At 68.5% G+C, this 53,914-nt stretch carries 58 protein-coding genes and 1 riboswitch (2 of these 59 only partly in view); of the genes, 23 read left to right on the top strand and 35 right to left on the bottom strand.

From position 1 onward, the window contains the following. Positions 1 to 907 carry the beginning of an indolepyruvate ferredoxin oxidoreductase family protein gene (locus tag MAA8898_RS08640; protein ID WP_094020595.1) on the bottom strand. It extends 2,525 nt beyond the left edge of the window, so the window shows 907 of its 3,432 coding nt (coding positions 1-907); the start codon lies at positions 905 to 907; its stop codon lies off the left edge, out of view. A 126-nt stretch (positions 908 to 1,033) separates the two neighbouring features. On the opposite strand from MAA8898_RS08640, the gene MAA8898_RS08645 reads away from it, so the two are divergent. Further along, complete coding sequence (locus tag MAA8898_RS08645; RefSeq protein ID WP_094020596.1) at positions 1,034 to 1,501, top strand: Lrp/AsnC family transcriptional regulator; 468 nt, start codon at positions 1,034 to 1,036, stop codon at positions 1,499 to 1,501. Positions 1,502 to 1,592: 91 nt separating this feature from the next. Here the strand turns inward: MAA8898_RS08645 and MAA8898_RS08650 are convergent, their stop codons facing one another. Then, positions 1,593 to 1,799, bottom strand: coding sequence for a cold-shock protein (locus MAA8898_RS08650; RefSeq protein WP_094020597.1), 207 nt, complete (start codon positions 1,797 to 1,799; stop codon positions 1,593 to 1,595). Positions 1,800 to 2,161: 362 nt separating this feature from the next. On the opposite strand from MAA8898_RS08650, the gene MAA8898_RS08655 reads away from it, so the two are divergent. After that, positions 2,162 to 2,425 (top strand): hypothetical protein, encoded by a 264-nt coding sequence (locus MAA8898_RS08655; protein WP_245853311.1) that lies wholly within the window; start codon positions 2,162 to 2,164, stop codon positions 2,423 to 2,425. A gap of 69 nt (positions 2,426 to 2,494) precedes the next feature. Here MAA8898_RS08655 and MAA8898_RS08660 read toward each other — a convergent pair whose 3' ends face one another. Continuing rightward, positions 2,495 to 2,773: a TFIIB-type zinc ribbon-containing protein gene (locus MAA8898_RS08660; protein ID WP_094020598.1), complete on the bottom strand. Its 279-nt coding sequence runs from the start codon at positions 2,771 to 2,773 to the stop codon at positions 2,495 to 2,497. Between the two features lie 149 nt (positions 2,774 to 2,922). On the opposite strand from MAA8898_RS08660, the gene MAA8898_RS08665 reads away from it, so the two are divergent. Then, positions 2,923 to 3,441 carry a hypothetical protein gene (locus MAA8898_RS08665; protein WP_094020599.1) on the top strand — a complete coding sequence of 173 codons (519 nt, stop codon included), beginning with the start codon at positions 2,923 to 2,925 and terminating at the stop codon, positions 3,439 to 3,441. A 42-nt stretch (positions 3,442 to 3,483) separates the two neighbouring features. On the opposite strand, the gene trxC is transcribed toward MAA8898_RS08665, so the two are convergent. Both trxC and MAA8898_RS08675 read right to left on the bottom strand, forming a co-directional pair. After that, positions 3,484 to 3,909: a thioredoxin TrxC gene (gene trxC, locus MAA8898_RS08670; RefSeq protein ID WP_094020600.1), complete on the bottom strand. Its 426-nt coding sequence runs from the start codon at positions 3,907 to 3,909 to the stop codon at positions 3,484 to 3,486. 75 nt (positions 3,910 to 3,984) lie between these two features. Continuing rightward, positions 3,985 to 4,779, bottom strand: a complete 795-nt coding sequence (locus MAA8898_RS08675) for a helix-turn-helix domain-containing protein (RefSeq protein ID WP_176445105.1) — start codon at positions 4,777 to 4,779, stop codon at positions 3,985 to 3,987. Between the two features lie 262 nt (positions 4,780 to 5,041). On the opposite strand from MAA8898_RS08675, the gene MAA8898_RS26215 reads away from it, so the two are divergent. Next, positions 5,042 to 5,260, top strand: coding sequence for a hypothetical protein (locus MAA8898_RS26215; protein WP_176445106.1), 219 nt, complete (start codon positions 5,042 to 5,044; stop codon positions 5,258 to 5,260). A gap of 87 nt (positions 5,261 to 5,347) precedes the next feature. Next, entirely contained in the window at positions 5,348 to 5,839 is a 492-nt protein-coding gene (locus tag MAA8898_RS08680; RefSeq protein ID WP_094020602.1) for a HugZ family pyridoxamine 5'-phosphate oxidase, read from the top strand. Positions 5,840 to 5,842: 3 nt separating this feature from the next. Here MAA8898_RS08680 and MAA8898_RS08685 read toward each other — a convergent pair whose 3' ends face one another. Then, a complete protein-coding gene (locus tag MAA8898_RS08685) occupies positions 5,843 to 6,418 on the bottom strand; it encodes a hemerythrin domain-containing protein (protein ID WP_094020603.1) in 576 nt (191 codons plus the stop codon). Positions 6,419 to 6,430: 12 nt separating this feature from the next. Then, complete coding sequence (locus MAA8898_RS08690; protein WP_094020604.1) at positions 6,431 to 6,844, bottom strand: universal stress protein; 414 nt, start codon at positions 6,842 to 6,844, stop codon at positions 6,431 to 6,433. A gap of 260 nt (positions 6,845 to 7,104) precedes the next feature. On the opposite strand from MAA8898_RS08690, the gene MAA8898_RS08695 reads away from it, so the two are divergent. After that, a complete protein-coding gene (locus MAA8898_RS08695; RefSeq protein WP_094020605.1) occupies positions 7,105 to 7,794 on the top strand; it encodes a winged helix-turn-helix transcriptional regulator in 690 nt (229 codons plus the stop codon). 13 nt (positions 7,795 to 7,807) lie between these two features. On the opposite strand, the gene MAA8898_RS08700 is transcribed toward MAA8898_RS08695, so the two are convergent. After that, positions 7,808 to 8,125: an antibiotic biosynthesis monooxygenase family protein gene (locus tag MAA8898_RS08700; protein ID WP_094020606.1), complete on the bottom strand. Its 318-nt coding sequence runs from the start codon at positions 8,123 to 8,125 to the stop codon at positions 7,808 to 7,810. A gap of 179 nt (positions 8,126 to 8,304) precedes the next feature. Between MAA8898_RS08700 and MAA8898_RS08705 the strand changes: the two genes are divergently transcribed. Genes MAA8898_RS08705 through MAA8898_RS08715 form a run of 3 tightly spaced genes read left to right on the top strand, consistent with a single transcriptional unit; the run spans position 8,305 to position 10,614 of the window. Continuing rightward, positions 8,305 to 9,012, top strand: a complete 708-nt coding sequence (locus tag MAA8898_RS08705; RefSeq protein ID WP_094020607.1) for a DUF484 family protein — start codon at positions 8,305 to 8,307, stop codon at positions 9,010 to 9,012. A gap of 13 nt (positions 9,013 to 9,025) precedes the next feature. Next, positions 9,026 to 9,949, top strand: coding sequence for a tyrosine recombinase XerC (locus MAA8898_RS08710; RefSeq protein ID WP_094020608.1), 924 nt, complete (start codon positions 9,026 to 9,028; stop codon positions 9,947 to 9,949). Between the two features lie 56 nt (positions 9,950 to 10,005). Then, a complete protein-coding gene (locus MAA8898_RS08715; protein WP_094020609.1) occupies positions 10,006 to 10,614 on the top strand; it encodes a glutathione S-transferase in 609 nt (202 codons plus the stop codon). 75 nt (positions 10,615 to 10,689) lie between these two features. On the opposite strand, the gene MAA8898_RS08720 is transcribed toward MAA8898_RS08715, so the two are convergent. Next, complete coding sequence (locus tag MAA8898_RS08720) at positions 10,690 to 11,340, bottom strand: outer membrane protein (RefSeq protein ID WP_094020610.1); 651 nt, start codon at positions 11,338 to 11,340, stop codon at positions 10,690 to 10,692. A 224-nt stretch (positions 11,341 to 11,564) separates the two neighbouring features. Here MAA8898_RS08720 and petA point away from each other — a divergent pair, with 224 nt between their 5' ends. From petA to MAA8898_RS08735, 3 genes are read left to right on the top strand one after another with little or no spacing between them, the layout of a single operon-like run. Then, on the top strand, positions 11,565 to 12,161 hold the full coding sequence (petA, locus tag MAA8898_RS08725; protein WP_094020611.1) for a ubiquinol-cytochrome c reductase iron-sulfur subunit: 597 nt from the start codon (positions 11,565 to 11,567) through the stop codon (positions 12,159 to 12,161). A gap of 12 nt (positions 12,162 to 12,173) precedes the next feature. Next, the gene (gene petB, locus MAA8898_RS08730) at positions 12,174 to 13,520 is read left to right on the top strand and encodes a cytochrome b (protein ID WP_094020612.1); all 1,347 of its coding nucleotides are present in this window, start codon (positions 12,174 to 12,176) and stop codon (positions 13,518 to 13,520) included. Between the two features lie 20 nt (positions 13,521 to 13,540). Further along, a complete protein-coding gene (locus tag MAA8898_RS08735) occupies positions 13,541 to 14,317 on the top strand; it encodes a cytochrome c1 (RefSeq protein ID WP_094020613.1) in 777 nt (258 codons plus the stop codon). 51 nt (positions 14,318 to 14,368) lie between these two features. Here the strand turns inward: MAA8898_RS08735 and MAA8898_RS08740 are convergent, their stop codons facing one another. From MAA8898_RS08740 to thiB, 4 genes are read right to left on the bottom strand one after another with little or no spacing between them, the layout of a single operon-like run. Beyond that, positions 14,369 to 14,860 carry a GFA family protein gene (locus tag MAA8898_RS08740; RefSeq protein ID WP_094020614.1) on the bottom strand — a complete coding sequence of 164 codons (492 nt, stop codon included), beginning with the start codon at positions 14,858 to 14,860 and terminating at the stop codon, positions 14,369 to 14,371. A gap of 53 nt (positions 14,861 to 14,913) precedes the next feature. Further along, positions 14,914 to 15,618, bottom strand: coding sequence for a thiamine ABC transporter ATP-binding protein (locus MAA8898_RS08745; protein ID WP_176445107.1), 705 nt, complete (start codon positions 15,616 to 15,618; stop codon positions 14,914 to 14,916). Further along, a complete protein-coding gene (locus MAA8898_RS08750; RefSeq protein ID WP_094020615.1) occupies positions 15,605 to 17,122 on the bottom strand; it encodes an ABC transporter permease family protein in 1,518 nt (505 codons plus the stop codon). Before MAA8898_RS08750 ends, MAA8898_RS08745 begins: the two co-directional genes overlap by 14 nt. Continuing rightward, the gene (thiB, locus tag MAA8898_RS08755; protein ID WP_094020873.1) at positions 17,098 to 18,084 is read right to left on the bottom strand and encodes a thiamine ABC transporter substrate binding subunit; all 987 of its coding nucleotides are present in this window, start codon (positions 18,082 to 18,084) and stop codon (positions 17,098 to 17,100) included. The genes MAA8898_RS08750 and thiB overlap by 25 nt, the downstream gene beginning before the upstream one ends. Before the next feature lie 42 nt (positions 18,085 to 18,126). Further along, positions 18,127 to 18,238, bottom strand: a riboswitch (TPP riboswitch). 112 nt (positions 18,239 to 18,350) lie between these two features. Here thiB and aroC point away from each other — a divergent pair. Beyond that, the gene (gene aroC, locus MAA8898_RS08760; protein ID WP_094020616.1) at positions 18,351 to 19,457 is read left to right on the top strand and encodes a chorismate synthase; all 1,107 of its coding nucleotides are present in this window, start codon (positions 18,351 to 18,353) and stop codon (positions 19,455 to 19,457) included. A gap of 20 nt (positions 19,458 to 19,477) precedes the next feature. Here the strand turns inward: aroC and MAA8898_RS08765 are convergent, their stop codons facing one another. The 7 genes from MAA8898_RS08765 to MAA8898_RS08795 all read right to left on the bottom strand — a co-directional run bounded on the left by MAA8898_RS08765 (position 19,478) and on the right by MAA8898_RS08795 (position 26,970). Next, positions 19,478 to 21,535, bottom strand: coding sequence for a methyl-accepting chemotaxis protein (locus MAA8898_RS08765; protein WP_176445108.1), 2,058 nt, complete (start codon positions 21,533 to 21,535; stop codon positions 19,478 to 19,480). A 104-nt stretch (positions 21,536 to 21,639) separates the two neighbouring features. After that, positions 21,640 to 22,533 carry a DMT family transporter gene (locus MAA8898_RS08770; protein WP_094020618.1) on the bottom strand — a complete coding sequence of 298 codons (894 nt, stop codon included), beginning with the start codon at positions 22,531 to 22,533 and terminating at the stop codon, positions 21,640 to 21,642. Positions 22,534 to 22,587: 54 nt separating this feature from the next. Further along, complete coding sequence (locus MAA8898_RS08775) at positions 22,588 to 23,334, bottom strand: cupin domain-containing protein (protein WP_245853314.1); 747 nt, start codon at positions 23,332 to 23,334, stop codon at positions 22,588 to 22,590. Positions 23,335 to 23,466: 132 nt separating this feature from the next. Next, positions 23,467 to 24,582, bottom strand: coding sequence for a site-specific DNA-methyltransferase (locus MAA8898_RS08780; RefSeq protein ID WP_094020620.1), 1,116 nt, complete (start codon positions 24,580 to 24,582; stop codon positions 23,467 to 23,469). Positions 24,583 to 24,668: 86 nt separating this feature from the next. Continuing rightward, positions 24,669 to 25,298 carry a ribonuclease HII gene (gene rnhB / locus MAA8898_RS08785; protein ID WP_094020621.1) on the bottom strand — a complete coding sequence of 210 codons (630 nt, stop codon included), beginning with the start codon at positions 25,296 to 25,298 and terminating at the stop codon, positions 24,669 to 24,671. A 38-nt stretch (positions 25,299 to 25,336) separates the two neighbouring features. Then, positions 25,337 to 26,455: a DUF8173 domain-containing protein gene (locus MAA8898_RS08790; protein WP_094020622.1), complete on the bottom strand. Its 1,119-nt coding sequence runs from the start codon at positions 26,453 to 26,455 to the stop codon at positions 25,337 to 25,339. A 164-nt stretch (positions 26,456 to 26,619) separates the two neighbouring features. Further along, on the bottom strand, positions 26,620 to 26,970 hold the full coding sequence (locus MAA8898_RS08795; RefSeq protein WP_141194817.1) for a hypothetical protein: 351 nt from the start codon (positions 26,968 to 26,970) through the stop codon (positions 26,620 to 26,622). A 179-nt stretch (positions 26,971 to 27,149) separates the two neighbouring features. On the opposite strand from MAA8898_RS08795, the gene MAA8898_RS08800 reads away from it, so the two are divergent. Then, entirely contained in the window at positions 27,150 to 27,587 is a 438-nt protein-coding gene (locus tag MAA8898_RS08800; protein WP_176445109.1) for a gamma-glutamylcyclotransferase family protein, read from the top strand. Between the two features lie 23 nt (positions 27,588 to 27,610). Here MAA8898_RS08800 and clpS read toward each other — a convergent pair whose 3' ends face one another. The 3 genes from clpS to MAA8898_RS08815 all read right to left on the bottom strand — a co-directional run bounded on the left by clpS (position 27,611) and on the right by MAA8898_RS08815 (position 30,120). After that, complete coding sequence (clpS, locus tag MAA8898_RS08805) at positions 27,611 to 27,916, bottom strand: ATP-dependent Clp protease adapter ClpS (protein ID WP_094020625.1); 306 nt, start codon at positions 27,914 to 27,916, stop codon at positions 27,611 to 27,613. Positions 27,917 to 28,080: 164 nt separating this feature from the next. After that, positions 28,081 to 29,724: a chaperonin GroEL gene (groL, locus tag MAA8898_RS08810; protein ID WP_094020626.1), complete on the bottom strand. Its 1,644-nt coding sequence runs from the start codon at positions 29,722 to 29,724 to the stop codon at positions 28,081 to 28,083. A gap of 84 nt (positions 29,725 to 29,808) precedes the next feature. Next, complete coding sequence (locus MAA8898_RS08815) at positions 29,809 to 30,120, bottom strand: co-chaperone GroES (protein ID WP_094020627.1); 312 nt, start codon at positions 30,118 to 30,120, stop codon at positions 29,809 to 29,811. A 234-nt stretch (positions 30,121 to 30,354) separates the two neighbouring features. Between MAA8898_RS08815 and MAA8898_RS08820 the strand changes: the two genes are divergently transcribed. Further along, positions 30,355 to 31,887, top strand: coding sequence for a hypothetical protein (locus MAA8898_RS08820; protein WP_094020628.1), 1,533 nt, complete (start codon positions 30,355 to 30,357; stop codon positions 31,885 to 31,887). Between the two features lie 234 nt (positions 31,888 to 32,121). Then, the gene (locus MAA8898_RS08825; RefSeq protein WP_094020629.1) at positions 32,122 to 33,084 is read left to right on the top strand and encodes a DMT family transporter; all 963 of its coding nucleotides are present in this window, start codon (positions 32,122 to 32,124) and stop codon (positions 33,082 to 33,084) included. Here the strand turns inward: MAA8898_RS08825 and MAA8898_RS08830 are convergent. Next, entirely contained in the window at positions 33,054 to 33,734 is a 681-nt protein-coding gene (locus MAA8898_RS08830; RefSeq protein WP_094020875.1) for a DUF2161 domain-containing phosphodiesterase, read from the bottom strand. The two genes, MAA8898_RS08825 and MAA8898_RS08830, sit on opposite strands and share 31 nt — an antisense overlap. A gap of 81 nt (positions 33,735 to 33,815) precedes the next feature. Here MAA8898_RS08830 and MAA8898_RS08835 point away from each other — a divergent pair, with 81 nt between their 5' ends. Beyond that, positions 33,816 to 34,808 (top strand): TraB/GumN family protein, encoded by a 993-nt coding sequence (locus MAA8898_RS08835; protein WP_094020630.1) that lies wholly within the window; start codon positions 33,816 to 33,818, stop codon positions 34,806 to 34,808. A 27-nt stretch (positions 34,809 to 34,835) separates the two neighbouring features. On the opposite strand, the gene MAA8898_RS08840 is transcribed toward MAA8898_RS08835, so the two are convergent. The 6 genes from MAA8898_RS08840 to MAA8898_RS08865 all read right to left on the bottom strand — a co-directional run bounded on the left by MAA8898_RS08840 (position 34,836) and on the right by MAA8898_RS08865 (position 41,481). Continuing rightward, positions 34,836 to 36,857: a M3 family metallopeptidase gene (locus tag MAA8898_RS08840; protein WP_094020631.1), complete on the bottom strand. Its 2,022-nt coding sequence runs from the start codon at positions 36,855 to 36,857 to the stop codon at positions 34,836 to 34,838. Between the two features lie 91 nt (positions 36,858 to 36,948). Next, positions 36,949 to 37,998: a HesA/MoeB/ThiF family protein gene (locus MAA8898_RS08845; protein ID WP_094020632.1), complete on the bottom strand. Its 1,050-nt coding sequence runs from the start codon at positions 37,996 to 37,998 to the stop codon at positions 36,949 to 36,951. Then, on the bottom strand, positions 37,998 to 38,450 hold the full coding sequence (gene dut, locus MAA8898_RS08850; RefSeq protein ID WP_094020633.1) for a dUTP diphosphatase: 453 nt from the start codon (positions 38,448 to 38,450) through the stop codon (positions 37,998 to 38,000). Before dut ends, MAA8898_RS08845 begins: the two co-directional genes overlap by 1 nt. Positions 38,451 to 38,486: 36 nt before the next feature. Beyond that, complete coding sequence (gene coaBC, locus MAA8898_RS08855) at positions 38,487 to 39,710, bottom strand: bifunctional phosphopantothenoylcysteine decarboxylase/phosphopantothenate--cysteine ligase CoaBC (protein ID WP_094020634.1); 1,224 nt, start codon at positions 39,708 to 39,710, stop codon at positions 38,487 to 38,489. A gap of 107 nt (positions 39,711 to 39,817) precedes the next feature. Then, a complete protein-coding gene (locus MAA8898_RS08860) occupies positions 39,818 to 40,606 on the bottom strand; it encodes a ChaN family lipoprotein (RefSeq protein ID WP_094020635.1) in 789 nt (262 codons plus the stop codon). Further along, positions 40,603 to 41,481 carry an RNA polymerase factor sigma-32 gene (locus MAA8898_RS08865; protein ID WP_094020636.1) on the bottom strand — a complete coding sequence of 293 codons (879 nt, stop codon included), beginning with the start codon at positions 41,479 to 41,481 and terminating at the stop codon, positions 40,603 to 40,605. Before MAA8898_RS08865 ends, MAA8898_RS08860 begins: the two co-directional genes overlap by 4 nt. Before the next feature lie 200 nt (positions 41,482 to 41,681). Between MAA8898_RS08865 and MAA8898_RS08870 the strand changes: the two genes are divergently transcribed. Next, complete coding sequence (locus MAA8898_RS08870; RefSeq protein ID WP_094020637.1) at positions 41,682 to 42,548, top strand: glutathione S-transferase; 867 nt, start codon at positions 41,682 to 41,684, stop codon at positions 42,546 to 42,548. Between the two features lie 89 nt (positions 42,549 to 42,637). Further along, the gene (locus MAA8898_RS08875) at positions 42,638 to 44,152 is read left to right on the top strand and encodes a YifB family Mg chelatase-like AAA ATPase (RefSeq protein ID WP_094020638.1); all 1,515 of its coding nucleotides are present in this window, start codon (positions 42,638 to 42,640) and stop codon (positions 44,150 to 44,152) included. Here MAA8898_RS08875 and MAA8898_RS08880 read toward each other — a convergent pair. From MAA8898_RS08880 to rsmI, 4 genes are all read right to left on the bottom strand, one after another. Beyond that, complete coding sequence (locus MAA8898_RS08880; RefSeq protein ID WP_094020639.1) at positions 44,118 to 45,020, bottom strand: alpha/beta hydrolase; 903 nt, start codon at positions 45,018 to 45,020, stop codon at positions 44,118 to 44,120. The two genes, MAA8898_RS08875 and MAA8898_RS08880, sit on opposite strands and share 35 nt — an antisense overlap. After that, positions 45,017 to 45,952: a glutathione synthase gene (gene gshB, locus MAA8898_RS08885; RefSeq protein WP_094020640.1), complete on the bottom strand. Its 936-nt coding sequence runs from the start codon at positions 45,950 to 45,952 to the stop codon at positions 45,017 to 45,019. Before gshB ends, MAA8898_RS08880 begins: the two co-directional genes overlap by 4 nt. A 96-nt stretch (positions 45,953 to 46,048) precedes the next feature. After that, entirely contained in the window at positions 46,049 to 46,453 is a 405-nt protein-coding gene (locus MAA8898_RS08890; protein ID WP_094020641.1) for a YraN family protein, read from the bottom strand. Beyond that, on the bottom strand, positions 46,453 to 47,307 hold the full coding sequence (gene rsmI / locus MAA8898_RS08895; RefSeq protein ID WP_094020876.1) for a 16S rRNA (cytidine(1402)-2'-O)-methyltransferase: 855 nt from the start codon (positions 47,305 to 47,307) through the stop codon (positions 46,453 to 46,455). The genes MAA8898_RS08890 and rsmI overlap by 1 nt, the downstream gene beginning before the upstream one ends. A 138-nt stretch (positions 47,308 to 47,445) precedes the next feature. Here rsmI and MAA8898_RS08900 point away from each other — a divergent pair, with 138 nt between their 5' ends. Both MAA8898_RS08900 and MAA8898_RS08905 read left to right on the top strand, forming a co-directional pair. Further along, positions 47,446 to 48,627 carry a penicillin-binding protein activator gene (locus MAA8898_RS08900; protein WP_094020642.1) on the top strand — a complete coding sequence of 394 codons (1,182 nt, stop codon included), beginning with the start codon at positions 47,446 to 47,448 and terminating at the stop codon, positions 48,625 to 48,627. Next, a complete protein-coding gene (locus MAA8898_RS08905) occupies positions 48,587 to 51,382 on the top strand; it encodes a [protein-PII] uridylyltransferase (protein ID WP_370738619.1) in 2,796 nt (931 codons plus the stop codon). The genes MAA8898_RS08900 and MAA8898_RS08905 overlap by 41 nt, the downstream gene beginning before the upstream one ends. A 48-nt stretch (positions 51,383 to 51,430) precedes the next feature. Here MAA8898_RS08905 and MAA8898_RS08910 read toward each other — a convergent pair whose 3' ends face one another. Beyond that, positions 51,431 to 51,871 (bottom strand): hypothetical protein, encoded by a 441-nt coding sequence (locus tag MAA8898_RS08910; protein ID WP_094020643.1) that lies wholly within the window; start codon positions 51,869 to 51,871, stop codon positions 51,431 to 51,433. Positions 51,872 to 52,036: 165 nt separating this feature from the next. Between MAA8898_RS08910 and murJ the strand changes: the two genes are divergently transcribed. Then, positions 52,037 to 53,584, top strand: coding sequence for a murein biosynthesis integral membrane protein MurJ (murJ, locus tag MAA8898_RS08915; protein WP_094020644.1), 1,548 nt, complete (start codon positions 52,037 to 52,039; stop codon positions 53,582 to 53,584). After that, a protein-coding gene (locus tag MAA8898_RS08920) for a phospholipase D-like domain-containing protein (protein WP_141194818.1) crosses the window boundary here: on the top strand, positions 53,581 to 53,914 show its 5' end (the start). The gene runs 992 nt beyond the window's last position; only the first 334 of its 1,326 coding nucleotides appear in the window; its start codon is at positions 53,581 to 53,583; the stop codon falls past the right edge of the window. Before murJ ends, MAA8898_RS08920 begins: the two co-directional genes overlap by 4 nt.

A 53,914-nucleotide genomic window follows, 5' to 3' on the forward strand; every position in this document is an offset into this window, starting at 1 on the left:
TGTCGATGCCCAGCAGCCGCAGCGCCTCCAGCGTGTCGAGGTGCGCCTTGCCGGTGGTGACGATGCCGAACCGCGCTGCGTGGCCCCACTCGGCGCGGTCGATGGGATTGGCGCGGGCAAAGGCGAGAACGGCGTTCTTTTTCGCCTCCATCCGCTCTTCGATCTGCGGGCCCGGCAGGTCGGGCCAGCGGTAATGCAGGCCGGTCGCTGGGGGCGTGTAGTCGGGCGCGGCAAACACCCGGTCCGCCGGCAGGTCAAAGGACATGCCGGATTCCACCGTCTCCGAGATCGCCTTGAAGCCGACCCACATGCCGGAAAAGCGCGACAGCGCGTAACCCCATTCACCAAAGGGCAGGAACTCGGCCACGTTGGCTGGGTTCAGCGTGGGCATGAAGAAGTTCATGAAGGCGACGTCGGACTGGTGCGGCATCGACGACGAGACACAGCCGTGGTCGTCCCCCGCCACCACCAGCACCCCGCCGTGCGGCGATGACCCGTAGGCATTGCCATGCTTCAGCGCGTCCGCCGCCCGGTCCACCCCCGGCCCCTTGCCGTACCACAGGCCAAAGACGCCCTGGCAGGTCTTGTCCGGGTCCGTTTCCACCTGCTGCGTGCCGATCATCTGGGTCGCGCCGAATTCCTCGTTCACCGCCGGAAGAAAGGTGATGCCGGCTTCGTCCACGATCTTGCGGTTGCGCGTGATCTCGAGGTCGACACCGCCGACCGGAGAGCCGCGATAGCCCGAGATGTAGCCGCGCGTGTCCAGCCCGCGCGCCTTGTCGCGCCGCGCCTGGTCCAGCGCGATGCGGATGATGGCCTGCGTGCCGGTCAGAAACACACGGCCCGCTCGCGCCACGTAGCGGTCTTCGAGCGCATAGTCCCTGAGAATCGGCGTCTGATCGGTCATGGCGTGTCCTCCCCTGGTGGTGGATGGGCGATTTTCTCGGCTTTGGTTGAGAAAATCCTTCCAATCCGCCGGAATTCTCCGAATTCTTGATCAAACTCTTTCATCTTGAGCCCAGAACCGAACCAGATGACTCAGCTCTCCGATCTTGACCGTCGCATCCTCGCCGCCCTGCAAAAGGACGCCTCGGGCAGCATGCAGGACCTGGCCCGCGCCACCAACAGCTCTCCGGCGACCTGCTGGCGGCGGCTGAAGGCGCTGGAGGATCGCGGCGTCATCGGCCCGCCCGTGCGCCATGTCGACCCCGCCGCCGTGGGGCTGGGCATGGACGCCTTTGTGCAGGTGCGGATGAAATCGCAGGACGGCGCGGCGCGGGCCGGGTTCCAGCGCGCGATGGAGGCGGAGCCATCCATCACCGAGGTCTATTCGATCTCGGGCGAATGGGATTACCTGCTGCACCTCATCGTGCGCGACATCGCCGATCTCGAGGACATCCTGATGCGCAGGGTGCTGGAGCATCCCAACGTCGCGGGGACGGCCACCATGTTCGTGCTGCGGCGGATCAAGCGCAGCTGGGAGGTGCCTGTCAGCCTCTGAGCCACAGCGCGGGCGGCACAAACGAAAAACGCGGCCCCGATGGGACCGCGCTGCATCTTGCCAGAGCCGTCAGGCCTCAGGCAGGTACGTCTCAGGCGAGGGCGAGGTTGACCGCGCTCTCGCGGCCATCACGGCCGGCTTCGACGTCATAGGTCACCTTCTGGTTGTCGGCGAGGCCGGTCAGGCCCGAACGCTCGACCGCGGAGATGTGGACGAACACGTCCTTGCCGCCCGACGCCGGCTGGATAAAGCCGAAACCCTTGGTGGTGTTGAACCATTTCACAGTGCCATTGGCCATCTGTCTGTTCCTTTTCAAAATGCCACTCGCAACATGCAGTGGCCCGGCGTAGCGCGTCTTGATCGAATGACTGCGTGCCAGTGAAGGAAAACAGAAGTCGAAGAGAAGTCTAAGCGCGGACCGTATGCCAGTTTCCAACCGATTTGGCAAGACGTTTCCGGTTTTGCGGTACGGCCCCCCGGGTCAGCGCGGCCCGTCGCGCGGTCCGCCCTGGCGCCTGAACGGGCTGATGGAAAAAATAATTGTCAGCCCACTTGAACGGTCCCATCGGCTCGACCAACTTCGCGCAATCCGGGTGTGAGGCTCCTCCCGGCGACTGCAGGCGCATGGATGCGCCGAGAGTGCTTTCCTCGAATGGACAGATGGCCATGCGCCCCATGATCGCCGCCGCAGTCGCGGTTCTTTTCGCCCTCCCCGCCCTTGCAGACGAAACCCAGGGCCAGATCCTGGCCTATGACCGGGTTTCCAACATCCTGGTGCTGTCGGACAAGACCGTCTGGCAACTGCCGGCCACCCTCGAAGTCCCCGCCGACCTCGTCGCCGGTGACTCGGTCAAGCTGGTCTACACGACCTCCGGCGAAGATGGCGTGAAGTCGATCGACGCGCTGACACGGGTCGCCAACTAAAACCCGTCCGGCGGCGCCGGCAGGACAGTTCCGCCGGCGGCCGCCGCCCTGCCCCCGCAGGGCCGGGGTTCAGTCGAAATCGAACAATTCGCCAAGAAACCCGCGCCGCTTTCTCTTGCGGTCGTAGGACTCGTCCCGATGGCCCCGATCGTCCTCGTGATAATCGCCGCGCTCTTCGCGCAGGGGCTCGGGACGGGGCGGCGCGGCGGCGTATTGCGCGCTGCGCTCGATGATCTTGTCCAGCTCTCCCCGATCCAGCCAGACGCCCCGGCACTTGGGGCAAAAGTCGATCTCGACACCGGACCGGTCGGTGATGACAAGGTCGCTTCCGTCGATTGGACACTTCATGCGCGCGCTCTCCTGCTCTGTGGGCGGCCGTGGGCCGCGACCCCCTTCAGATAGGCGCCGGCGCCGGCATTTCATCCCCCGTCCAGCCGCATCGGCGGACCGTCTCCCAGACGGATTACGGCAACAGTGCCTTCGGGTAACCTGCGGGGATGACCCGATTCATTTCGTTTCTGGCCCTCGTGGCCAGCCTGCTTCCGCTGACGGCTTCGGCCGAGGACTACGACACCCGCACGCTGATGCGCCGCGGCCAATGGCAGGTCGATGTGACCTACAGCGCCGGTGCGGACGCCTTCTGGTGCACCGCCGGGACGGAAAACAGCGCCACACAGAGGTTCAACCTGGTCGCCTACCAGAACGAGGCCTTTGCCCTGTTCATATTCGACCCGCGCTGGAACCTGGAGCCGCGCGCCGTCCGCTTTCTCGTGGACATCGACAAGGCACGCTGGACCATCGACGGCACCGGCGAGGGGGTCGGCATCTCGCTGAACATGACCGACGCCGAAACCGCGGTGAAGTTCCTGGTGCAGCTGAAGCGTGGCAACACCCTCTACGTCTACAACGACAGGCAGCAGCAACAAGCCAGTTTCTCGCTCAGCGGCTCTTCGGCGGCGATCGACGCGCTGTTCGACTGCTGGGACCGGATCACCGCAACGCCGGACCCGTTCTGAGGGCGCAGCCCGCGATGGCCGCGCGCCGCTTGCTGCGAAATGTCAGGACCGCACCCAGCCGACGATCTGCGCCGCCGGCATCGCGCCGGACTGCCGCTTGACCTCGCGCCCGCCGGCAAAGCGGACCATGGTCGGAATGCCCCGGATGCCCTGCCGCGCGCCGACGTCGGGATGCGCCTCGGTGTTGAGCTTGACCAGCCGGGCCTCGGAGCCCAGCACACCGGCCGCCTTGTTGAACTCCGGCCCCATCATCCGGCAGGGGCCGCACCACGGCGCCCAGAAATCGACGACCAGCGGCACATCGTCGGTGCGCGCCGCCTTTTCCAGCGTGGCGGCGTCCACCTCGACCGCGCGCGCCGGCATCAGTGCGGCGCTGCAGGTGCCGCATTTCGGCCCCGCGCCCAGCCTGTCCGCCGGCACCCTGTTCACCTGGCCGCAATCCAGGCACGTGATTTTCTTGCCCGACATCTCGTGATTCTCCGCAAAGACATTCTGATTTCAGTATGTGATCACGGCGCCGCGCCATCAAGAGCGCGCCTCGCGTCAGTCGAGGTCCCGCGACACCTCGTCCCGGACCGCTTCGGGCAGTTCGGTCAGGCGGTAATGCCCGGTGGCATGCGCCGCCCGGATGATCGAGGCGGGTTCCGCCGGCAACCGCTCCATGATGCAGCGCGCCAGCCTGCGCTGGCCCGGCACCTCGTTGCGCGCCAGCGCGTAAAAGCCGTGCATGTAAGGCGAAAAACGGTGGGTCGGGCGGCCCGAGAACACCAGCGACACGTTGTTCCAGGCCGGGGAATGCAGGAACAGCCAGGCGACGCCATCCTGAACCCCCAGCAGCAGGCCGCGCATTTCACGCTCGGCCGGGGTCAGGCGATCGGTCATCAGCCGCGCCTCGCGCAACAGGTAGGTCCGGAACACCCGCGCCCCGGGCACCGTGGCCAGGCGGACGGCATTGCAGACGAACCTGTCGCGCCGCGCCATCGACGGCCGCCAGAACAGGTACAGCCCGTCGGGCATGTCCTTTTCCGGCACGTGGTGGGTGTCGGACACCGGCAGGTAGGTGACCGCGTTCTCCAGCCCGTAGTTGCGCGGCGACGGGGCCTTCGCCGATCCCGGCTCTGGCAGCGCGGCGAAATGGGTGTCGGGCAGCACTTCGGTCAGGATCCGGGCATCGACACCGAAGTGGTCGCAGATCCGCTTGAGCACGGCCGGCTTGGGATGGGATTCGCCACTTAGGTAGCGATTGAACTGCGCGCGGCTGATGTCCAGCCTCTTGGCGAAGTCGGTCACGCTGCCGCGGCCCTGCACCAGGCGCCTGAGGTTGACGCTGAAGCGCATCGATATGGCCGTGTCCCGATTGCCGCCGCCCATCCGATCTGTCTCACTTTTCGAACAACTATACCTGAAGTAGATACAGCACCGGGCGCAACGGATCAATTTCGCATCAATAGCGCCGATTTCCGAGCCGCCGTGTCTGCGATAACCGTGGATTTCGTTGCTAAATCGACAGAGATTTCCGACGCATAGGGCGTTTCCACCTGCTAGAAAGAGATGTAACAATTTTGAGTTGAGTGACTCGCCAAGCAGGAGTGAGCATCCGATGCCGGATACCGGGCTGGCCCCGACACATGAGCCAATCGAGGGAACGAACCTGTCGGACATCTGCACGCGATTGCGGCTGGCCGCGTCGATCCTGGAACGATCGGCCTATGACCTGGCGAACCTTCACGCCTGCCCGGATGTCACGCACCTGATCCTGTCGGCTCAAACGGTCGAGCGGATCACCGAACGGCTGTGCAAGCAGGTCTGCCCGGACTGAACCCGTCCGCGCGCGGCCGAACCGCTCGCGCTCCGGCGCGGGATCGGCCATCATGACGCCATCCGTCCGACCAGAGGCCGCGCGTCCATGCCCGAGAACTCTCCCTTTCGCCCCGTCGATGACGACGCGCGCGCGCTGGCGCGCCAGCTGCTGACCGCGGCCGATTTCGCCGCCCTCGCGGTGACCCGGCCCGACACCGGCACCCCGTCGGTGACGCGCATCGCGCTGGCCACCGATCCGCAGGGCGCGCCGCTGTCGCTGGTCTCGACCCTGTCATCGCACACCGCCGCGCTGGAGGCGGCCCCGTCCTGCGCCCTGCTGGTCGGCGAACCGGGGCCGCGCGGCGATCCGCTGACCCACCCGCGGCTGACCCTGCACGCCGAGGCCCGGCTGATCGCGCGCGACGCGCCCGAGCATCCCGCCCTGCGCGCGCACTACCTGGCGCAACGGCCCAAGGCGCAGCTTTACATCGATTTCGGAGATTTCCGGATGGTCAGCTTCCGCGTGACCGATGCGCTGCTGAACGGTGGCTTCGGCAAGGCTTACCGGTTGGCCCCCGAGGACCTGCGCCCGCTCTGACCCCTACTCCAGCCCCGCCGACCCATGTTTGAGCAGGATCGGCACGATCAGGTCTTCCTCGTCCTCGAGGTGGCGCAGCAGGAACCCTTCGAAGGCGGCGATCTCGTCGCGGTAGCGCCCGGCTTCGACCTGACCCTGCATCAGCCCGTTCGCGGCCCTGGCAAAGCCGTCCAGCAGCGCGTCCATCCTGTGATGGTCCTTGTCCAGGATGTCGAACCCGCGCGCCAGCGCCGATTCGTAGCCCACCAGCCGGGGGAAATAATGCGTGTCCTCGATCTGGTGATGGCCGTGCAGCTGTTGCAGCAACAGGCTGCCGTAGCGGGACAGGCGGGCCTGCATCCGGTCGGAATCCAGCGTGCCGCCCTGAACCGCCTCGGCATCGCCGCGCAGCGTGTCGCACAGGGTGCGGAACATCAGGTGCCGGTCCAGCCAGAACGACACCAGCCCGTTGAAATTGGCGTGCTCCGCCCAGGCCTCGCGCGGGTAGCTGTCGCGCAGGGCGCGCAGCGCCGGCGGCAGGCCGGCGCGCGTGGTCAGGTCAAGGTCGGGGGTATCTTCGATGCGCCCGACATGGCGCATCCCCCGAGAATGTCAACGCAGGACATGCACCGCGCACGCGGCGTGACGCACCACCTGCGCCGCGGTCGAGCCCAGCAGCAGATCCTGCATCCCCGGCCTGTGCGAGGCGATGACGATCAGGTCCGTGTCGTGGTCATCGGCCCAGTCCAGAATCGTGCGGCCGGAATGGCCCGACACCACCAGCCCGGTGGCGCCCGGCACCTGCGCCGCGATATCCTCCAGTTCCTTCTCGATGCCCAGGCGGGCCTGGGCCGTGTAGTCCGCCGGCAGGTAGCTGGCGACGTAGCCGGGCACCTGTTCCAGCACGTGCAGGAAGGTGATCCGCGCATCGTCGGCGGCCAGGGCCTGTGCCACCTTTGTCGCGCTGCGGATCTTGGCGTCGCTTCCCTGGTCAAAGGCGACGGGGACAAGGATGTTGCTGTACATGGATTCTCCTCCTGATGCGCAGAGAGTGCCGCCGCGCGCGCCCCCGCGCCTTGATACAGGTCATGCCCGTGCCCCGCCACCGACCGGCCACATTGCCACCACATTGGCCGCCTAGACCGGGGTCTGGCGTCAGAACGCGCCTCCACTTGGTCCCCGCTCCTTGCAGGACGCGACGGCCGGGCCACACCCACCCTGTCCGCCCCTCCCGGGGCGTCGCCGGCCGCACGACGCGGCGGCATCCAGGCAAGGAGTCGTGCGCCGTGCGTTACCTGATCGCCGAAACCAGCTGGTCATTGATGAGCCTTGCGCAGGCGCTGACAGAGGCCGGTGTCCTGCTGACCCGGACCGATCGCCCCGAGGACATCCCGCAATTCCTGCAACTCGTCCCGGCCGACCTGCTGATCCTCGACGCCGAGGCGCTGGACCGGTTCGGCACCTCGCTGGCGGCGCTGCGCCGCGCCCGTCCCGACCTGCCCATCGCGCTGGTCGCCGACACCCCGACGCACGGCCAGATCGTCCGGTGGCTGGAGGCCGGCGCCGATACCGTGATCAACGCCGCCGCCCCGCCCGAGGAGGCGGTCATGATGCTGGCGGCGCTGGCGCGGCGCGCGCATGGCCTTGCCCAGTCGACGCTGCGCTACGGTCCGCTGCGCATGGACCTGCACAGGCGCAAGGCCTACCTGAACGACTGCCCGGTCAAGCTGAGCCCCAAGCTCTACGAGCTGCTGGAATTCATGGCGCTGCGCCCGCGCAAGCTGCTCAGCCGGCCCGCCCTGCTGGGCCATGTCTACGGCCTGGAGGACGAACCGGACCCCCGCGTCTTTGACGTCTACGTCTGCAACCTGCGCGCCTGCCTCGAGGCCGCGAACGGCGCGGTCGACATCGAGACGATGCGCGGCGTCGGCTACCGTTTTGTCGCCGCCGACCTCGATGGCGCCATCGCCGCCTGACCGGGGGTCCGCCTCAGAAAGTCGCCGCCACGTCGTAGAGCACCGGCTCGAAACTGCGGCACAGCGCGGTCAGATCGCGGTTGCGCCGGCGCATCTCGGGCGAACGCAGCATGGCCAGGAAATCCTCGCGCCGCTCCCACTGGGAATAGTTGGCGATGCGGGTCTGCGCATCGTTGACATGCAGCCCCGCCGCCACGAATCCCGGCTGTTTCGAGATGAACTCGGCATAGGCGGATTGCAGCGCCTCCAGCAGGTCCTGGCACTGTCCCGGGCTGGTCTCGAAGGTCGTGATGACGGTCTGAGTGTTGGAATCGACGGAAATCTTGGGCATGGCGGTCCTCCTCCTGGCCCCACTCTGGCACGGATCGCGGGCGTGGCGAAAGCCGCGCGATGGGCGGGCGTCTTCGGCGCGGGGGGCGGAAATTCTTGACAGCGCAGGGGGGACGGGGTCACACAACGCACACACCCACAAGAACATGCGCAAAAGCGCAGCCATACAGGACCCGACGCATGAGCAGCACCCAACGCATCGAGGAGTCGGTCCGCGACTCCATCATTTCGCGCCCCGACATGATCCTGGACGACCAGGACCTGATGCAGGCCCTGATCGCCGCGAACGAACGCGCGATGGGCGGCAACATCATCGACCTGCGCGGAATCGCGATGGAACGGCTTGAGGCGCGGCTGGACCGGCTGGAGGACACCCACCGCAGCGTGATCGCCGCCGCCTACGAGAACCTCGCCGGGACCAACCAGATCCACCGCGCCATCCTGCGCATGCTCGACCCGGTCGATTTCGAAACCTTCCTGCACGACCTCGGTGACGAGGTGGCGCAGATCCTGCGCGTCGACATGGTCCGGCTGGTGCTGGAAACCGCGCAGAACGAGGACGATCCCGTGGTGCAGCGGCTGGGCGACGTGCTGTCGGTGGCCGAGCCGGGCTTTGTCGGCCGCTACGTCGGCAACGGCAGCACCGCGCCGCAGCGCCCCGTCACCCTGCGCCAGGTCCAGGCGGGCAACGCCCGCATCCATGGCGACCGCGCCGACTGGATCCGCTCCGAGGCCTGCCTGCGGCTGGACTTCGGTCCCGGGCGCCTGCCCGGCCTGCTGGTCATGGGCTCCGAGGACCCGCACCAGTTCACCCCGCAGCAGGGCACCGACCTGCTGGCCTTCTTCGGCGGCGTCTTTGAACGGGCGATGCGCCGCTGGCTGGCCTGAGCCGCCCCTTGCCATGACGCTTGAAATCTCTCCGGCCGCCCGCGATGCCCTCGCCAACTGGCTGGAGGCGTGCAAGGCGCTGGACGGCGCGGCCGAGAACACCCTGACCGCCTACCGCGGCGACGTGCTGGATTTCATCGCCTTCCTGACCGGGCATCACGCCGAACCGCAGGGCCTGACGCCGCTGGCGCGGGTCACGACCACCGACATGCGCTCCTGGATGGCGCACCTGCGGCGGCACGAGGTCGGCGCGCGCTCGGTCGCGCGCAAGCTGTCGGCGGTCAAGAGCTTTTACCGCTGGCTGTCACGGCGCGAAGGGTTCGAGCCGACCGCCGTGCTGTCCGCCCGCGCGACCAAGTTCCAGAAGAAACTGCCTCGCCCGCTGTCCGAGGATGCCGCCCGCGCGATGATCGACACGGTCGAGGTGCAGTCGGCCGACAGCTGGCAGGGCGCGCGTGACGCAGCCGTGGTGACGCTGCTCTACGGCTGCGGGCTGCGCATCTCCGAGGCGCTGGGCCTGACCGGCCGCGACCTGCCGCTGGGCGACAGCCTGCGCATCACCGGCAAGGGCGGCAAGGAACGCGTCGTGCCGGTGCTGCCCGTGGCGCGCCGCACGGTCGACACCTACCTGCGCCTCTGTCCCCACCCGGTGGAGCCGGACGCGGCGCTGTTTCGCGGTGCGCGGGGCGGGCCGCTGAACCCGCGCCTGGTGGCCAAGGTCACGGAAAAGGCCCGCATGCAGCTGGGCCTGCCCGCCACCGCCACGCCGCACGCCATGCGCCACAGCTTTGCCACCCACCTGCTGGCCGCCGGCGGCGACCTGCGGGCGATCCAGGAACTGCTTGGCCATGCCTCGCTGTCAACGACGCAGGCCTACACGGCGGTCGACGAGGTCCACCTGATGAAGGTCTACGAGGCAACGCACCCCAAGGCGTGACAGCGCCCCGGCCTTGTGCTTTGGTCCGGGCACCCCCCACGCAAGGACGCGACACCATGCAACTGTTCTACTCCCCCGCCTCTCCCTTTGTGCGCAAGGTGATGGTCTTTCTGCATGAGACCGGCCAGCTTGCCGATGTCGCGCTGCGCCCGGTCACCACGACCGCGCTGAACTCGGACGCCGGCCTGATGGCCGCGAATCCGCTGGCCAAGCTGCCGACCCTGCTGCGCGCCGACGGTCCGGCGATGTACGACAGCCGGGTGATCTGCCGTTTCCTCGATGACCGCGCCAAGGCCGGGCTCTATCCCGCCGCCCCGCGCCTGTGGGAAACCCTGACGCTGGAGGCCACCGGCGACGCCATCATGGAATCCGCCCTGGGCATCGTCTACGAACGCCGCCTGCGCCCCGAGGAGCTGCATTTCCAGCCTCTGCTGGACGCCTACTGGGCCAAGGTGGACCGGGCGATCGAGGTGCTCAACACCCGCTGGATGAGCCACCTGCACGGCCCGCTGGACGCCGGCCAGATCGCCGTGGCCTGCGCGCTGGGTTACGTCGACTTCCGTCTGCCGGAAAAGGACTGGCGCGCCGGGCGCGATGCGCTGGCGGGCTGGTACGCGTCGTTCGCCGCGCGTCCGGCAATGGCCGAAACCGCGCCCAAGGGCTGAGCCGCGCCAAAACGCAAAAGGGCGGACCGCTGTCCGCCCTTGCACCCGTCGGGCGGGTCTGCCCCGCCGCCCCGCTCAGAAGTTCAGCGAGATGCCGAAATTCAGCGCGTTGGTCTTGATGTCCGTCTTGAAGGTGCCGCCCTTGTCAAAGGTGCCTTCGTTGCTGGAGTAGGTGAACTGGTATTCCCCGAAGACCGAGAACCGGTCGTTGATCGGATAGCTGGCCCCCGCCATCAGGCGCGCCGCCGGGCCGGTCAACTGAAAGCCGTAGGTCTTGGACGTGCCCGACACCGCGTCGACATGCGGAAAGGCGATGCCCAGGCCACCGCCGACATAGGGCGTCACCCGCCCGAAGCGGTCCGGCCAGCGCTTCATCACGTTGGCGGTCAGCACGTTGTGGCCGTCCGAAAATTCCAGCCGGGAAAAGCCCAGCGCCGCCTTGGTCGAGTCGGGCGCATAGGCCTTGGTGTGGGTGTACTCCACGCCGAAGCCCAGATTGTTGCTCTGCCACCAGGTCGCGCGGGCGCCGTAGTAGGGCGGCATGCTGAAGGGCTTGCCCTCCCAGCCGACCAGCTCGTCATAGCTGCCGCCGCCGTTGGGCAGCTTGCCCGAGATTCGGCTGTGCGGCAGCGTCTGCCACCCCAGGTAGAACGACAGCTCCGTTTCAGCGGCCGCCGGCACGGCCAGCGCCGCAACAAGCCCCGCTCCGAGAATCAACCGCCGCATCGCCGCCTCTCCTTCTGTTCCGGAACGGAGATAATCACTCGCCCTACCCGGATTCAACCGCGACAGATGCGCGCGAGCCGCATGTGTGAGCGTTTTGCATCCTTTACCCGAATGGGGGTCCCCGCTAGATACCGACCCTGAGCGGGGTCCGGAGTCTTTTCGAGCCTCCGGAAACCATGGGTTTTACCGCGGGCCGACGGCCCCACAGAAATGGAGCGAACCTCGTGTCCCACGCAGAAGACCACGAAGGCACCAGAAGGGATTTTCTCTACTACGCCGCGGCAGGCGCCGGGGTCGTCACGACCGGCGCAGCCGTCTGGCCGCTGGTGAACCAGATGAACCCCTCGGCGGACGTCCGCGCCCTGTCCACCATCCGCGTCGACGTGTCGGGCGTTGCCCCGGGCACGCAGCTGACGGTCAAATGGCTGGGCAAGCCGGTCTTCATCCGCCACCGCACCGAGGAAGAGATCGCCGAGGCCCAGGCGCAGGACGCCGCCATCGCCGACGGTTCGGCCCCGGCGCTGGTCGACGCGCTGGCCAACAACGCCAACATCGACTCGGGCGCCCCGGCCACCGACGCCAACCGCACCATGCCCTCGCCCGAAGGTGAGGCCGCCGAGGCCTGGATCGTCCAGATGGGCGTCTGCACCCACCTCGGCTGCGTGCCGCTGGGCAACGCCGGCGAATTCGGCGGCTGGTTCTGCCCCTGCCACGGCTCGCACTACGATCTCGCCGGACGCATCCGCAAGGGACCGGCCCCGCGCAACCTTCCTGTCCCCCCGGCCGCATGGGTCGACGACACCACCATCCTGCTGGGCTGAGGAGCTAGACACATGGCTGGAATTCCGCACGACCATTACGAGCCCAAGACCGGCGCAGAAAAGTGGCTGCACAGCCGCCTGCCGATCGTCGGGCTGCTCTACGACACCATCATGATCCCCACGCCCAAGAACCTGAACTGGATGTGGATCTGGGGGATCGTCCTGACCTTCTGCCTCGTGTTGCAGATCGTCACCGGCATCATCCTGGTGATGCACTACACGCCGCATGTCGACATGGCCTTCGCCTCGATCGAGCACATCATGCGCAACGTGAACGGCGGCCATTTCATCCGCTACCTGCACATGAACGGCGCGTCGCTGTTCTTCGTCGCGGTCTATGCGCACATCTTCCGCGGCCTCTACTACGGCTCGTACAAGGCCCCGCGCGAGGTGACCTGGATCATCGGCATGCTGATCTACCTCTGCATGATGGGCACCGCCTTCATGGGCTACGTCCTGCCCTGGGGTCAGATGTCCTTCTGGGGCGCGACCGTCATCACCGGCCTGTTCGGTGCGATCCCGCTGATCGGTGAACCGATCCAGACCTGGCTGCTGGGCGGACCGGCGGTGGACAACGCCACGCTGAACCGCTTCTTCTCGCTGCACTACCTGCTGCCCTTCGTGATCGCGGCGCTGGTCGCCGTGCACATCTGGGCCTTCCACACCACGGGCAACAACAACCCGACCGGTGTCGAAGTGCGCCGCGGCTCCAAGGCCGAGGCCGAGAAGGACACCGTTCCGTTCTGGCCCTACTACGTGATCAAGGACCTGTTCGCCCTGGCGCTGATCATGGCGGTCTTCTTTGCCATCGTCGGCTTCATGCCGAACTACCTGGGCCACCCGGACAACTACATCGAGGCGAACCCGCTGGTCACGCCCGCGCACATCGTGCCGGAATGGTACTTCCTGCCGTTCTACGCCATCCTGCGCGCCTTCACCTCGGACGTCTGGCTGGTGCAGCTTGCCTCCTTCGTCACCGGCGGCATCATCGACGCCAAGTTCTTTGGCGTGCTGGCGATGTTCGGCGCGATCATCGTGATGGCGCTGGCGCCCTGGCTCGACACCTCGTCGGTCCGCTCGGGCCGCTACCGGCCGATGTTCAAGTGGTGGTTCTGGCTGCTGGTCATCGACTTCTTCGCGCTGATGTGGCTGGGCGCCATGCCGGCCGAAGAGCCCTATGCCAGCTTCTCGCTGATCGCCTCGGCCTACTGGTTCGCGTATTTCCTGATCATCCTGCCGCTGCTTGGCGTGATCGAGAAACCGCTGCCGCAGCCCGACACGATCGAGGCCGACTTCGACGCCCATTACCCGCCCAAGGGCGAGGCCAAGGGCGCGCCTGCCGCGACCCCGGCGGAATAAGACAAGAAGGACCGAAAGAGATGTTCAAGAAACTCACCCTCGCGGCCTTCGTGGCCCTCGGTCTGGCCGGCGGCGCTCATGCCGCCGGCGGCGAGGCCCATGTCGAGGACTTCAAGTTCTCGTTCGAAGGGCCCTTCGGCACCTGGGACCAGAACCAGCTCCAGCGCGGCCTCAAGGTCTACACCGAGGTCTGCTCGGCCTGCCACGGGCTGCGCTACGTCCCGATCCGTGACCTCGAGGCGCTCGGCTACACCGAAGAGCAGGTCATCGCCTACGCCGCGACGCTCGAAGTCTACGACGACGAGCTGGAGGATTTCCGCCCGGCCAAGCCGACCGACCACTTCCCGGCCAACACCGCCGTCGGCGCACCTGACCTGTCGATGATGGCCAAGGCGCGTGCCGGCTTCCACGGCCCCTATGGCCTCGGCATCAACCAGTTGTTCAAGGGCATGGGCGGCCCCGAATACATCGCCTCGCTGCTCGTCGGCTACACCGGCGAGGAAAAGGTCGAGGCCGGCGCGACCCTCTACGAGAACACCGCCTTCCCGGGCGGCTGGATCTCGATGGGCCCGCCGCTCTACGGCGAAGACGTCGATTATGACGACGGTCACGCCAACGACCTGCACCACATCGCGGCGGATGTCTCCGCCTTCCTGATGTGGACCGCCGAGCCCAAGATGATGCAGCGCAAGCAGGCAGGCTTTGCCGGCGTGTTCTTCCTCGTGGTGCTGTCGGTGCTGCTGTATCTGGTGAACAAGCGGATCTGGGCGCCGATCAAGCGCAAGCCGCTGGCCTGACGCCGCGGCCCTGACCCGACACGAAAGCCCCGCCAACCGGCGGGGCTTTTTTCATGTCCGGCGCGGGGCGATCCAGACCTCATCGGGAACGAAGGGCTCCTGCGGTGTCCCGTCCGGCGTCGCCGCGTGCTGGAAAAAGCAGGTGAAGCCGGCCGGCACCATCGTCCCGCGCGGCGCTTCGTCGAGGAAGATGTACTTGCTGTTTGCCGGCGTGAAGTCGAACCACCCCGGATCGTCGAAGGCGCCGGAATAGACCCCCAGCCGGTCGGGCCAGCGTTCAAAGGTCAGGTGGGTCTTGGTCGCGCAGGTCTGGCAGAAATGAACATGGACCTCCTTGCCGCTGCCGTCCGAGACATGGACATACCGGGCTGGCGTGCCTTTCGTGATGCGGAACGCCGTCGCGTCGAAGATCGGCTCGATCACCCCCGTGGACCCGGTGGCGCGCTGGCAAAAGCGGCAGAAACAGGCCGTGATCCAGAGCGGATCCGCCGTCACCTCGAACCCCAGCGCGCCGCACAGGCACCCTCCAGCATGCGTTCCCATCGGCCGTCCTCCCCTTGCGTTGCCGTGTAACATGACGCTGCGGGTCCGGCCTGTCACCCCGTCGTGCCGACGTAATCCCGGAACACCGCCGGCGGATCGTCGAGGAAGGCCTGCGTCGCCACCGGCGGAAAGGCCACGCCCTCGGCCACCAGCACCACCTCCTGGGCAAAGCGTTTCGCGTCGCCGGGGTCATGCGTGACCAGCACCACCAGCGCGGCCAGGCTTTCGCCCACCTCGCGCACCAGCTCCAGCATCTCGGCCTTCAGCGCCGGTCCCAGCGCGGCAAAGGGTTCGTCCAGCAGGATCACCGGCCGCGCCATCAGCAGCACCCGCGCCAGCGCCGCCCGCCCCTGCTGACCGCCGGACAGGGTGCCCGGCCGACGCTCGGCCAGCCCCTCCAGCCCGACCCGCCGCAGCGCCCCGTCGATCCGTTCGCGCGCCTCGGCATCGGGCCGCCGCCCGTCCGGGTGCAGCGCAAGGCACAGGTTGCGCGCCAGCGTCAGGTGCGGAAACAGGTTGCTGTCCTGGAACAGGATCGACACCGGCCGCGCCTCGGGCGGCGCGCGCGTGATGTCGCGGTCCTGCCACAGGACGCGCCCCGCGGCGGGCAGGCGAAACCCCGCGATGGCGTCCAGCAGCGTCGACTTGCCCGCGCCCGACGGGCCGACCACCGCCACCCGCCGCCCCGGCGCCAGCGCCAGGTCGGCGGTCAGGTCGCCGCCCTCCATGTGCACGCGCACCTTCTCAAGCCTCAGCATCGCCGCGCCCTCCCCTGTCGAACAGCCAGAACAGGCCCAGGCTGAGCCCCAGCAGCAGCAGCGCCGCGCCTGCCGCCGCCTCCATCTGATAGGATCCCATCAGCCGGTAGACCTGCAAGGGCAGCGTCGCCCGGTCCGGGTCGGCGAACAGGGCGATCACGCCGAGGTCGCCCATCGCCAGCGCCGCCGTCAGCCCGGCCGCAAAGCCCATCGGCCGCCGCAACCGCGGCAGCCAGACCAGCCGCAGCCAGGCCGCCCGCGTCATCCGCAGGCTGGCCCGCAGGCGGCCAAAGTCGTGCTCGACCGCCTCGGCCTCGGGGCGCAGGATGCGCAGGGCAAAGGGCAGCGCCATCAGCGCGTTGACCAGCGCCGTCACCGGCAACGCCATGTCAAAGGGGTTCACGAAGGGCCGCAGCATCAAAAACAGCCCGGTGCCCAGCACCAGCGGCGAAATCGCGATGGCGGGCAGCGCCAGCAACTCTCCCCGCCGCGTCGCCAGCGGCAGCGCCCAGGCCAGGCACAGCGCGGTGGACACCAGCGCCACCGCCAGCGAATGCCCGGCGGCGGTCAGCGTGTCGCCGCTCAGCAGGGCCAGTCCCGGCAATCCGCGCAGGACCACCGCGACCAGCGGCACCAGCAGGAACCCCGCCGCCAGCATGATCCACAGCGCGTCGCCGATCCGTGCAGCCAGGGACCGCCCGTCCCAGCGCGGCACCACCCGGTCGCGCCCCGCGCCAAAGCCCGCCTGCCCGGCCACCCGCAGCGCCACCACGCCCGCCACCAGCGCCAGCGCCAGTTGCAACACCGCCAGCCCGGCGGCGCGGCCCAGGTCGAAATCGAACCGCATCGCCTGGTAGATCGCCAGTTCGACCGTTGTCGCCCGGGGCCCGCCGCCCAGCGTCAGCGCCACCGCAAAGCTGGTCAGGCAGATGACAAAGATCACCGTAAAGGCCCCCGGCACCACCCGCGCGATCAGCGGCCCGTCGATCACCCGCCACTGCGCCCGCACCCCCAGGCCCAATGACGCCGCCAGCCGGAAATGCTCCGCCGGGACAGCGGCCCAGCCGGTCAGCAGCATCCGCACCGCCAGCGGCAGGTTGAAGAACACATGCGCCAGCACGACCCCGTGCAGCCCGTAGATGTCCAGCCTTGGCAGGCCCAGCGCCGCCAGCCCCGCGTTGACCAGCCCGGCCTGGCCAAAGACCGCGATCAGCCCCATGACCGCCACGATCACCGGCAGGATGAACGGCGCCCCCAGAAGCGTGACCAGCAGGCCACGCCCGGCAAAGCGCCGCCGCGCCAGCGCCTTGGCCACCGGCACCGCCAGCGCCACGCTGAAGACGGCGGACAACAGCGCCTGCCAGACGGTAAAGCGCAGCGCCTGCCAGTCGCCCGGACCCAGCGCGCCAAGGCCCCCCGCCCGGGCCAGCACCACGCCCACCGGCCCCAGCGTGAGACACGCCAGGGCCAGCGCCGCGGTTACTGCGACAGCGCGCGGCGCCATGCCTCGATGGCCTCGTCGCGCAGCGCGGCTGCTTCATCCTCGGAGTAGAACAGCACCTTTTCCGGCAGGTCGAGCGCCTGGAACCCCTCGGGCCACTGCTCCATCGGCAGCGCCGCGGGGATCGACCAGTTGCCCGTCGCGATCATGCCCTGGAAATCGCCGCCCAGAACGAATTGCATGAACTGATCCGCCAGCTCCGGCTGATCCGTGCCCGCCACCTTCGCGGCGAGTTCGACCATGAAGTAATGGCCCTCGGGGAAGATCGCCGCCTTCCTGGTCTCGTCGCCCTCGGCGATGATGTGGTAGGCGGGCGAGGTGGTGTAGCTCAGCACCATGTCGGCCTCGCCGTCGGTGAACAACCCATAGCTTTCGGACCAGCCCTTGGTCACGGTCACGATCTTGGGCGCCAGCTTTTCCCAGGCCGCCTGCGCGCCGTCGCCGTAGACCGCCTGCACCCAGAGCACCAGCGCCAGCCCGGAAATCGAGGTGCGGGGGTCCTGGATCACCAGCCGCAGGTCGTCGGGCGCGTTCAGCAGGTCGTCAAACGACGCGGGCGGATTGGCCACCCGGGTGGTGTCGTAGACAAAGGCGGTGTGCGCGTAGTTGAACGGCAGGAACACCGTGTCCGTCCAGTCCAGCGGCAGGGTGAGCGCGTCCAGCGCGACCCCGTGTTCGGCAAACAGGCCCGACTCGCGCGCCTTTTTCGTGACGTCGGTGTTCAGGCCGATCACCACGTCGGCCTCGGTCCGGTCGCCCTCCAGCATCAGGCGCGGCAGCAGGTCGCCCGGCTTGAACTGCAGGTCGCAGGCGCATTGCGCCTCGAACAGCTCTTCGATCTTCGGGCCGGGGCCCCATTCGGACACGAAATAATCAGGCGCGTAGACTGTCAGGACGGGGGTGTCCGCCAGGGCCATCGTGGCGCTCAGACATCCCGCGGCAACAGTGAAGGTCAGGGTCTTCATGACGTTCTCCAACATTGCGGCGCGAGGGCAAGATTGGAGACCTGTCGGGGTCCACACCTTCCCTCCGCCGGTATTAACCGGTTCAGGTTCAACGGGTTCGTCCGCCTGACGGACATCTCAGGTGACTGCATCGCCACCACCCCGAGGTACAGCCAGACCTAGCGCCGCCGCGCGCGGACTTCAAGGGGGACCGCAGCGCGGGCAGGATGGGTCTTGGCATCGCCGCCGGGGTTGCGTATCCCGCCTTCGACAGAAGGACCGCCGCCATGAGCATCAACAGCTTCGGACATCTTTTCCGCGTCACCACCTGGGGCGAAAGCCACGGACCGGCCCTTGGGGCGACGGTCGACGGCTGCCCGCCCGGCATCGCGATCGACGAGGCGCAGTTGCAACACTGGATGGACCGGCGCAAGCCGGGCCAGAACCGCTACACCACCCAGCGGCAGGAGGCGGACGCCGTGCGCATCCTGTCCGGCGTGTTCGACGGGCGCACCACCGGCACCCCGGTCCAGCTGATGATCGAGAACACCGACCAGCGGTCCAAGGACTACTCGGAGATCGCGCAGAAATTCCGCCCCGGGCATGCCGACATCACCTATTTCCAGAAATACGGCCTGCGGGATTATCGCGGCGGCGGCCGGTCCTCGGCGCGCGAGACGGCGGCGCGCGTGGCGGCGGGCGGGCTGGCCCGCGCCGCGCTGGCGGCGCTGATCCCCGGCATCGAGGTTCGCGGCTACATGGTCCAGATGGGCCCGCACCGGGCCGACCCCGCGCGGTTTGACGATGCGCAGATCGAGCAGAACCCCTTCTGGTGCCCCGATCCGCAGGCGGCCGAGGACTGGGCGACCTATCTCGACGGGCTGCGCAAGTCGGGTGAGAGCGTCGGCGCGGTGATCGAAGTGGTGGCCCGTGGCGTGCCCGCCGGCCTGGGCGCGCCGGTCTACGGCAAGCTCGACACCGACCTCGCGGCGGCGATGATGTCGATCAACGCGGTCAAGGGGGTCGAGATCGGCGAAGGCATGAACGCCGCCGCGCTCAAGGGCAGCGAGAACGCCGACGAGATATTCATGGGGCCGGACGGCCCGGTCTACAGCTCGAACCACTCGGGCGGCATCCTGGGCGGCATTTCCACCGGGCAGGAGGTGGTCGTGCGTTTCGCGGTCAAGCCGACCTCGTCGATCCTCACGCCGCGCCGCACCATCACCCTGACCGGCGAAGAGACCGAGATCGTCACCAAGGGCCGCCATGACCCCTGCGTCGGCATCCGCGCCGTGCCTGTGGGTGAGGCGATGATGGCCTGCGTTCTGCTGGACCACCTGCTGCTGCACCGCGGCCAGGTGGGTGACGCGGGCGGGCGGATCGGGCCGGCCTGACCGGCGGTCCGGTCAGGGCGTCAGAAATCCTTCCACTGGGCATCGCCGACGGCGCGTTGCTGCGGCACCGCGCTGTCCTCGTCGTCTGCGGCCACGGACCAGCCGTCCTCCCCGGTCTCCGCCACCCGGACCGGCTCCGGCACGACGGTCGCGCCTGCCCAACTGCCGTGCACCAGCGCCTCGTGCGCCGCCTTTTCCGACAGGGCCTCCTCCGCGCCGTCGGTGTCGTCATAGCGATCGTCCTCGGCCGTGTGGTGCGTGGCCTGAGCGTCCCAGTCGTCACCGGCATGGCCAGCCCAGTCATCCGCACCACCGGAGGCAGGCGCGGTCCGTGACGATGCCGCCGCCCCGCCCCCGGCGAACCGCAGAAGCAGGTCGGACAGGCGCAGCGCCTCGACCCGCAGCTGCTGGCTCGCGGAATTGGTCTGGCTGACCATCGCGGCGTTCTGCTGAGTCGCCTTGTCCAGTTCGCCGACGCCCACGTTGATCTCCTGCACCCCGCTCGCCTGGTCCTTGGCCGAGGCGGCGATGCCGGAGACAAGGCCCGACACCTCGGTCACGCTGGCCACGATATGGGTCAGGGTCTCGCTGGTTTCCTGCACCAGCCGTTCGCCATCCTCGACCTGCTGCGTGCTGTTCAGCACCAGTTCCTTGATCTCGCTGGCCGATTCGGAGGCGCGTTGCGCCAGGCTGCGCACCTCGGAGGCGACCACCGAAAACCCCTTGCCGGATTCGCCGGCGCGCGCCGCCTCGACCCCGGCGTTGAGCGCCAGCAGGTTGGTCTGAAAGGCGATGTCGTCGATCACCGTGATGATCTGCGCGATCTGCTCCGAGGACTTGGCGATGGAGCCCATCGCCTGCAAGGCGCGCGCCATCACCTCGCCGCCCTGTTCGGCGCGGCGCCGGCCCTCGACCACCTTGACATCGACATCCTGCGCCTGCTCTGCCGCCGAGCGCACGCTGGCGGACAGCTCTTCCAGCGCGGCGGCGGATTGTTCCAGCGTGGCCGCCTGCACCTCGGACCGGCGCGACATCTCGTCGGACATGGTCGACAGCTCGTTGGCATTGTCGGTCACCGCATCGGCGCTGGTCCGCAGCGCGCCGACGAGATCGTCCAGCGCCTGCGCCAGGCTATTGAAATCCTCGCACAGCCGCACGTAGTTGCCGCCCAGGTCGGCCCAGTCCTGCGGCTGCATCCGGCTGTCCAGGTCACCGCCGCGCAGCCGGCTCATGGCCAGGCCCAAGGCCTCGAACAGCTCGACGCGGCGGCTGTTCTCCTCGGCCGCGCGGCGCTCGGCCGTATCGGCCTCCCGCAGCTTGGCCCGCAGGTCCTCCAGCTTGCGCGAGATCATCCCCACCTCGTCCGCGCGGTCCGTGTCGCGGATCTCGACGTCGAAATCATGCTCGGCCAGCCGGGCCACCGCGTCGCGCGCGCGCCGGATCGGCATGGACAGCGACCGCGCAAAGACCAGGGCGATCACCAGCGCCAGCGCGATGGCCACGGTGTTGCCCACCAGCTGCTTGATGTCGGCGGTGCGGGCCAGCGCGTCCATCTCGGCATCGGTCCGGGCGACCTCGGCCTCCAGCATATCGGTGATCTCGAACAGTTCGGCGCGGATCGCCTCGAACTCCGGCAGCAGGGTCTGGTCGGCAAAGACCTTGCGGTCGAACAGCGACTTGGCGGCCAGGATCTCGACATCCGCATTCATCGCCGCCAGGCGCCCGGCCATCACCTCCAACTGCCCAAGCAGCTCTGCAACCTGCGGATTGGCCTTGTCGACCGCAAGGATTCCGCTTGCTTCCTCCAGGTGTTCAGCCGCTTCGGCCATGTCGGCGCGGAGAATCTCGATATGATCGTCCTTGAGCGCGACAAACATCATCATCGCCAGTTCGGCGTTCTGCACATGTTTGGTGATCTCGGAAATCGCCACGCTTTTCTCGAATATCCGGGTGGTGTGGTCCAACCCGCCGGTCAGTTCCCGTTTTATTGTCCAGGACACGGCCGACAGGATCAGCAGCGTCGCAATGAAGGCCGCCGCCAGCAGCATCACCTGAACCCGGATCGAAAATCTGCCCATGACGTGACCTCGCATGTTGCGGCCGGGGGAAATGCATCCCGGCGCTTTGGCAAGGGTCTAGCCCGGCGAGGTAAACAAAGGTTTCCGCCGTTCGGGCAGAGGGTCTAGGAATTCGGGAGAGTTTTAGCTTCTGCCGCGGGGATCCGCGCCAGTTGCACGGCCAGGATGCCGGCGGCGATCACCGCGACGCCCAGCAGGTCCAGCGGGCGCAGCGCCTCGCCCAGCAGGACGGCGGCGATGGCCACCCCGAAGAACGGGTTGAGAAAGTGGAAGGTGGCGGCGCGCACAGCGCCGATGCGGTCGACCAGCAGCACCCAGACAAAGGTGGCGGCCAGCCCCGGCACCAGCGTCGTGTAGGCGAAGGCCGCGACCAGGCTGGCGGACCAGTCGATCTGCACGGTTTCCAGCGCCAGCGCCGGCCCCCAGAGCACCGCGCTGCCGATCAGCATCTGCAAGCCCACGATCATCATGAAATTGCCGCCCGACATCGCCCCGCGCAGCGCCAGCGTCGCCACCGTCAGCGCGATCACCCCCAGCACGCAGAGCGCCACACCGACCAGGTCCAGCCCGCCGCCAAAGCGCGCGCCCATGATGATGGCGACCCCGCACAGCCCGGCGATCAGCCCGGCAAGCGCCTGGGGACGCAACCTTTCCTTCAGGAACGCCCAGCCCGTCAGCGCCACCAGCAGCGGCATGGTCGAGGCGATGATCGCCGCCAGCGAGGCTTCGACCGTCTGCATGGCGACAAAGTTCAGCCCCAGGTACAGCGCGTTCTGGCAGATGCCAAAGACGATGGTCGCGCGCCATTGCGCCGGCGTCAGCCGCCAGCTCTGCCCCATCGCCTTGGCGATCGCCACGGCCAGCAGCCCCGAGATGAGAAAGCGCAGCGCCAGCGCCGACAGCGGCGGCGCGGCCGCCACGATGATGCGGGCCGAGGCAAAGGCAGAGGACCACATCACCGCAAAGGCAAGGCCCATCAGGAGCGCGCGAATATCCATGCGGCCAGCCTTAGGCGCTTTCGCAAGCGACTGGAAGCCCCGCCGTCACCTGCCTTACCGCGCCTCTGCGCGTGGCAGGTGCCCGGTCTTGACCCAGAGCAGGCAGCCCTCATCGGACCGGCGCGCACGGGTCACGGGATGCGGATTGCGCAGCCAGGTGTCGGCCGGATAGCGCCCCGCCGCGTCCTGTAGCGTGCCCTCGATCACGTAGACCTCTTCTCCGCCGATCGCCTGCATGTCCAGCCCTGCCCCCGGCTGAAAGCGGACCAGCCGCACCTCCTCGGCGCCGTGGCGATGCAGCTTCAAGACCTCGACACCTTCGATCGGCCCCGCCTCGAACCGTGCGGTCCGGGTGTCGATGGCCTTCTGGTCGGTGTCGTCGGCGGCGAACTGGCACAGCTTGACCAGGATCGTCGCCCCCTCCGGCCCGATGTGCGGTGTATGCGCGGTGCCGATGGGATTGCGCACATAGCTGCCCGCCGGGTAGTCCGCGTGTTCGTCGGAAAACACGCCCTCCAGCACCAAGAATTCCTCGCCCCCGCCGTGGGTGTGCCGGTCAAAGGCGCTGTTGGGCGCAAAGCGCACGATGGTCGTGGCCCGCGCCACCTCGTCGCCGATGCGGTCCAGCATCATGCGCTCCACCCCCGCCGCGGGCGAGGGGCGCCAGTGATGGTCCTCGGGGCGGATCACGACCGGCTGCGAAAAATCGGCGTTCAGTTCCATCGGGGCCTCCTGTGGCTTGCGCTGCTCCACAGATAGGCCATCGGTGGCAAAGTCATCAAGCGCACCAAGGGTCGGCATTCCTGCACATCCCCGTGTCGTCAGGGACAGGGCGCAGAAAAATGCCCCGCCTGCCAAGCGGCAAGCGGGGCCAGGTAATGCCGCGGAAATGATCCCGGCATCGGCGGTGTCTTTGTGGTGTTCGTGGAAATCTCAGTCCGGGCGTTCGGTCATCTCGGCGCGGATCTGCTGGCGCAGCACGTCGATCGGCACCGTCTTGCCGTCGCGGCGGAAACACCAGTAGGTCCAGCCGTTGCACGACGGCGCGTTTTCCAGCTTGGCCCCCACCTGGTGGATCGATCCCTTGACGTCGTTGCCCACCAGCGTCCCGTCGGCGCGGACCTTGGCCTTGTGCCGGCCGTTCATGCTCCACAGCTCTTCGCCCGGGCGCAACATGCCGCGTTCCACCAGCTGGCCGAAGGGCACGCGCGGTTCGGACCGCTTGGAGGCGCTGACCTCCAGCGCCGAGCGGTCAAAGGCCCGCACCCGGCTGATGCGCTTTTCGGCCACCTCGCGGTAGGCCGCCTCGCGCTCGATCCCGATCCAGTCGCGGCCCAGCATCTTGGCCACCGCGCCCGTTGTCCCCGTGCCAAAGAACGGGTCCAGCACCACGTCGCCCGGATTGGTCGATCCGACCAGCACGCGGTGCAACAGCGACTCGGGCTTTTGCGTCGGATGGGCCTTGTCCCCGTTGCCATCCTTCAGCCGCTCGCCGCCGTTGCAGATCGGCAGGACCCAGTCGCTGCGCATCTGGATGCCTTCGTTCAGCGCCTTGAGCGCCTCGTAGTTGAAGGTGTAGCGCCCGCCCTCGGCCTTCGAGGCCCAGATCATCGTCTCATGCGCGTTGGTGAACCGCTTACCGCGGAAATTCGGCATCGGGTTGGCCTTGCGCCAGACCACATCGTTCAGGATCCAGTAGCCCGCGTCCTGCAACGCCGTGCCCACCCGAAAGATGTTGTGATAGGAGCCGATCACCCAGATCGCCCCGTCGGGCTTGAGCAATCGGCGCGCCGCTGCGAGCCAGTCTTGGGTGAACCTGTCGTAGGCGGCGAAACTTGAAAACTGGTCCCAATGGTCGTCGACCGCGTCCACCTGCGAATTGTCCGGGCGGTGCAACGCGCCCTTGAGTTGCAGGTTGTAGGGCGGATCGGCAAAGATCAGGTCGACAGAGTTTTCCGGGAGGCTCCGCATCACCTCGATGCAGTCCCCGGCCAGGATCGTGTTGAGAGGGAGCGCGGGAGCGCCCTTCACCTTGGTCATCGTCGTCATTCTCTGCCTCTGTCCCGGCGCTTATGCGCTCATTGGTTGGACAAAAGATGAGTCATCGGTGATTCGCGGTCAATTCTATATTTGTATCAGTCACTTGTGTTTTTCCCTTGCCACAAGATATCGCGCACCGGGGCAAAGGAACGTCTATGAAATGGGGTAACCCCCAGATTTCGGAGTGCAGATTTGTGACACTTTGTCGGATAACCGGCGTTGGTCTCCCAGCCGTATCCGGGAAACTGTGTCGCGGCCTTCTTCATGACATCATCGCGCCAGATTTTGGCCACAATCGAGGCCGCCGCGATGGAGGGAGAGCGCCCGTCGCCGCCCACGACGGTCGTCGCCGGGCAGGGCAGACCCTGCGGCAGGCGGTTGCCGTCGATCAGCAGGTGGTCGGGCACCACCGGCAGGTCTTCCACCGCGCGGCGCATCGCCAGAAGGCTGGCCTGGAGGATGTTCAGCGCGTCGATCTCCTCGACCGTGGCCACACCCAGCCCCACCAGCGCGCTCTGCCGCAGCAGCGGCGCCAGGAATGCCCGCCGCTTGATCGACAGTTTCTTGGAATCGTCCAGCCCCTCGGGGATCGACGCGCGGTTCAGCACCACCGCCGCGGCCACCACCGGGCCGGCCAGCGGCCCGCGGCCGACCTCGTCGACCCCGGCAACATGGCGCGCGCCCCGCGCCCACAGCGACTCTTCCAGTTCCAGCGAGATGGTCATGCGGTTTCAAACCGCATGACCGCCCGCCGCGCAAGGGCTCAGGCCGCGTCGGACACGAAGAAGCGCGGCCGGAACAACACCAGCGCGCAGGCCCCCGCCCCCGCCAGCGACAACAGCAGCACCGCCAGCCAGCCAAAGAACGGCACCATCGCGATCAACCCCACCGCCACGGCCCCCACCGCCGCCGCGATGGCGCGGTCGCGCAGGTTTTCCGGATCGTGCCGCCCCAGCGCCGACAGCGCCGCCACGCCCAGCGCATAGGCCCCGACGACATAGCCGGCGTAGCCCGCCGCCACGGCCGCCAGGATCGCCAGGGGTGTCAGCAGCGCGCCGATCAGCGTCAGCAGCAGCAGGATGCCCGCCCCGGTCAGCGCCGACATCGTGACGAACCCCGCCAGCAGCGACCGGCCCGGCCGGCCCAGCACGGTGCGGCGCAGTCGCGCCATGGTCTGCGGCGCCAGCGCCGCCGCCGCCGCGGCGACCGCGGTCAGCACGATGGCGCTGACGACAAAGCCGCGCCACAGGTCGCGCCCGGTGACCGGCATGTATTTCGACGGCTTGCCAAAGTCCTTGTCAAACCCCTCCATTTCGCGCCGGTCGATCCGCTCGGCCGGGATGACCCATTCGGGCACCTGCAAGCTGCCGGGATCGTCCTCGAACAGGATCAGCCGGCCGCTGACGCGGGCATCCGGCCCCCACTCGATCGTGTTCGCCGCGATCGCCGCATCGCCTTCGACCGTGCCCTGGAACCGCAGGAAAGCCCCCGTCGCCAGCAGGCTGCCCGAAACCGGGCCGGTCAGGATCAGGTCGTCGCCAAAGATCCGCAGGTCGCCGGCAATCGCGCCGGTGACCGTCACCTCCTGCGCCGCCAGCGTCGCATCGCCGGCCACGGCGCCTTCGGCCCGGACGGTCTGGCCCGCAGCATAAAGATCGCCGCCCAGCGCGCCGCGCATCTCCACCCGCCGCCCGGCCAGGTGGCCGCTGCCGGTGGCGTCACCGCTGACGATCAGCCGTTCACCGGCGACGAACAGGTCGTCCCGGCCCTCGGCGTTCAGCGTCACGAGGCGACCGGCCTGGTACACGTCGGAACCCAGGACAAAGGCACCATCCTGCGCCTGCGCCAGCGAGGCCAGGCTGGCCAGCGTCAGAAATGTCATCACTCTCAGCATCGTCTCAGTCCCCGATTGCCACACATCAGCCTCAGAATACGCAACGATTGCCACACATCAGCCTCAGAATACGCAACGCGCCGGGCGGGCGCCTTGCACAGGATCAAACCCGGACAGGGCGCCGCCGCGGCCCGCGGAACGCCGACAGCACCTCAGCGCCGGCCGCGGCGGGTCGGCGCGTCCGGCTTTGGCGGCTTGCGCGCCTCCTGCTTCAGGTAGCCGTCGATCAGCGACAGGATCGCCTCTTCCTCGGTCACCTGTTTCGCCGTCACCCACATCTCCAGCCTGGCGCGTTCCTCGCAGGACAGCTGGACCAGGATCGGCCGGCGGTCGCCCTGCGACACCGTCTCGGCCCAGTCCAGCCCCGCGTCCATCGCGCGCCGGAGCGTTTGCCGGACAAGGTAGGCCAGCGGCACATGCGCCTCCGATTGCCGCACAAGCTCCTTGCGCAGCGCCTCGGGCAGGCCCAGCACCACGGCTTTTCTCGCATCGCGTCGACTCATGTCTCTCCCCGGTGTCAGGTGTTCGGGACCCTATCAGGTTGCACCGCCGCGGCGAGGGGTCTTTGCCCATGACGTCCCGCCAACCCTGTGTGCGGACGACCGCTTACACATAAGTCACGCTTTCCGACTGCCGGGAAACCGGGTAAATCCGGAGGATGAGGCAGGCTGACGAGACACATATGCACGATTGTCGACACCTCTTCGTCTACGGCACCATGCTGACCGTGGCCGATCGGCCCATGGGTCGCCGGTTGCGGGCGGAGTCGGACTTTGTCGGCTATGGCTGGATCCGCGCGTGCCTGTATCACATCGAGGATCCCGAAAGCCCGGGCAGCACCTATCCCGGCGCGGTGCCCTCCGGCTATGACAAGGACCGCGTCCACGGCGAGCTGTACAGGCTGCACGATCCGCAATCGCTGTTCGAGGTGTTCGACGTCTACGAGGCCTGCGACCCCAAGCGCCCGGAACCGCACGAATTCCAGCGCCGCCGGGTTCCGGTCACGCTGGACGGCGGCGCGGTGATCCCGGCCCTGTGCTATTTCTACAGCTGGGACCTGTCGCGCGCGACACGGGTGCCGTCGGGACTGCACAACCGGGTGCCGCAGACCGCGCGCTGAGGCCCGCACCGCGAGGCCGCGCCTCACTCCTCCCGCTCGGTGGTGAAGGTCAGCGGATACCCGGCCGCCTGGCCGGCCGATGTGCCTTGCTGCGCCTTGGTCTCGGCCACTTCCCGGGTGTAGACCGCCACCACGCAGGCCCCGCGCCGGTGCGCCGTCAGCATGACGCCCAGCGCCTCGCCCTCGGTCATGCGGAACACGCCCTTCAGCACCGTCACGACAAAGTCGCGCGGGGTGAAGTCATCGTTCAGCAGGATGACCTTGTAGAGCTTCGGGCGCTCGGTCCGCGTCTTCGCCTGCGGCCTTGGCGTGACGGTGGTCCTGGTCATGACACGCCTCCGGGCACATGCGGATCGACGCGGCTCAGGATGGCAGGTCGCGCGCCCCATATCCAGCGTCACGGCCGAACCGGAGCACCGGGGGCAAACGACCGCCGCATAAAAAAGGGGCCGCCTTTCGGCGACCCCTTCGATCTGTCGACTGACAGGGTGGCTTACATCATGCCGCCCATGCCGCCCATGTCGGGCATGCCGCCGCCGGCGCCTGCGCCTTCTTTCTGCGGCTTGTCGGCCACCATCGCTTCGGTGGTGATCAGCAGGCCCGCGATCGAGGACGCGTCTTCCAGCGCGGTGCGCACGACCTTGGCCGGGTCGATCACGCCGAACTTGAACATGTCGCCATATTCATCGGTCTGCGCGTTGTAGCCGAACTTCGGATCGTTCGATTCGCGGATCTTGCCCGCGACGACCGAACCGTCCACGCCGGCGTTCTCGGCGATCTGGCGCAGCGGCGATTCCAGGGCGCGGCGCACGATGGCGATCCCCGCGTTCTGGTCGCTGTTGGCGCCGGTCAGGCCTTCCAGCTTCTTGGCGCCCTGCACCAGGGCCACGCCACCGCCGACGACGATGCCTTCCTGCACGGCTGCGCGGGTCGCGTTCAGGGCGTCATCGACGCGGTCCTTGCGCTCTTTGACTTCGACTTCGGTCATGCCGCCGACGCGGATCACGGCAACACCGCCTGCCAGCTTGGCAACGCGCTCCTGCAGCTTCTCACGGTCGTAGTCGCTGGTGGTTTCCTCGATCTGGTTGCGGATCTGGGCAACGCGCGCCTGGATCTCGGCCTTCTCGCCGGCACCGTCGACGATCGTGGTCTCGTCCTTGGTGATGGTCACCTTCTTGGCCGAGCCCAGCATGTCGATGGTCACGTTCTCCAGCTTCATGCCGAGGTCTTCGGAGATCACCTGGCCGCCGGTCAGGATCGCGATGTCCTGCAGCATGGCCTTGCGGCGATCGCCAAAGCCCGGTGCCTTGACGGCCGCGATCTTCAGGCCGCCGCGCAGCTTGTTGACCACGAGGGTGGCCAGCGCTTCGCCTTCGACGTCCTCGGCGATGATCAGCAGCGGCTTTTGCGACTGGATCACCTGCTCGAGCAGCGGCACCATCGGCTGCAGCGACGAGAGTTTCTTCTCGTGCAGCAGGATGATGGCGTCTTCCAGCTCGGCAACCATCTTGTCGGCGTTGGTCACGAAGTACGGCGACAGGTAGCCGCGGTCGAACTGCATGCCCTCGACGACGTCGGTCTCGGTCTCGAGGCCCTTGTTCTCTTCGACGGTGATGACACCCTCGTTGCCGACCTTCTGCATCGCGTCAGCGATCTGGCGGCCGATCTCGGCTTCGCCGTTGGCCGAAATGGTGCCAACCTGTGCGACTTCGTCCGAGTTCTCGACCTTGCGGGCGGCGTCCTTGATGGCCTGGACGACCTTGGAGGTCGCGAGGTCGATGCCGCGCTTGAGGTCCATCGGGTTCATGCCGGCGGCAACCGCCTTCATGCCTTCGCGGACGATGGCCTGGGCCAGCACGGTCGCGGTGGTGGTGCCGTCGCCGGCCTCGTCGTTGGTGCGGGAAGCGACTTCCTTCACCATCTGCGCGCCCATGTTCTCGAACTTGTCCTCAAGCTCGATTTCCTTGGCGACAGACACGCCGTCCTTGGTGATGCGCGGGGCGCCGAACGACTTGTCGAGGACCACGTTGCGGCCTTTCGGGCCCAGGGTCACCTTCACGGCGTCGGCAAGGATGTTAACGCCGCGCAGCATGCGCTGGCGGGCATCGGTGCTGAACTTCACGTCTTTTGCAGACATCTGATGTTCTCCAATCTGATCGAATTTACAGTTTCATCGCGGCGGTCCCGGTCAGCGGGCCCCGCCGTGCATCCCGGTCGGTGTTCAGGCGGCCTTGGCGGCCTTGTCGTCCGACATGATGCCGAGGATGTCGCTTTCCTTCATGATCAGCAGCTCTTCGCCGTTGATCTGGACCTCGGTGCCCGACCACTTGCCGAACAGGATCCGGTCGCCGGCCTTCACGGCCATCTCGATCAGCTCGCCGCTGTCCTTGCGTGCACCTTCGCCACACGCGACAACCACGCCCTCAGCCGGCTTTTCCTTGGCGCTGTCGGGAATGATCAGCCCACCGGCGGTCTTTGCCTCGCCTTCGATGCGGCGGACCAGCACGCGGTCATGAAGCGGTTTGAATGTCATCTTCGAGTTCTCCTGGCTCAAAGTTTCTCCCATACGCCCCGCCGGGGCGGGGGTATTAGCACTCACCGTAGTCGAGTGCCAATGACCGCTAGCTAGGGATCGGGCGGCCGGCTGTCAACAACTTCCCTGCGAGAAAATTTCGCGTTATTTGCCGGTCCGCACCTTGCCCCGCCCTTGCGCGATCCCCATGGCGGGGGAACACTGCGGGCAAGGATTTCAAAAGGATCGCTTGCCATGTTCCGACTTGCCTGCCTGCTGACCGCCGTTGTCCTCGGGGCCGCCGCACCGGCCGGGGCGGCCGACCTCGTGCTGGTGTCCTACCGCTTCAGCGACGAGACGCCGGTGCCCCACCTGCACCTCTCCGGCCCGCTGGAAAAGGAAGACGCCACCGTCCTCCCCGCCCGATTCGCCCAGCTCATGGCCTGTTCCGGCGGGTTGTGCTGGCAAGAGCTGGGGCCGCGTGCCGTGGTCACGCTGGACAGCCCGGGCGGCAGCTACGCCACCGGCGTCGCGCTGGCCGATTTCTTCCGCAGCGAGGCCGTCGCCACCTACATCGACGCGGGCGACACCTGCCTGTCGGCCTGCGGGCTGGCCTTTCTCGGCGGCTCGGCCTTCTGGCCCACCGGCGGCATCGGCACCTACATCGACCGCCGCGTGGCCCCCGGCGGGCGGCTGGGCTTTCACTCGCCCTACTTCACGCTCGAGACCGCCGAACAGGCAGTGCGCTCGGGTCAGCTGGGTGCGCTGCTCAACGGCACCCGCCTCGCCATCGCCGACATCGTCGAGACGCTCAGCCGCTACAACGTCAGCCAGACCGTCCTGCACGAGATCATCCGCATGGGGCCGGATGCCTTTTACGAGGTCTCGACCCCGCGCACCCTGGCCGGCATCCGCGCCAGCCTGCCGGGGTTCGACCCCGCGCTGCTGGGGCTGGGCTGGCGGGAGCAATTCGACAACCTCTGCCGCCACCTCGCCGCCGCGCAATACGCCGTTGCCCCCGAGGTGCTGGAAGACCTCAACATCGGCGATCCGCTGCACGAGACCGCCGAGGACGGCACGCCGATCCTGCTGTTCGGCCTCGAGGACCGGCCGCTGAACGTCTCCGGTTGCGGCCTGCCCGCCGACCGCGAGGGCCAGCCGCTCGACTACATGGCGCTCTACGCCTGGAACGGCGACCCGGACAACCACCGCACCCTGCTCGAATTCCAGAACTCCAACACCGGCGGCTGGTCGACCTTTGCCTATCGCGGCGGGCGGGCCACCGATGGCTACGTCACCCAGGGTTCGCTCAATCACCTGCTGATGCCGCTGGACAGCGACCTGTCCCGCCTGCCCGGCGCGGCGCTGGACCAGATCGACACCACCCGCGCCCGCAGCGCCGCCCCGCGCCTGCCCAGCCACAGTTTGGCCTGGCCCGCGACCCTGACCCATGAAACCCCCTGGTCGCGCAGCTACGAAGGCGCGGGCCTCGTGATCGTCGAACAGACCGGCCCCGCGCACCTCTTTGACGACATCGTCACGCAGGCCGAAGGGACCACGGTGATGTACGAGTTCGACCGCCCGGACACCGTCATCCGCAGCGGCGAGGATGCGTATCAGGGCACCTCCTACTACTGGCTCGCCTTCCGCTCGGGCGACCGGGCGGCCACCCTGCGGATCCAGGCACCCGTGCCCGCCGCCGGCCTGAACACCGCGCAAAAGGACCTGATGGGCCTTGTCGCCTGTTCCGTAGATTTCGAAGGGCTGCACCTCGGCTGCTACAGGTAGTCACCCGGCGCATGGCCGCCATGCGCAAACCGGGACGCTGTGACATCAGCCCCGGCACCCCGTGCGCCCAAGGCGCATAACCGCTTGATCAACGGCCCCTTTTCACACCACTCCGGCGCGCCTCCAGGCAGCGCACCGGGCAGAGCCGCGCCTATCGTGGTGGTTGATCGGTAAGGGTTCCTGACCTACGCTTTGCCCCGGCGCTTTTCGCCGCAAACCTCCAGGTCCCATCCCATGCCCACACCCATCGCCGCGCCCCTGCGCCACGCGCCGCCCCCGTCGCAGGCCGACAACCTGCGCGGCATCGTGCTGATGGCGCTGGGCTTTTTCTCCTTCGCGGCCTGCGACGTGCAGGCCAAGTACCTGACCGAAACGCTGCACCCGGTGCAGGTGGTCTGGCTGCGCCAGTTCGGCCTGTTCTTGGGGGTCCTGGTGCTGATCGTGCTGCGCGGGCCGCAGATCCTGCGTTCGCGGCTGCCGTGGTTGCAGGTCACGCGCGGCCTCACGGCGGTGTTCTCGGCGGTCTTCTTCATCGTCTCGATCAGCTTCGTGCCGCTGGCCGACGCCGTCGCCGTGACCTTCATCGCGCCCTTTGTCGTCACCGTGCTGGGCGCGGTGTTCCTGCGTGAACCGGTGGGCATCCGGCGCTGGATCGCCGTCGCCGTGGGCTTTGTCGGCATGCTGATCGTGATCCGCCCCGGCATGGGCGTGCTGCACCCCGCCATCGGCCTGACCGTGGTCGCCGCCTCCTTTTTCGCCCTGCGGCAGGTCCTGTCGCGCAGCCTCAGCGGCGCCGACCCGGTGATCACCACCGTGGCCTATACCTCGATCACCTCCACCGCCGTGGCCTCGCTGGCGCTGCCCTTCGTCTGGCACACGCCCGAGACGCTGCACCTCTGGCTGGTCATCGTCGGCCTCGCCGTGACCGCCGCCGTGGGCGAGGTGCTGGTGATCCGCGCGCTGGACATCGCGCAGGCGGTTGTCCTCGCGCCGCTGCATTACTCGCTGATCATCTGGGGCACCTTCTACGGCTACGTCGTCTTTTCCGACCTGCCCGATTTGTGGACGCTGATCGGCTGCACGATCATCATCGCCTCCGGCCTCTACACCCTGAACCGCGAGGCCCGCGCCGCGCGCCGCACCCGGCTGGAGGCGCGCGAGGCCGCTCAGCCCGCGCCCGACGGCTCCCAGCTGTAGGCCCAGTGGGTCAGCCCGGCGCGGCCCGTCTCGGTCAGCGCGTAGACCCCGGTGCCGACCCGCTCGAACCAGCCATAGTGATTGTCCCGCATGATCCGCGTCGCCGCCGCAACGCCGGTCGCCGCTGCGACATCGCGGCCCCGGCAAGTGCCATGCTCGGCCAGGTGCGCCGCGCAGACCAGCGAATCCTGCCGGTAGCCGGTGACGATCCCGTGCCGCGTCGCGCCGCCGTCGTTCGGATCGCCGCGCAGCCGCTCGAAGGCGCGCAGCAGCTTGGCCGCCTTGGCCTTCTGGCGGCGCGGCGCGTAGGGCCCCGGATCGCACAGCACCTCGACAACGCCGTCCACGCGCACGGTGATGAATCCCAGCCCCAGCCGCCGGCACATCGCCGTGTTGTCCTTCAGCGCCCGCCGCGCCCCCTTGCCCTTGGGCCGCGCCACCGCGATGTAGACCTGCTCCGTCACCGCCAGCCGCGCGCAGGCCTGGTGGTACAGCGCCAGCGTGATCCGCAGCTTCAGCTCCACGATGACCGGCGGCTCATCGCCGCGCAGCGCCATGATGTCGACCGCGCCGACCTCGCCCTTGACGGCATAGCCCTGCCCTTCCAGCAGCGCCTTGATCGGCCCGTAAAGATCGCTTTCCCGTTGCATTTCGACACAGTTCCCCGCCGCCGCGCCCTTGTCCAGAGGGGCCATGCCGCCTAGGAACACGGAATGTGATAGGAGATCCCGATGCGCCTGATCCTGCTTGCCCTGACCCTGTGCGGCCTCTGCGCCGCCCCGCTGCACGCCGCCTGCCAGGGACAGGACCTGAGCACCACGCTGACCGCCGAGGAGCGCGCCACGCTGGAGACCCGCCTGGCCGCCACCCCCTACCCCGAGGGCAATCACTGGCGCGCCACCCGGGATGGCGAGGTGCTGCACCTCATTGGCACCATGCACCTGGGCGATGACCGCCTCGACGGCCCGGTCGCGCGGCTGGTGCCGCTGGTCGAAGGCGCGGCACTGCTGCTGCTGGAAATGACGCAAGTAGAACAGCGCCAACTGGAACAGGCGCTGGCCACGGACACCGACATGCTGCTGCTGCCCGACAGCACCCTGCCCGAGCTTCTGCCCGAGGAAGACTGGGACCAGCTGGCCGAGGCGATGCGCGCCCGCGGCATGCCGCCCTTCATGGCCGCCCGGATGCGGCCCTGGTACGTCTCCATGCTGCTGGCGATCCCGCCCTGCATGACCGGGCAACTGACCGAACGCAACGGCCTCGATGCCCGGCTCGAGGCCGCCGCCGGCGCGGCCGGGGTGCCCACCCGCGCGCTCGAACCCTATGACATCGGCTTTGCCGCCTTTGCCGACATGCCCTTCGACACGCAGCTCCTGATGATCCGCTCGGCGCTGGCCACGCCGGACACCGCCGAGGACCTGTTCGAAACCGTGCTGTCGGCCTATTTCGCACAAACCCACGCCGCCGGGCAGATCGCGCTCGAGGTGCTGTCGCCCCGCCTGACCCCGCTGACCGAGGCCGAGAATGCGCTGGTGTTCGAACAGCTGGATGCCGCCCTGATCTCCGGGCGCAACCGCGCCTGGATCCCGGAAATCCTCGCCGCGCTGGACGACACCGATGGCCCCGTGGTCGCCGCCTTCGGCGCCGCCCACCTGCCCGGCGAGACCGGCGTGCTGAAGCTGCTGGAACAGGAAGGGTTCACGCTGGAACGGCTGCCGTTCTGAACGCGCCGCTCCCGCCCGTGCCCGGCCTCAGGCCGCCAGGCCGCGCCCCCTGAGCAGCGCCTCGACCCCCGGCATCCGGCCACGGAACTGCATGTACAGTTCTTCGGCCTCGACCGACCCGCCGCGCGACAGGATAAAGCGTTCCAGCTTGCGCGCTGTTTCTGGGTCGAAGGCCCCGCCCGCCTCCTCGAACGCCTGAAAGGCGTCGGCGTCCATCACCTCTGACCACATGTAGCTGTAGTACCCGGCCGAATAGCCGTCTCCGGCGAACACATGGGCAAAATGCGGCGTGGCGTGGCGCATGCCGATGGCGCGCGGCATCCCCAGCGATTCCAGCACCTCGGCCTGCTTCTGCATCGGGTCGGCGGGGGCCGCGCCGCTGTGGAACTCCAGGTCCACCATGGCGGAGGCCACGTATTCCACCGTCTGGAACCCCATGTCGAAGGTCGCCGCCTTCAGCACCTTGTCCAGCAGCGCCTGCGGCATCGCCTCGCCGGTCTCGGCATGGGTGGCGAATTCGGCCAGCACCTCGGGCACCTCCAGCCAGTGTTCATACAGCTGCGACGGCAGTTCGACGAAGTCCCGCGCGACCGATGTCCCCGAGACCGAGCCGAACTCGACATCCGACAGCATCTGGTGCAGCGCGTGGCCGAACTCGTGGAACAGCGTGCGCGCATCGTCGTAGGACAACAGCGCCGGCTTGCCCGCCGACGGCTTGGCAAAGTTGCAGACGTTCACCACGACCGGCGTCTTTTCCACCGGCCGTTTGGCCTGGCTGCGGAAGGCCGAACACCAGGCGCCCGAGCGTTTCGAGGACCGCGCGAAATAGTCGCCGATGAAGACAGCGACGTGTTTGCCGTCGCGCGTCACCTCCCAGGCCCGGCAGTCGGGATGGTACAGCGGCACGTCCAAAGGCGCGAAGTCGAGGCCAAACAGCCGGTTGGCGCAGGCAAAGGAGGCGTCGATCATCCGGTCCAGTTGCAGGTAGGGCTTCAGTTCCGCCTCATCGAGATCGTGCAGCGCGCGGCGGCGCTTTTCGGCGTAGTAGCGCCAGTCCCAGGGCTCCAGCGGCCCGGCGATCCCGTCGGCCTTCAGCATCTGTGCCATCTCGGCGGCGTCCCTGTCGGCCGCGCCCTTGGCCGGCTCCCAGACCGCCATCAGCAGTTCGCGCACCCGGTCGGGCGTCCCCGCCATCTCGGTTTCCAGCTTGTAGGCGGCGAAATCCGGGTAGCCCAGCAGCCTCGCCCGCTCTTCGCGCAGCTTCAGGATCTCGGCGGCGATGCCCCGGTTGTCCGTCTCGCCGCCGTTCTCGCCACGCATCACCCAGGCCCGCCAGGCCTTTTCGCGCAGGTCACGGCGCGGCGAGAATTGCAGGAACGGCACGATCAGCGACCGCGACAGCGTGACCACCGGCCCGCCCGCGCCCAGCGCCTCGCCCGCCGCCCGGGCGGCATCCGCGACAAAGCCCGGCAGCCCCTCAAGGTCCGCTTCCGACAGCGGCATCGACCAGTCGGATTCGTCCTTCAGCAGGTTCTGGGTAAAGGAGGTGCCCAACACCGCCAGCCGCGACTTCACCTCCTTCATGCGCTCGGCTTCATCGCCCTCCAGCGCCGCCCCACCCCGGACAAAGCCGCGATGCGTCAGGTACAGCACCCGCGCTTCTTCCTCGCTCAGGCCCAGTTCATCCCGCCGCGCCCAGAGGTCCGAGATCCGCCCAAACAGCGCCTTGTTCGCATTGATCGCCGAGAAATGCGCCGACAGTTTTGGTGAAAAGGCCCGCTGCAACGCCTGCCGCGCGTCGTTGCTGTCCGCGCCCGAGATGTTGAAGAAGACCCCCAGCACCTTGTCCAGCGCCTCGCCCGCCCCTTCCATCGCCTCGATGGTATTGGCAAAGGTCGGCACCTCGTCAGACCCGGCAATGGCCTCGATCTCGGCCATGTGGGCCGCCAGCGCCTGTTCCAGCGCCGGTTCGTAATCGGTGTCGGAAATCTCGGCAAAGGGCGCAAGGCCAAAGGGCGTGTTCCATTCGGCCAGCAAGGGATTGGTCATCTCTGTCTCCTGATCCTGTCGGGTTGAAGCTAGGCGCGGCACCCGCGCCCTTCAATCGCCCGACGTGTTTCTTGGCGCCACCCGGTCCGGCTCAGGCCCCGCCGCCGCACACCGGGCAGTCCTCGCGCCGCTTGAGCCGGATCTTGCGCGTCTCCCCCCAGAGCGCATCGTAGATCAGCATCTCGCCGCGCAGCACCGCGCCCGCCCCGGCGATCAGCTTGACGCATTCCACCGCCATCATCGATCCGACAACCCCCGGCAAGGGCCCCAGCACCCCCGCCTCGGCGCAGCTGGGCGCCAGCCCCGCCGCCGGCGCCTCGGGGAAAACGCACTGGTAGCAGGGCCCCTCGGTCGCCGGGTCAAACACCGAGACCTGCCCCTCCCACTGCGACAGCGCGCCCGAAATCAGCGGCTTGCCCGCCGCCACGCAGGCCCGGTTCACCAGGTAGCGGGTGTCGAAATTGTCGGTGCCGTCCAGCACCACGTCATACTCGGCCAGCAGTTCGTCCACGATTTCGGCGGTCAGCCGCCGCTTGTAGGGCCGCACCTCCAGGTAGGGGTTCAGCGCCTCCATCGCGGCCTGCGCCGAAAACACCTTGGCCATGCCGATCCGCGCATCGGTGTGGATCACCTGCCGTTGCAGGTTGCCGCTGTCGACTTCGTCGTCGTCGATCACCCCCACCGTGCCGACCCCGGCCGCCGCAAGGTACAACAACGCCGGTGAGCCCAGCCCCCCGGCCCCCACCACCAACACCTTTGCCAGTTTCAGCCGCTTCTGCCCCGGCCCGCCCAGCTCGCGCAGCACGATGTGACGCGCGTAGCGCTCCAACTCGCCTTCGCGGAACTTGCCCGGCACCGGCTTCGGCGCTTCCGCCGCTTCCTTGACCACCGCCCGCGCCTTCAGCCGCCGCAGCACCAGCCAATAGCCCAGCCCCAGCGCGACAAAGCCACCCAGGATCAGCCATCCCGCCGCGCTGCCGCCGGTCGCCTGCCGCAACGGGTGGCCAAAGGGCAGCACCACCTGCACCGCCAGCACGCCGACATACAAGAGCCCCAGCATGTAGAGCCGCGCCACCACCGGCGTCTTCATCAGGTGGCCGACACCCCAAAGCGCCGCCGCCAACACAAGCACCAAAGCCATCAGCCGCGCCCCGTCGAGCCAAAGCCGCCATCCCCGCGCGCGGTTTCCGTCAGCGCGCCTTCACGAAAGACCGCGCGAATAACCGGCGCCACCACCATCTGCGCGATCCGGTCGCCATGCGACACCACGAACGCCTCGGCACCTGCGTTCATCACGATCACCCCCAGGGGCCCGCGATAGTCGCTGTCGATGGTCCCCGGCGCGTTCGGCAGCGTGATCCCGTGCTTCAGCGCCAGCCCCGAACGCGGCCGCACCTGCACCTCGTAGCCCTCGGGAATGGCCAGCCGCAGCCCGGTCGGCACCAGCGCCCGCGCCCCGGGCGCCAGCACGACGCTCCCGCGATCCACCAGGTTGGCGCGCAGGTCCGCCCCCGCCGCCCCCGGCGTGGCATAGAGCGGCAGGCCAAGCGCGCGGTCCGCGTCCGTGTCCCACTCGAACAGGATCTCTACCATCGCGGTTTCTTCTCTGTGAAAATACCCATCACAAGGCTAGACACCCGCGTCACCTCCGGCCCGGGCACCGCCCAGCGCCTCGGCGATCCGCGCCGCCAGCCGCTCGGCCACCACGCGCTTGGACGCACGCGGCCAGGACTCGGCACCGTCTTCCGAGATCAGCACCACCGCGTTTTCCGTCCCGCCCATGATCCCCGTCGCGGGGGACACGTCGTTGGCCAGGATCCAGTCACAGCCCTTGCGCAGCCGCTTGGCGGTGGCATGGGCGACAACGTCGTCGGTCTCGGCGGCAAAGCCGACCACCAGCCGGGGCCGCCCCTCTGTCAGCTGCGACACCTCGCGCAGGATGTCGGGGTTCTCGGCGAACTCCAGCACCGGCAGGCGGCCGCCCTCCTTCTTGATCTTCGACCCGCTGGCCGAGGCGACGCGCCAGTCCGCCACCGCCGCGGCGAACACACCCGCATCGACCGGCAGCGCCGCATGCACCGCCTCGCGCATCTCGCGCGCGGTCTCCACCTCGACCACCTTCACGCTCGCGGGCCGGGCGGCGTCAGCCGGGCCGGTGACAAAGACCACCTCCGCGCCCAGGTCGCGCAGCGCCTCGGCAATCGCCGTGCCCTGCGCACCCGAGGACCGGTTGGCGATGTAGCGCACCGGGTCGATGGGCTCGTGTGTCGGCCCCGACGTCACCAGCACCCGCCGCCCGGCCAGAGGACCGGCGCTGAAAAACGCCTCCATCGCCGCGACGATCTCCAGCGGTTCCGCCATCCGCCCCGGGCCGTATTCGCCGCAGGCCATGTCGCCGCTGTTCGGCCCCACCACGCGCAGACCGTCGCCTTGCAGCACGGCCAGGTTGCGCTGCGTGGCCGGGTGCTCCCACATGCGGACGTTCATCGCAGGCGCAATCATCACCGGCGTGTCGGTCGCCATCAGCAGCGTCGTGGCCAGGTCGTCGGCATGGCCGCCCGCCATCCTGGCCATCAGGTCGGCGGTGCAGGGCGCCACTACCAGCAGGTCCGCCACGCGGCTCAGCTGGATGTGGCCCATCTGCGCCTCCTTGGTGAGGTCAAAGAGGTCGCGGTGGACCTCTTCGCCGGCCAGCGCGGAGACACTCAAGGGCGTGACAAATTGCTCGGCCGCGCGGGTCATCACCGGGGTGACCGCCGCGCCGCGTTCACGCAGGCGCCGGATCAGGTCCAGGCACTTGTAGGCGGCGATGCCGCCGCCGATGATCAACAGGATGCGTTTTCCGGCCAGCACGTGGCGCCCTCCTTGAGACCCCCGCACTATGCAGCACCCGGCCCGGTCCGCAAGCCCTTGCCCCCTGTGAGACACCCGCCCCGGACGTGATCCGGGGCCTCCCCGGCTCACTGCTTGCGGAACGCCTCGCAGGGATCGCCCCGGTCCACCGGCGGCGCGCTCTCGACCAGGTCAAAGCCGCCCTCGGGCCCCGCGCGCCCGTCCTCGCCCTGGCCCAGCGCCATCACCGAAACCCCGGGCGCCGCCGCCATCAGCAGCGCCGGCGCGCCCCAGTCGGTGCGGGCGTGCCCGTTGCCGGTGATCACCACCACCGGCCCGCCGGTGTCCTCCAGCGCCTGCAAGGCCGCCGTCGCCAGCAGCGTGTCGCGCACCCGCTGCACGTCCACCATCTGCGGCAGCATCTCGGCGGGCAGCGCGTCGCAATGCGCTGCCATCTGCAAGGCCTCGCGCTGCGCCTGCATCTCCGGGTCCAGCTCCGCCGCCAGCAGCGCGCCCAGTGCCGCGTTCGGCACCGTCACCGCCTGCCGCCCCGTGTCGAAGATGCCGCGCGCCTCGTCGCGCGGCAGTTCCGCGCCGTAGTGCCGGGCCTCGGGGGCTGCGGCAAAGATCGGGTAATACATCGCGAAGTCCGGCCAGCCGCTGTCAGCCCAGCCCAGCGCCGCGCCCAGCGCGGCCTCGTCGCCGATCACCTCCGGCAGCGACCTGGCGGCCTCATCGGCGCTCAGCATCTCCCAGACGATCGCCTTGGGCTGCACCTCGGCCACCACCTGCGCCTGCCGGGCGTGGTGCGCCGGGTTGTCATGCACTTCGCCCAGGAACAGCACCTGCGCGTCAAAGGCCCCGCCGGCAGCCGCCGACGAGGCCCAGAGGGTAACCCCAAGGATCAAAGCTTTCATGCGAGGAAGTGATGCACTTCGCCCGACTGCGCCTCAAGCGCCTTTCGCATCTTGGCAAAGGCCGCGGCCTCCAGCTGCCGCACGCGCTCCTTCGACAGGCCCAGCTCCTGGCCCAGCGATTCCAGCGTCCGCGCCTCCTCGCGCAGCTTGCGCTCGCGCACGATGAACCGCTCGCGCTCGTTCAGCGCGCCCAGCGCCTGCACCAGCCAGTTGCGCAGCTGTCTGTTGTCCAGGTTGCTCTCGACGATCTCCGAAGCCTGCGCGCCCTCGTCCTCGATCGTGTCGATCCACTCGCGGCCCTCGTCCTCGACCGACTGCGTCGCGTTCAGCGAGTAGTCCGAGCCGGACAGCCGCCCCTCCATCATCTCGACGTCGCGCAGCGGCACGCCGATCTCGGTGGCGATCTTGTGGCGCAGCTGGTGGCGGTCCAGTTCCTCGCCCTGCGCCGCGGCCTCGCGCTCCAGCCGCGCCTGCACCCGCCGCAAGTTGAAGAACAGCGATTTCTGCGACGAGGTCGATCCGGTCCGCACCATCGACCAGTTGCGCATCACGTAGTCCTGGATCGACGCCTTGATCCACCACACCGCGTAGGTCGAAAACCGCACGCCGCGGTCCGGGTCGAACTTGTCGGCCGCCTTCATCAGGCCCAGCCCGGCTTCCTGGATCAGGTCGTTCATCGGCGCGCCGTAGCGCTTGAACTTGGAAGCCATGGAGATCGCCAGCCGCATGTAGGCCTGGATCAGCCGGTGCAGCGCCTCCTCGTCGCGCTGGTCGCGCCAGGCATAGGCCAGCCGCAGCTCGGTTTCCGCGTCAAGCAGTTCCGCCTTCATGGCACGACGGGACAGGCTCTGGTCATTGAAAGAATCGAGTGCCATCTTCGCTCCCCTGGTCGAAATCGCGCTCCGCTCTTTCGGAGCTTTGTACCTGTTACGCAGGTCCGGCCTTGACGGATCACTCAAAAGCCACAATTCCCGCGAGTTACCTTCGCCGCCGGTGATCCCTTTCCGCACAAATGCTGATTTCCACGGAGCTTGTGCCTGCGCTAAGCAAACGCCCAGACAAGGGGACGGGTTCCATGACGGACAGGGTGTTTCTCGGAGACTACAGTTATTCCAGCTGGTCGCTGCGCGCCTGGCTGCTGTTCCGCCGCTTCGGCATTCCGGTTGCGGTGACGCAGGTCGATTTCATGCAGGCCGAGGTGGCCGCGCAGATGGCCGCGCTGCCGCCGGCGCGCACCGTGCCCACCTGGGTCACCACCGAGGGCACCGTGATCTGGGACAGCCTCGCCATCGCCGAGGAACTGGCCAGCCGCCACCCAGAGGCCGGGCTGTGGCCTTCGGACCCCGCCCTGCGCGCCACCGCACGCGCCCTCGCGGCGGAAATGCACTCCGGCTTCGGCACCCTGCGCAACCTCTGCCCGATGAACCTGCGCACCGCCTACAGCACCACGCCCGTCCCCGACGCGCTGGCCGCCGACGTCGCCCGGGTCGACGACCTGTGGCGCTTTGCGCTGGACAAATCCGGCGGGCCCTGGCTCTGCGGCGCCTATTGCGCGGCGGATGCCTTCTTTGCCCCGGTGGCCGCGCGGATCGCCGGCTATGCCCTGCCGGTGTCGGGCGCCGCGCGGGCCTATGTCGCGGCGCATCTTGCGGACCCGGCGTTTCGCCGCTGGCGCGCCATGGGCCTTGCACGGGGCAACACCCTGCCCTGGTACGCGCGCGACTACCCGCAGACGGCCTGGCCCGGCCCAGCCCCCCGCCCCGCCCGCGCGGTCGACACCGGCACGCCGGAAAACGACGCCTGCCCCTATTCCGGCGATCCGATCACCCACCTGATGGAAACCGAAGGCCGCACCTTCGGCTTCTGCAACGCCTTCTGCCGCGACAAGACGGTCCAAGACCCGGACGCCTGGCCCGCCTTCGTGACCCTGCGCGACGGCTGAGCCATTTCGTTAAGACCCACAGGCCGCCGTTAACCCTTTGCTAACCATGCCGGTGCAAGGCTGACCCGGGGCAGCAGGGCAAGGGAACCATGGTCGCACGGGCCTACACGGTGGCTTTCGAAGGGGTGCGGGCCAGGCTGGTCGAGGTGCAATGCGCCATCACGCCGGGCCTGCCCGCCTTTTCCATCGTCGGCCTGCCGGACAAGGCCGTGTCCGAGGCGCGCGACCGCGTGCGCACCGCGCTGACCTCGCTGGCCATCGCCCTGCCGTCCAAGCGGATCACCGTCAACCTTGCGCCTGCCGACCTGCCCAAGGAAGGCTCGCACTTCGACCTGCCCATCGCGCTCGGCCTGCTGGCGGCGCTGGACATCGTGCCGGCGGACGCGGTGGCCGGCACCGTCTCGCTGGGCGAGCTGTCGCTGGACGGCGACCTGGTGCCGGTGATCGGCGCCCTGCCCGCCGCCATGGCCGCGGCCGAGGACGACCGCACCCTGATCTGCCCGCGCGCTTCGGGGGCCGAGGCCGCCTGGGTCGGCGGCTGCACGGTCATCGGGGCCGGCACCCTGCTGGAAATCGTGCGCCACTTCTCGGGCGCCAGCGTGCTGGAACCGGCCACGCCGGGCGAGGTGACGGCCGACCCGCTGGCGCGCGACCTGCGGGACGTGAAGGGGCAGGAACGGGCCAAGCGCGCGCTGGAAATCGCCGCCGCCGGGCGGCATCACCTGATGATGGTCGGCCCGCCCGGCGCGGGCAAATCCATGCTGGCGGCGCGGATGCCCGGCATCCTGCCGCCGCTCTCGCCCGCCGAGGCGCTGGAAACCTCGATGATCCACTCCATCGCCGGGCTGCTGACGGATGGCGGCATCTCGCGCCTGCGGCCGTTCCGCGAACCGCACCACACCGCCTCCATGGCCGCACTGATCGGCGGCGGGCGCGGCGCGAAGCCGGGCGAAATCAGCCTGGCGCACAACGGCGTGCTCTTCATGGACGAATTCCCCGAGTACCCGCGCACCGTGCTGGAAACCCTGCGCCAGCCGATCGAGACCGGAGAGGTCGTCGTGGCCCGCGCCAATGCCCATGTCCGCTACCCCTCGCGGTTCCTGCTGGTGGCTGCGGCGAACCCCTGCAAATGCGGCTACCTGTCGGACCCCGCGCAGGCCTGTTCGCGCGCGCCCAACTGCGGCGAGGATTACCTCGGCCGCATCTCCGGCCCGCTGATGGACCGGTTCGACCTGCGGCTTGAGGTGCCGCCGGTCAGCTTTACCGATCTCGACCTGCCCGCCTCGGGCGACAGCTCCGCCACCGTCGCCGCCCGCGTGGCCCAGGCGCGCACCGTGCAGTCCGCCCGCTTTGCCGCGCATGGCAGCGCGCGCACCAATGCCGATGCCGAAGGCCAGCTGCTGGAGGAAATCGCCACGCCCGAACCCGAGGGGAAGGACCTGCTGACCCGCGCCGCCGAACGCTTTGGCCTGACCGCGCGCGGCTATCACCGGGTGCTGCGCGTCGCGCGCACCATCGCCGACCTCGACGGCAGCGAAGCCGTGCGCCGCGCCCACGTGGCCGAGGCGCTCAGCTACCGGCTGTTGTCGTCGAAAGAGAGTTGATCCAGCGCCCCAGCGCGCGCAGCGTCCTGCGCGCTTCCGGCAGCAGGGTATGGAACAGCGGCCAGACGTGCGGCAGGTCACGTTCGATGCGTTCCATCACCGGCACCCCCTGCGCGCGCAGCCGCTCCGCCATGCGCCGCGTGTCGTCGCGCAGGAATTCCGTGTCCCCCGCCGTCAGCCAGACCGGCGGCGCGCCGGTGAAGTCCGCCCAGAGCGGCGAAACCCCGGGATCGCGCGGCGCGACCCCCTCGGGCAGGTAGAGCGCGGCCATGTCGTGGATCCGGCTGGCCGGCAGCACGACATCCGCCTTCGCGTTGGCGGTCACGCTCTCGCCGGAAAAGCTCATGTCGGTCACCGGCGACAACGCAAACAGCCCCAGCGGTCTGGGCAATCCGTCGCGCAGCAGGCGCGACAGCAGCGCCAGCGCCAGCCCGCCGCCGGCGCTGTCCCCGCCGATCACCACCCCGCCGGGGCGGTCCATCACCGCACGGTAAGCGGCCAGCGCGTCCTCCAGCGCGGCGGGAAAGGGATGCTCCGGGGCCAGCCGGTAGTCCGGCAGGCACACCGGCAGCCGCGCCGCCCGCGACAGCCAGCCCGCCAGCGCGCGGTGCGTCTGCGGCGATCCCATCACGTAGGCCCCGCCGTGCAGGTACAGGATCAGCGGCCCCTCCGGCGCGTCGTTCACCCAGAGCACGGGCACGCCGTTCAGCGCGCCGGGGCGCGACCGCGTCCCCCTGGGCGCGAGAAAGAACAGCCGCGCCTTGGTCGCGAAACTGCGGCGCAGCGCATGAACGTCCGTCTCGCGCGCCAGGTAGCGCTTTTCCGTCACCCTCAGCCACAGGTTGAGGATCGGCCGGACAAGGCTCATGCCAGCCTGGCCTCGATCGCCTTCCAGACCTTGGCGGCGACGTTGATGCCGTCGAACCGCTCAAGTTCCTGGATGCCGGTCGGCGAGGTGACGTTGATCTCGGTCAGCCAGTCGCCGATCACGTCGATGCCGACAAAGACCTGACCCTTTTCCTTCAGCACCGGGCCGATCCGGGCGCAGATCTCCAGGTCCCGCGCGGTCAGCGCCACCTTCTCCGGCCGGCCGCCCACATGCATGTTGGACCGCACCTCGCCCTCGGCCGGGACACGGTTGATCGCGCCGACAGGCTCGCCGTCGACCAGGATCACCCGCTTGTCGCCCTTGGTGACGGCGGGCAGGTACTTCTGCACGATCAGCGGCTCGCGCGAAAAGCCGGTGAACATCTCGTAGAGCGAACTGAGGTTGCCGTCCGCCGTGTTCAGCTTGAAGACCCCCGCGCCGCCGTTGCCGTACAGCGGCTTCACGATCACATCCCCGTGCTTGGCCCGGAACGCGCGCAGCACCTCCAGATCGCGGGCGATTGCCGTCGGCGGCGTCAGGTCCGGGAAATCCAGCACCAGCAGCTTTTCCGGCGCGTTGCGGACCCAGAACGGATCGTTCACCACCAGCGTCTGCCCCTTCAGCCGGTCCAGCAGGTGCGTCGTCGTGATGTAATGCATGTCAAAGGGCGGATCCTGCCGCAGCCAGATCACGTCCACCTCGGCCAGGTCCAGGCTGACCCGCTCGCCCAGCACCGCCGGCGCGCCGGGCACGCGCTGCACCGTCATCCAGTGCCCGCGCGCGGTGATTCGCCCCTCTTCGTAGGCCAGTTGGTCCGGCCCGTAGTAGAACAGCTCATGCCCGCGCGCCTGCGCCTCCTCGGCCAGCCGGAACGAGCTGTCGGCGTTGATGTTGACCCCCATGATCGGGTCCATCTGAAAAGCGATCTTCATGAGCATTCCCCGCTGTGCGCCCGCCATAGATGGCGCAGGACTGCCGCGGGTGCAATGCGGCACGACCCGGGGCCGCCCGCTGCCGCCAGCCGGGGATCAGCCGGCGAGCGCGTTCTCGATCACCCGCAGCTGCCCCGTACCGTCCACCAGCGCCACGTCAAACCGCACCTCGGTCAGCGAGCCCCTTGGCTGGGTGCCGACGAATTCCTCGGCCGCCTGCACCAGGCGGGCGACCTGGCGCGCGGTCAGCCGCTCCACCGCGCGGGCAAAGCTGCGGCTCTGCTTGACCTCGACAAAGACCAGCCCGTCCCCGTCCCGCAGCACAAGGTCCACCTCGCCGGCCTGGCCGCGCCAGCGCCGCGCGATCGCCGGGTAGCCCCGGCGCGCATAGTCCCGTTCCACCCGGTCCTCCGCCGCCATGCCGGACAGGTATCCGGTCCGGCCCGTGGCCTGCCGGTCGCGCAGTCCGCCCGCGCAACCCGTCACAAAATCAAGTGCCATCACTCCACCTTCCTGTCCGCCTGTTTGCCGTCGGACAACCTCATCGCCAGCTGGTAGACGGTGCGCCGCTTGACCCCCAGCCGCGCCGCCACGTAATCGGCGGCATCCCGCACCGACATCGTCTCCAGCGCCTTGTTCACCTCCTGTTCTAGGTCAAATTCCCTAACATTCCCCGAATCCCCCTTGCCGATCACGACCACCACCTCGCCTTTCGCGGCGGTTTCGCGGTAGTGCGCCAGCAGCTCGGACAGCCTTCCGCGGCGGGTTTCCTCGAATTTCTTGGTCAGTTCCCGGCAGACCGCGCCCTCGCGGTCGCCCAGCATGTCCAGCGCCGCTTCCAGCATCTCGACCAGCCGCCTCGGCGATTCGTAGAACACCAGCGTCGCCGGCACCGCCGCCAGCTCGCGCAGCGCGGTCTTGCGCGGCCCGCCGGCGCTGGGCAGGAAGCCGGCGAACAGGAACCGGTCGGTCGGCAGCCCCGCCAGCGTCAGCGCCGTCACCACCGCGCTGGCCCCCGGCGCGCTGGTCACCGCGTGGCCCTCGGCGATGGCGGCGCGCGCCAGGTCGAACCCCGGGTCCGAGATCATCGGCGTGCCCGCCTCGGACGCGTAGAGCACCGCCTTGCCCGCCGCCATCTCGGCCATCAGCCGCTGGCGCACCCGCTCCCCGCTGTGATCGTGGTAGGCCAGCAGCGGCCGGTCGTTCAGCCGCACGCCGTGCAGCTCCATGAGCCGGCGCAGGCTGCGGGTGTCCTCGGCCACCAGCACGTCGGCCGCGTGCATCAGGTCCAGCGCGCGCAGCGTGATGTCGCGGGCATGGCCGATCGGTGTCGCGATCAGGTACAGGCCCGGCATCAATCCGCCGCCGATTTCGGCATTGTCCGCAATCGTCACTGGCCCCCCCTATCCCGCTTGACTATGATCGCCGCCAAATCGCGCAGCGCGCCAACGACGCCGCACACCCTGCGCCACAAACGAGGGAGTTCCCAGTACATGTTCGCCAAATTCGTCAATCTCCGCAAGGTGCTGCGTCCGCTCGCCGTCCCGGTTCTCGGCCTTGGCCTGGCGGCCTGCAACCCTGTGGCGCTGACGAACATCGGCGGCGACGCCCCGCGCATCAACACCTCCCAGCCGATCCCGGTCGCCCTGCTGATCCCGAAAACCGACGCCGGCGCCGCGCCGATCGCCGTGTCGCTGGAGAACGCCGCGCGCCTGGCCATGGCCGACCTTGGCGAAGGTGTGACCATCGACCTGCGGGTCTACGACACCGGCGGCCAGGCCCCCTCGGCCGCCGCCGCCGCGCAAAAGGCCGTCGACGAAGGCGCCAAGATCATCCTCGGCCCGCTGCGCGCCGACGAGGTGAACGCGGCCGGCGTGGCCGTCGGCGACGAAGGCGTCAACGTGCTGGGCTTTTCCAACAACCCGACGATTGCCGGCGGCAACGTCTTCATCCTTGGCCCGACCTTTGCCAACACCGCCGACCGGATGATGGATTACGCCCGCCGCAACGGCAAGAGCAACGTCCTGGTCGTCTATTCCGACGACGTCGAAGGCCAGCTGGGCAAGCTGGCGATCGAACAGGCGGCAACCGTCCGGGGCGTGACGGTGGTGGGCAGCCAGGGCTACCAGCTGTCGATCGAGGGCGTCTCGAACGCCGCGCAGGCGGCCGGCCGGGTGGCCTCTGCCGGGGCGGCGGACGCCGTGTTCATCACCACCTCGGCCAACAACGCCGCCATGCCGATGCTGCTGACCCAGATGCCCGAATCCGGCGTCACCGCCGACAAGGTGCAGTACATCGGCCTGACCCGCTGGGACGTGCGGCCCGACCTGTTTTCCATGCCCGGCGCGCAGGGCGCCTGGTTCGCCCTGCCCGACACTCAAAAGCTGTCGACCTTCTCCAGCCGCTACACCGCCGCCTACGGCGCGGCGCCGCATCCGCTGGCCGGCCTTGCCTATGACGGGATCATGGCGGTCGGCACGCTGGCCGCCGCCGGGCGGGATGACGCGCTGTCGGCCACGGCGCTCACCTCGACTGGCTTTACCGGCACCGGCGGTGTATTCCGGCTGATGAGCGATGGCACGAACCGGCGCGCACTGGCCATCGCCACAGTGGAAAACAAGCAGATGGTGATCCTTGACCCTGCCCCCAGCAGCCTCTCCGGCGGCGGCCTCTGAGCCGGGCCTCCTGCCCGACAACCTGATCGCCCCGGCCGCCGAGATCCTTGATCTCGCGGCGGTGCGGCAGGTGCTGTTCGCGGGGCTGGCGCCCGGCATGGCCGAACAGGAGGTGCGCAAGCACACCGTCGCCACGCTGCGCGACGCGCAGAAGGCCGGGCGCGCGGCGGTGGCCGAGGCCTTTGCCCGCGAACCCTTCGGCGCCCGCCGCACCACCCGCGCCTACACCTGGATCACCGACTGCCTGGTGCGGCTGACCTTCGAGGTCGCCACCGGCATCCTGCACCGCCGCCCCACCCCGACCGAGTCCGAGCGCGTGGCGGTGCTGTCGGTCGGCGGCTACGGAAGGGGCGAAATGGCGCCCTATTCCGACGTCGACCTGCTGTTCCTGACCCCCTACAAGATCACCGCCTGGGCCGAGAGCGTGATCGAGTCCATGCTCTACATCCTGTGGGACCTCAAGCTGAAGGTCGGCCACAGCTCGCGCACGGTGCGCGACTGCCTGCGCCTCGGGGCCGAGGATTTCACCATCCGCACCGCCATGCTGGAATGCCGCTACATCATCGGCGACCGCGGCCTCGCCCGCGACCTGGAAAAGACCCTCTGGACCGAGCTGTTCAACTCCACCGCGCGCGAATTCGTCGAGGCCAAGCTGGCCGAGCGCGACGCCCGGCACGACAAGCAGGGCCAGCGCTACATGGTCGAGCCCAACGTCAAGGAGGGCAAGGGCGGGCTGCGCGACCTGCAATCGCTGTTCTGGATCATCAAGTACGTCCACAAGACCGACGATGTCTCGCAGCTGGTGACAGCCGGCGTCTTTCGCCCCGAGGAATACGAGACCTTTGTCCAGGCCGAACGCTTTCTCTGGGCGGTGCGCTGCCACCTGCACCTGGCCGCCGGGCGGGCGAACGAACACCTGACCTTCGACATGCAGGTCGAGGTCGCCGCGCGCATGGGCTACAACGACCGTGGCGGCCGCCGCGCGGTGGAATGGTTCATGCAGGACTACTTTCGCCACGCCACCTCGGTCGGTGACCTGACGCGCATCCTGCTGACCTCGCTGGAGGCCACGCACACCAAGAGCGCGCCGCTGATCCAGCGCCTGTTCCACCGCGTGCCGCAGGTCAAACCCGGCTACCGCGTGGTCAACAACCGCCTCGCCATCGTCGACGACGCGGCGTTCCTGTCGGACAGGCTGAACCTGCTGCGGGTGTTCGAGGAAGGGCTGCGCACCGGCCTGCTGATCCACCCCGACGCCATGCGGCTGGTCAAGGCCAACCTGCACCTGATCGACAACAGCTTTCGCGAAAACGACGAGGCGCGGCGCCTGTTCCTCGACCTGCTGCTGAAACACGGCAACCCCGAGCGCGCCCTGCACCGGATGAACGAACTCGGCGTACTGGCCGCCGTGATCCCGGAATTCGCCCCCATCGTGGCGATGATGCAGTTCAACATGTACCACCACTACACGGTGGACGAACACATCATCCAGTGCATCTGGAACCTCTCCGAGATCGAACTGGGCCACCTGACCGAGGAACTGCCGGTCGCCTCGACCATCCTCAAGGAGGGGCTGAACCGCCGCGTGCTCTACGTCGCACTGCTGCTGCACGACATCGGCAAGGGCCGGGACGAGGATCATTCGATCCTCGGCGCCCGCATCGCCCGCACCGTCGCGCCGCGCCTCGGCCTGTCCAAGGCCGAAAGTGCCACCGCGGAATGGCTGGTGCGCTATCACCTGCTGATGTCCGACATGGCGCAGAAACGCGACATCGCCGACCCGCGCACCGTGCGCGATTTCGCCAAGGCGGTGCAGACCAAGGAACGGCTGGACCTCTTGACCGTGCTGACCGTCTGCGACATCCGCGGCGTCGGCCCGGACACCTGGAACAACTGGAAGGCCGCGCTCTTGCGCGCGCTCTACCGCCAGACCCGCCGCGCGCTCGAAGGCGGCATGGAGGCGCTCAACCGCGAGAACCGCGGCACCGAGGCGCGCAAGGCGCTGCGCAAGGCGCTCAAGGGCTGGACCAGTGCCGCGCTGGAGCAGGAAACCCGGCGCCACTACGATCCCTACTGGCAGGGCCTGCACGTCACCGCCCATGTCGTCTTTGCCAACCTGCTGCGCACTCTCAAGGAAAACGAGATCGCCATCGACATCCACCCCGATCAGGACCGCGACGCCACCCGCGTCTGTTTCGCGCTCCAGGATCACCCCGGCATCTTCTCGCGGCTGTCGGGGGCGCTGGCGCTGTCCGGGGCCAACGTGGTGGACGCGCGCACCTTCACCACCAAGGACGGCTATGCCACCGCCGCCTTCTGGATCCAGGACGCCGACGGCGCGCCCTACGAGGACACCCGCATCCCCCGCCTGCGCGACACCATCCGCAAGACCCTGAAAGGCGAGGTCGTCACGCGTGAGGCGATCCGCCCCAAGGAAAAGCTCAAGAAGCGGGAACGCGCCTTCAAGGTTCCGACCCACATCACCTTCGACAACGACGGGTCCGAGATCTTTACCATCATCGAGGTCGACACCCGCGACCGGCAGGGCCTGCTGTTCGATCTCACCCGCACGCTGGCCAGCCTGAACATCTACATCGCCTCGGCGGTGATCGCGACCTTTGGCGAACAGGTGGTCGACACCTTCTACGTCAAGGACATGTTCGGGCTGAAACTGCATTCCAAGGTCAAACGCGACCTGATCGAGAAAAAGCTGCGCGCCGCCATCACCGAAGGCACCGAACGCGCCCAGGGTTGACCGGGGCTGATCTGGGGCTGATCTGGGGCTGATCTGGGGCGGCGCGGCTCAGGACGGCCGCGCCGCGTTCCACGCCGCGATCAGCTGCCGCGTCCTGGCCACGCCGGGCGCAAAGCCGAGGTAGCCCATCGTCTCCTCGCGCGTGCGAAAGACGCCCACCTTCAGCGACCCGCTGACCTCCGCGATCGACTGGTACATGCGGCACATGCCAAAGGTCACGTCCCCGGGCGCCCAGATCGACGTCTTCGACCCCGGATCGCGCACCGCGTAGTAGCCTTTCAGCCGGTACGCCAGCACCTGGATTTCCTCGAAATTGCTCATGTTGAAGCTGCCGGCCTCGAGATCCAGCAACACGTCCTGCCGCCCGTCGAACCGCGGATCGGCGGCATAGGCCAGGAACGACTCGACATGCTCGTCGGTCCTGACCTCGCCCTCGAACCGCACGAGAACAAGGCCGAGATCGGGCAGGATGCTGTAGGTGATGGGCAAGGGGGCAATCCGTAACCAAGTGTACGCTTTTGCTAGCTAGCATGGCGCGCGGCGCTTGACACCCACCTGATGACCGCAGGCGGACAGGGCGCGTTCCGCTCCGCCCCTTCCGCCGCCCAGCCCTTTGGGCTAAGCCGGACCCCAGAGCAGCAAGCGAGCCCGCCCGTGAAACCCATCCGCCTTGTCGCAGGCGTCATGACCGTCGGCTTCTGGACCCTGATGAGCCGCGTCCTGGGCGTCGTGCGCGAGATCATGATCCTCGCCTTCATCGGTCCCGGCCCGGTCATGGATGCCTTTGTCGCGGCCTTCCGCCTGCCCAACATGTTCCGCCGCTTCTTTGCCGAAGGCGCGTTCAACGCCGCCTTCGTGCCGATTTTCTCCAAGAAATACGAAGGCGGCGAAGACCCGATGGTCTTTGCCCGCGATGCCTTCAACGGGCTGGCCTTCGTGCTGCTGATCCTCACCGCGCTGGCGCTGATCTTCATGCCGGCGCTGGTCTGGGCCACGGCGGGCGGCTTTTCCGGCGACCCGCGGTTCGAGCTGACCACCGCCTATGGCCGCATCGTCTTTCCCTACATCCTGCTGATCTCGCTGGCGGCGATGTTCTCCGGCGCGCTGAACGCCACCGGCCGCTTTGCCGCCGCCGCCGCCGCGCCGGTGTTCCTGAACATTCTCGTCTGCTCGGCCATGGCGCTGGGCGCCTGGCTGGGCGGCGAGGTGATCCTGTGGCTGATCTGGACCGTGCCGCTGGCCGGTGTGGCGCAGCTGGCGCTGGTCTGGGTCGCGGCGGAACGCGCGGGCGTGCGGGTCCGCCCCGCCCGGCCGCGCTGGACCCCGGACATGAAACACCTCGTCGCCGTCGCCGTCCCCGCCGCGCTGGCTGGCGGCGTCATGCAGATCAACCTGCTGGTCGGCCAGCAGGTGGCCAGCCACTTCGACAAGGCGGTGGGCTGGCTCTACGCCGCCGACCGGCTGTACCAGCTGCCTTTGGGCGTGGTCGGCATCGCCGTCGGCATCGTGCTGCTGCCCGACCTGTCGCGCCGGCTCAAGGCCGAGGATCACACCGGCTCGCGCAACGCGTTTTCGCGCGCCGGTGAACTGAGCCTCGCCCTGACGATCCCCGCCGCCGTGGCGCTGGTGGTGGTGCCGATGCCCATCGTCTCGGTGCTGTTCCAGCGCGGCGCGACCGGCAGCGACGACACCGCCGCCATCGCGCTGGCGGTGGCCATCTACGGCCTGGGCCTGCCCGCCTTCGTGCTGCAAAAGGTGCTGCAACCGCTGTATTTCGCGCGCGAGGACACCCGCAGCCCGTTCCGCTACGCCGTCTGGGCCATGGTGGTCAACGCGACCGTCGCCATCGGCCTGGCGCCGGTGATCGGCTGGATCGCCCCGGCCATCGCCACCACGCTGGCCGGCTGGATCATGGTGGTCCAGCTGGTCCGGGGATCGCGCGGCATGGGCGATGTCGCCCGCTTCGACGCCCGCTTCGGCACCCGGCTGTGGCGCATCTGCGCCGCCTCCGTCGTGATGGGCGCGGCGCTCTGGGGCACCGCCCTGCTGGTCGCGCCCTGGCTGGCCGCGCCCTATGTCCGCGTCGTCGCCCTGCTGGCGCTGATCGCCGTCGGCGTCGTCGTCTACGGCATCGCCGGGCAGAAACTGGGCGCCTTCAGCATGGCCGAAGTGCGGGGGATGCTGCGACGGAGGCACGCATGATAACCCGCCCGATGCTCACCGCCCCCGACACCGCCCGCACGCTCGAGGCGGTCGCCGCCACGGCCAAGACGGAGCTGCTGCTCTGCCTGCCCCGGCTCGACCCCCGCACGCCGCTTGTGCGGGCCGAGCTGCGCAACCGCGGGATCGAGGACTGGGGCGACCTGGTCGGCTGGATCACCCGGCGCGGCGTCGCGCTGCGGATGCTGGTGCCGGACGTTGACCCGCTCGCCCGCCCCGAGGCGCACCGCGCCGCCTGGACCCGCGCTTCGGGCTTTGCCGACGTGGTGCAGGGCAATGCGCAGATCCTCTGCGCCTCGCACGGCCACGCCG

It is taken from the genome of Antarctobacter aquimaris (assembly GCF_900184945.1).
GTDB lineage: Bacteria > Pseudomonadota > Alphaproteobacteria > Rhodobacterales > Rhodobacteraceae > Maliponia > Maliponia aquimaris.

Excerpts from the sequence above, each read along its gene's own strand:
- MAA8898_RS08830 (WP_094020875.1), bottom strand. The coding sequence starts at position 33,734 with ATGCAACGGGAAAGCGATCTTTACGGGCCGATCAAGGCGCTGCTGGAA.
- MAA8898_RS08865 (WP_094020636.1), bottom strand. The coding sequence starts at position 41,481 with ATGGCACTCGATTCTTTCAATGACCAGAGCCTGTCCCGTCGTGCCATG.
- MAA8898_RS08880 (WP_094020639.1), bottom strand. The coding sequence starts at position 45,020 with ATGAGCCTTGTCCGGCCGATCCTCAACCTGTGGCTGAGGGTGACGGAA.
- MAA8898_RS08835 (WP_094020630.1), top strand. The coding sequence starts at position 33,816 with ATGCGCCTGATCCTGCTTGCCCTGACCCTGTGCGGCCTCTGCGCCGCC.
- MAA8898_RS08665 (WP_094020599.1), top strand. The coding sequence starts at position 2,923 with ATGACCCGATTCATTTCGTTTCTGGCCCTCGTGGCCAGCCTGCTTCCG.
- thiB (WP_094020873.1), bottom strand. The coding sequence starts at position 18,084 with ATGAAGACCCTGACCTTCACTGTTGCCGCGGGATGTCTGAGCGCCACG.
- rnhB (WP_094020621.1), bottom strand. The coding sequence starts at position 25,298 with ATGACCATCTCGCTGGAACTGGAAGAGTCGCTGTGGGCGCGGGGCGCG.
- petB (WP_094020612.1), top strand. The coding sequence starts at position 12,174 with ATGGCTGGAATTCCGCACGACCATTACGAGCCCAAGACCGGCGCAGAA.
- MAA8898_RS08690 (WP_094020604.1), bottom strand. The coding sequence starts at position 6,844 with ATGTACAGCAACATCCTTGTCCCCGTCGCCTTTGACCAGGGAAGCGAC.
- MAA8898_RS08720 (WP_094020610.1), bottom strand. The coding sequence starts at position 11,340 with ATGCGGCGGTTGATTCTCGGAGCGGGGCTTGTTGCGGCGCTGGCCGTG.
- MAA8898_RS08765 (WP_176445108.1), bottom strand. The coding sequence starts at position 21,535 with ATGGGCAGATTTTCGATCCGGGTTCAGGTGATGCTGCTGGCGGCGGCC.
- MAA8898_RS08815 (WP_094020627.1), bottom strand. The coding sequence starts at position 30,120 with ATGACATTCAAACCGCTTCATGACCGCGTGCTGGTCCGCCGCATCGAA.
- MAA8898_RS08700 (WP_094020606.1), bottom strand. The coding sequence starts at position 8,125 with ATGCCCAAGATTTCCGTCGATTCCAACACTCAGACCGTCATCACGACC.
- aroC (WP_094020616.1), top strand. The coding sequence starts at position 18,351 with ATGAGCATCAACAGCTTCGGACATCTTTTCCGCGTCACCACCTGGGGC.
- MAA8898_RS26215 (WP_176445106.1), top strand. The coding sequence starts at position 5,042 with ATGCCGGATACCGGGCTGGCCCCGACACATGAGCCAATCGAGGGAACG.
- MAA8898_RS08710 (WP_094020608.1), top strand. The coding sequence starts at position 9,026 with ATGACGCTTGAAATCTCTCCGGCCGCCCGCGATGCCCTCGCCAACTGG.
- clpS (WP_094020625.1), bottom strand. The coding sequence starts at position 27,916 with ATGACCAGGACCACCGTCACGCCAAGGCCGCAGGCGAAGACGCGGACC.
- MAA8898_RS08685 (WP_094020603.1), bottom strand. The coding sequence starts at position 6,418 with ATGCGCCATGTCGGGCGCATCGAAGATACCCCCGACCTTGACCTGACC.
- MAA8898_RS08840 (WP_094020631.1), bottom strand. The coding sequence starts at position 36,857 with ATGACCAATCCCTTGCTGGCCGAATGGAACACGCCCTTTGGCCTTGCG.
- MAA8898_RS08790 (WP_094020622.1), bottom strand. The coding sequence starts at position 26,455 with ATGACATTTCTGACGCTGGCCAGCCTGGCCTCGCTGGCGCAGGCGCAG.
- MAA8898_RS08735 (WP_094020613.1), top strand. The coding sequence starts at position 13,541 with ATGTTCAAGAAACTCACCCTCGCGGCCTTCGTGGCCCTCGGTCTGGCC.
- MAA8898_RS08845 (WP_094020632.1), bottom strand. The coding sequence starts at position 37,998 with ATGGCTTTGGTGCTTGTGTTGGCGGCGGCGCTTTGGGGTGTCGGCCAC.
- MAA8898_RS08775 (WP_245853314.1), bottom strand. The coding sequence starts at position 23,334 with ATGCCGACCCTTGGTGCGCTTGATGACTTTGCCACCGATGGCCTATCT.
- MAA8898_RS08875 (WP_094020638.1), top strand. The coding sequence starts at position 42,638 with ATGGTCGCACGGGCCTACACGGTGGCTTTCGAAGGGGTGCGGGCCAGG.
- MAA8898_RS08705 (WP_094020607.1), top strand. The coding sequence starts at position 8,305 with ATGAGCAGCACCCAACGCATCGAGGAGTCGGTCCGCGACTCCATCATT.
- MAA8898_RS08890 (WP_094020641.1), bottom strand. The coding sequence starts at position 46,453 with ATGGCACTTGATTTTGTGACGGGTTGCGCGGGCGGACTGCGCGACCGG.
- trxC (WP_094020600.1), bottom strand. The coding sequence starts at position 3,909 with ATGTCGGGCAAGAAAATCACGTGCCTGGATTGCGGCCAGGTGAACAGG.
- rsmI (WP_094020876.1), bottom strand. The coding sequence starts at position 47,307 with ATGCCGGGCCTGTACCTGATCGCGACACCGATCGGCCATGCCCGCGAC.
- MAA8898_RS08770 (WP_094020618.1), bottom strand. The coding sequence starts at position 22,533 with ATGGATATTCGCGCGCTCCTGATGGGCCTTGCCTTTGCGGTGATGTGG.
- MAA8898_RS08675 (WP_176445105.1), bottom strand. The coding sequence starts at position 4,779 with ATGCGCTTCAGCGTCAACCTCAGGCGCCTGGTGCAGGGCCGCGGCAGC.
- MAA8898_RS08655 (WP_245853311.1), top strand. The coding sequence starts at position 2,162 with ATGGCCATGCGCCCCATGATCGCCGCCGCAGTCGCGGTTCTTTTCGCC.
- MAA8898_RS08780 (WP_094020620.1), bottom strand. The coding sequence starts at position 24,582 with ATGACGACGATGACCAAGGTGAAGGGCGCTCCCGCGCTCCCTCTCAAC.
- groL (WP_094020626.1), bottom strand. The coding sequence starts at position 29,724 with ATGTCTGCAAAAGACGTGAAGTTCAGCACCGATGCCCGCCAGCGCATG.
- MAA8898_RS08820 (WP_094020628.1), top strand. The coding sequence starts at position 30,355 with ATGTTCCGACTTGCCTGCCTGCTGACCGCCGTTGTCCTCGGGGCCGCC.
- MAA8898_RS08745 (WP_176445107.1), bottom strand. The coding sequence starts at position 15,618 with ATGCTGAGGCTTGAGAAGGTGCGCGTGCACATGGAGGGCGGCGACCTG.
- MAA8898_RS08740 (WP_094020614.1), bottom strand. The coding sequence starts at position 14,860 with ATGGGAACGCATGCTGGAGGGTGCCTGTGCGGCGCGCTGGGGTTCGAG.
- MAA8898_RS08680 (WP_094020602.1), top strand. The coding sequence starts at position 5,348 with ATGCCCGAGAACTCTCCCTTTCGCCCCGTCGATGACGACGCGCGCGCG.
- MAA8898_RS08795 (WP_141194817.1), bottom strand. The coding sequence starts at position 26,970 with ATGAGTCGACGCGATGCGAGAAAAGCCGTGGTGCTGGGCCTGCCCGAG.
- MAA8898_RS08650 (WP_094020597.1), bottom strand. The coding sequence starts at position 1,799 with ATGGCCAATGGCACTGTGAAATGGTTCAACACCACCAAGGGTTTCGGC.
- MAA8898_RS08645 (WP_094020596.1), top strand. The coding sequence starts at position 1,034 with ATGACTCAGCTCTCCGATCTTGACCGTCGCATCCTCGCCGCCCTGCAA.
- MAA8898_RS08660 (WP_094020598.1), bottom strand. The coding sequence starts at position 2,773 with ATGAAGTGTCCAATCGACGGAAGCGACCTTGTCATCACCGACCGGTCC.
- MAA8898_RS08800 (WP_176445109.1), top strand. The coding sequence starts at position 27,150 with ATGCACGATTGTCGACACCTCTTCGTCTACGGCACCATGCTGACCGTG.
- dut (WP_094020633.1), bottom strand. The coding sequence starts at position 38,450 with ATGGTAGAGATCCTGTTCGAGTGGGACACGGACGCGGACCGCGCGCTT.
- MAA8898_RS08900 (WP_094020642.1), top strand. The coding sequence starts at position 47,446 with ATGTTCGCCAAATTCGTCAATCTCCGCAAGGTGCTGCGTCCGCTCGCC.
- MAA8898_RS08870 (WP_094020637.1), top strand. The coding sequence starts at position 41,682 with ATGACGGACAGGGTGTTTCTCGGAGACTACAGTTATTCCAGCTGGTCG.
- MAA8898_RS08715 (WP_094020609.1), top strand. The coding sequence starts at position 10,006 with ATGCAACTGTTCTACTCCCCCGCCTCTCCCTTTGTGCGCAAGGTGATG.
- MAA8898_RS08860 (WP_094020635.1), bottom strand. The coding sequence starts at position 40,606 with ATGAAAGCTTTGATCCTTGGGGTTACCCTCTGGGCCTCGTCGGCGGCT.
- gshB (WP_094020640.1), bottom strand. The coding sequence starts at position 45,952 with ATGAAGATCGCTTTTCAGATGGACCCGATCATGGGGGTCAACATCAAC.
- MAA8898_RS08825 (WP_094020629.1), top strand. The coding sequence starts at position 32,122 with ATGCCCACACCCATCGCCGCGCCCCTGCGCCACGCGCCGCCCCCGTCG.
- MAA8898_RS08750 (WP_094020615.1), bottom strand. The coding sequence starts at position 17,122 with ATGGCGCCGCGCGCTGTCGCAGTAACCGCGGCGCTGGCCCTGGCGTGT.